The sequence below is a fragment of the Halorubrum depositum genome (assembly GCF_007671725.1).
GTDB lineage: Archaea > Halobacteriota > Halobacteria > Halobacteriales > Haloferacaceae > Halorubrum > Halorubrum depositum.
The window spans coordinates 1,046,283-1,100,132 of the sequence record NZ_VCNM01000001.1 but is presented as its reverse complement, the minus strand read 5'-3'; the positions used below and the strand labels follow the sequence as shown (position 1 = coordinate 1,100,132).

Here is a 53,850-nt window from a genome sequence, read left to right as displayed (position 1 = left end):
GGCTGGAAGACGAGGTGCTGGACATCAATATGGTCCAGCGCATGACCGACTCCGGCCGCCGCGTGAAGTTCCGCTGCGTGGTCGCCGTGGGCAACCGCGACGGCTACCTCGGCTACGCGCAGGCCCGGGACGACCAGGTCGGCGGCGCCATCCAGAAGGCGATCGACGTCGCGAAGCTGAACATCATCGAGGTGGACCGCGGCTCCGGCTCCTGGGAGGACCAGCCCGGCGGCACCAACTCCCTGACCCGCACGGCGAAGGGGAAGGCCGGCTCCGTCACCGTCGAGATCAAGCCCGCCCCGCAGGGGCTGGGCCTCGCGGCCGCGGAGACGGTCCGGAACATCCTGGAGCTCGCCGGCGTCGAGGACGCCTGGACGAACTCCGACGGCAACACCCGCACCACCGTCAACCTCGCGAAGGCGACGTTCAACGCCCTGGAGAACGCGGCGCAGTCCCGCACTCCGCAGCACGCGCGCGAGGTCCACTACGACGAGGTGAGCGAGTGATGCAGGCGATCGTGCAGCTCCGCGGCGACGTCAACCTCGAGTACGGCGTCGAGGACACGCTCGACATGCTGAACGTCGGGCGCGTCAACCACGCGACGTTCGTTCCCGAGACGGATTCGTACCGCGGCATGATCACCAAGGTGAACGACATCGTCGCGTTCGGGGAACCGAGCGTCGACGCCGTCGCGACCACCATCGCTCGTCGCGGCGAGCCCCTCGAGGGCTCCGCCGACGTCGACGACGAGTGGATCGACGACAACACCGACTACGCCGACCTGGAGGCGCTGGCCGAGGCGCTCGTCGCCGAGGAGACGACCCTGCGCGAGCAGGGGCTCTCCCCGACGCTGCGGCTCCACGCGCCCCGCGGCGGTCACGAGGGCATCAAACACCCCGTGATCGAGGGCGGCGAGCTCGGCAAACACACGACCGAGGAGATCGACAGTCTCCTGGAGGCGATGCGATGACGAGCAAGAAACGTCGACAGCGCGGGTCCCGGACCCACGGCGGCGGCACGCACAAGAACCGGCGCGGCGCCGGTCACCGCGGCGGCCGCGGCGCGGCCGGCCGCGCGAAACACGAGTTCCACAACTACGGACCGCTCGGCAAGTACGGCTTCAAGCGCCCCGAGGACGCGCAGACGGAGGTCCTCGAGGTCAAGGTCCAGAAGCTCGACGAGGACGCGGCGCTGTACGCCGCGGAGGGCCTCGCCGAGGAGGACGGCGACGCGTACGTGGTCGACGCGCGAGACGTCGTCGACGACGGCCACGACGCCGACGTCGTGAAGGTGCTCGGCGGCGGACAGGTCCGCCGCGAGCTCCGCGTCACCGCCGACGCGTTCACCGCCGGCGCGGTCGAGCTGATCGAGGAGGCCGGCGGCGAGGCGACGCTCTCCGAGCGCGCCGAGGAAGCCGCTGCCGAATCAGAAAACACTTCAGACGACGAGACTGACGAGGCGTAATCATGAGCTGGAAGGAGGCCGCCGAACCGGTGCTCTCGCGGATGCCCGTCGTGGAGCGACCGGCGGGTCACGTCCCGTTCAGACGGAAGCTCACGTGGACGGCCGGCATCCTGGTCGTCTACTTCTTCCTGACCAACATCAACCCGTTCGGGTTGGCCGTCGGTCAGGGGTCCGACTTCTTCGGGCAGTTCCGGTCGGTACTCGCCGGCTCGTCCGGCTCGCTGTTGCAGGTCGGTATCGGACCGATCGTCACGGCGTCCATCGTCCTCCAGCTGTTGGGCGGTGCGAACCTGCTGGGGCTCGACACGGACGACCCGCGGGACCAGGTCCTGTACCAAGGCCTCCAGAAGCTGCTGGTGATCATCGTGACGGCGCTGACGGCGGCGCCGATGGTGTTCACGGGGCAGTTCCTGCCCGCGGACCCGGCCGTCGGACAGGCCCTCGGTATCGGGACGTTCGGCGTTAAGTCGCTGATCTTCGCGCAGATCTTCGTCGGCGGCGTCCTCCTCCTGTTCATGGACGAGATCGTGAGCAAGTGGGGCGTCGGCTCCGGCGTCGGGCTGTTCATCATCGCGGCGGTGAGCCAGCAGATCGTCGGCGGCTTCTTCAGCTTCTCCGCGCTCGGCGCGCCCGGCTTCTTCGCGAACTGGTACTCGATCGCGACGGGCGGCACCCAGCTGGGATCGCCGTTCACCTCGGCCGGTCTCGAGTCGCTGCTGTTCGAGCCGGGGAACATCCTCGCGCTGTTCACGACCGTGTTCATCTTCGGAATCGTCGTCTACGCGGAGTCCGTCCGCGTCGAGATTCCGCTCTCGCACGCCCGCGTGAAGGGCGCTCGCGGCCGCTTCCCGGTGAAGCTCATCTACGCGTCCGTCCTGCCGATGATCCTCGTGCGCGCGCTGCAGGCGAACATCCAGTTCGTCGGCCAGCTCCTCTCCTCGCAGTGGGCGGGGATGCCGTCGTGGCTCGGGGTGTACGGCGAGCAGGGACAGCCCACGTCCGGGCTGTTCTACTACCTGAACCCCATCCAGCAGCCGGAGCAGTGGATGTGGTTCCGCGGCGCCGCGACCGGCGAACCGTGGATGATCGCGGTCCGGCTCGCGATCGACCTCACCTTCATGATCGTCGGCGGGGCGATCTTCGCCATCTTCTGGGTCGAGACGACCGGGATGGGTCCGGAGGCGACCGCGAAGCAGATCCAGAACTCCGGGATGCAGATCCCCGGCTTCCGACGGAACCCGCAGGTCGTCGAGAAGGTGATGGAGCGGTACATCCCGCAGGTGACCGTCATCGGGGGCGCCCTCGTCGGGTTCCTCGCCGTGATGGCGAACCTGCTCGGCACCATCGGCTCGGTCTCCGGCACCGGACTGCTGCTCGCGGTCTCGATCACGTACAAGCTGTACGAGGAGATCGCTGAGGAGCAGCTGATGGAGATGCATCCGATGATGCGCCAGATGTTCGGCAACAAGTAACAGTCGCTCCCGCTTCTCGCGGTTTCTTTCTCAGCGCGTTCGCAGCTACCGCTCCGTCGAGCGGACTCGCTCCGCGGCGGCTTCGAGCGTTCGGAACCCCTCGCTCGAGTAGGCGATGACCCGGACGTCGGTCAGCGTCGTCGGCTCGTGCGCGTCGATCTCCTCGCAGACGGTCTCGGCACCCGCCTCGAAGCCGAGGCCGGCGGCGCCGCTTCTCATCTGCAGGCCGGTTCCGACGGCGTTCACGAGCGCGTCCGCGCGCTGTTCGGCGATGTCGCCGCGGATGACGTCGAACTCCACACGCGACGCTTTCGTCGGCGATCCGGTAACGCTAACGGCCGGATCGGTCCGCGAGAACGGGAGGGGCCCCGTGAGTAAGCCATATTACGTTCTGGAGGTTACGTCGCGGCATGACGATCGTTCGACGATACGCTCCGGTGCCGATCGGAGCGGAGGGCGGCCCCCCGTGAGCCACCACCTTGACGAGATCGACCGGCAGATCATCCACGCGCTGATGTCGGACGCGCGGAACACCTCCGCGCCGATGATCGCGGAGGAGATGAACGTCTCCGCGGGAACGGTCCGGAACCGGATCGAGCGCTTGGAGGAGGCGGGCGTGATCCGCGGCTACACGGCGATCGTCGACTTCGAACAGGCCGGCGGACGACTCACCTCGGTGTTCATGTGTACCGTTCCCGCGGACGAGCGAGAGCGGCTGGCGCTGGCGGCCCGGTCGATCCCGGGCGTCATCAACGTCCGGGTACTGATGGCGGGACGCCGGGACCTGCAGGTGGTCGCGGTCGGCGAGGAGACGAGCGACCTCCGCGAGATCGCGCGGGCGCTCTCCGGGCTCGACATCCGCATCGAGGACGAGGAGCTGCTCCAGACGGAGCTGCACACGCCGTACGCCCGGTTCCTCGCGGACGACTCCCAGGAATCGGTGGTCACCGACACCGTCACGCTCGCCGACGGGACCGCCGTGATCGAGGTGTGCGTCACCGACGACGCGCCGATCGTCGGCCTGTCGCCGACGGAGGCCAGCGCCGACGGGCTCCTCTCCGACGACACCATCGTGACGTCGATCGAGCGCGACGGGTCGATCATCCACCCGGTCGACGACACGACCATTCGACCGAACGACGTGGTGACCGTGCTCCCGAAGGGTGCGTCCGCGGACGACGCCCTCCGGGCGTTCCTCGCCGACGGGGACGAGACCCCACCGGCGACGTCGTGAGCCGCCTCCGTTTATTGTTCCGGGCGACCAACCGTCGCCCATGGCAGACACGATTCTGGTTCCGCTCGAACTCCCGGACCCGGAGCCGCTGTCGCCGGTGTTGATCGAGGACCTCTCGTCGCTCGCGGTCGTGGTGCTCGGTCACTACGACCTCCCCGAGCAGACGCCGGCCAGCTCCGCCCGCGAGCAGTTCGGCGAGGCGGCGCAGGCCACGCTCGACGAGATCGCCGACTCGTTCGCCGACGCCGGCGCGTCCGTCCGGACGCGGCTGGTGTTCGGGAAGGACCGGGCGGCCGCGATCCGACAGGTCGCGACCGAGGAGGGGTGCGCCGCCGAGCTCGACCCCGCCCCGACGGAGGGGATCGGCCGGATCCTCGTGCCGATCCCGGACGTCGCCGAGTTCGATCGCCTCCCGGCGTTCATCCGGATACTGAGCGAGGACACCACTCAGCAGATCACGCTGTTCCACGTCGTCGAGGGCGAGGAACGCCGCGAGGCGGGGGAGGCGATCGTCGCGGAGACGCGGGACCGCCTGATCGAGGACGGGTTCGACGCCGAATCAGTCGACACGTTGGTCGTCGAGGGCGACGAACACGACGAGGAGATCCTCCGCGTCGCGGTCGACTACGACGCCGTGGTGATGTACGAGCCGGAGTCGAGGCTCGGCGACCGCGTCTTCGGCTCGCTGGCGGACCGGATCGCCGACGAGACCGGGGATCCGGTGATCCTCGTCAACCGCGACTACTGATCCTCTCGGGCGGCGGCCCCGGTCGGTCCGTCGCTCCCCGCCGTTCGTCACTCCGGTTTCGTCGAGGCGACCCCGTCGTCTTCCTCGTCGCGACGAGCCCGGAGGATCGTCCCGATCGCTCCGGTCCGGTCCGTCCTGGACCGCCCGTACGCGAGGTAGACGAGCGCGCTTCCCGCGATTATGGCGACGGCTCCGAGGATCGGAACCGTTCCCATCTGCGTGAGCAGCGCGATGCCGGCGAGAAAGCCGAACACTTGGACGAACGGGTAGCCGGGAGCGGTGAACTCCGGCTCGTAGGAGGGGAGGTCCGCCACGCGGAACGCGACCAGCGCCATGTTCTCGAAGGAGAAGACGAGGATCTGGAACGCGCTCGCCAGCTTCGCCAGTTCGATCACGGGCACGAACGCGATGAGCAGCATCAGCACGATTCCGGTGAGCAGCACGGCGTTCCGCGGGGTCTTGAACCGCTCGTCGATCGTTCGCAGCGCGGGCGGTAGGAGGTCGTCGCGGCTCATCGCGAGCGGGAACCGCGAGGAGGAGAGCACGCCGGCGTTCGCCATGCTCGTGAGCGCGACGACGGCGACCACGGAGATGAACAGCACTCCGGCGCCGCCGAGGAGCGCGCCAGCGCCGTCCGCCATCGGCGTGAGCGACGCCGTCCCGCCCGGACCGCCGGTCGTTAGCACGTCCGGGTCACTCAGCCCGATGATCGCGCCGACCACCCCGATGTACAGGAGCGTCATGATCGCCATGGAGCCGAGCATCGCGCGCGGGAGGTTCCGCCCGGGGTCTTTCACCTCCTCGGCGACGCTGGCGATCTTCGTGACGCCCGCGTACGAGACGAAGACGAAGGCGGCGGCCGTGACGACGCCGACGTTCCCGTGCGTCCTGAAGGGCGCGTACCGCGCCGTGTCGGCGACGAATCCCGCGTTGACGACGTACGCGAGTAGCCCCGCGACGACCAGCGTGACGATGACCGCCTGTATCTGCCCGCTCATCTTCGTCCCCGAGACGTTCAGGGCGACGACGAAGGCCGCGAGCGCCAGCGCGACGTACACCACCGCCCCCTGCGAGAGCGGCGCGAACAACAGCAGGTACGCGCCGAGTCCGACGAGCGCGAACGAGCTTTTGAACACCAGCGAGAACCACGCCCCGATCCCGGCGATCGTCCCGAACAACGGCCCGAGCGCCCTGTCGATGTAGAGGTACGTCCCCCCGGATTCCGGCATCGCCGTCGCCATCTCGGCCTTCGACAGCGCGGCCGGTAACACGACGAGCGCGGCCAGGACGTACGCGAGGATCACAGCCGGCCCGGCCTTCTTGTACCCCAGTGCCGGCAGCACGAAGATCCCGCTGCCGATCATCGCGCCCATGCTGATCATCATCGTCGGATACAACCCGAGACTCCGATCGAGATCGTCCTGGCCCATGCGTCCGTCATCTGGTAACGGCCGTTCCGGTTTAGGCCTTCGGGATGCTCAAAATCACCGGGTCGAAACTACGGATTCAACAACCGCCGGTCGTCGGAACCGGCCCGCCGCGCCACCGACCGTTACGAATCGCTCCGCTGGTCTTCGTCTTCGTCTTCGTCTTCGTCCGACTCCTCGACCTTCTCGCCCACCGTTTCCTCGACCTTCTCGCCGACGGTCTCTTCGACGGTTTTCTCGACGGTCTCCTCGACCTTCTCGCCCACCGTTTCCTCGACCTTCTCGCCGACGGTCTCTTCGACGGTCTCTTCGACGGTTTTCTCGACGGTCTCCTCGACGGTCTCCTCGACCTTCTCGCCGACCGTCTTCTCGACCGTCTCGCCTACTGTTTCCTCGACTTTCTCGCCGACGGTCTCTTCGACGGTTTTCTCGACGGTCTCCTCGACCTTCTCGCCGACCGTCTTCTCGACCGTCTCACCCACCGTCTCCTCGACGGTCTTCTCGACGGTCTCGCCGACGGTCTCCTCGACCTTCCCCGACACCTCCTCGCTGACGGTGTCGCTGACGTCGTCGGCGACCTCGCTGACCTCCTTGTTGACGGTGTCGCCGACGGTCTTCTCGACGGTCTCCTCGACTTTCTCGCCGACCGTCTTCTCGACTTCCTTGCTGACGGTCTCGCCGACGCTCTTCTCGACCTCCTTGCTGACGGTTTCGCCGACGGTCTTCTCAACTTCCTTGTTCACCGTGTCGCCGACGGTCTTCTCAACTTCCTTGTTGACGGTGTCGCCCACGCTCTTCTCGACCTCCTTGCCGACCTGGTCGGCGACCTCCCGCGTCATCCAGTCGGGGTCGAACCGGGCCATCTTCCAGACGACGTGGACCACGTAGGAGGCGAACACCCCGATCCCGAACGCGACGCCGACGTCGTTCACGTTCAGCGTCGCGATGAGGACGATCGATAAGACGATCAGCGCGCCGTACGCGAGGTCGGTGAGCGCGTCGACGCGGGCCGGACTCACCATCGCCGATCCGCCTCCGCGGTCGCGTCGCGGTCGCGCGTCGGACGGCCGTCCCGGTCTCGGTTGAACGTAGCGTACATCAGTGTGTGTCCACATATCCGCGGTGACGGGCTAAAAGCCCCGCTTCATGGTCGCCACGTTCCGACCGGACGCGAACGGCGCGTCGGGGGCGGTCACCGGCGGAGCGCGGTCCTTTTGTGCCGGATGGCCGAAACCGAGGCATGGACATCGAGGAGGGCGGTCTCACCGTCTCCGTCCCCGAGGCCCGCGACGGGGCCAGCGAGGGCACCGGCGGCGGGGTCTTCTTCAACCCGACCCAGGAGCTGAACCGCGACGTCACGGTCGCGGTGCTGCGCGCGTACCGCGAGCGCGAGCCGCGCGCGGCCTCGTACCTCGACGCGATGGCGGCCTCCGGGATCCGCGGGGTCCGCGCCGCCGCCGAGGGGTACGACGTCACCTGCGCCGACGTCGATCCCGACGCCGTCGACCTCGCGGCCGAGAACCTCGCCGCCAACGACCTCGACGGCGAGACGGTCCACCGCAACGTCAACGCGCTGTTGTACGAGGACGTCTTCGACGTCGTCGACCTCGACCCGTACGGGACGCCGATCCCCTTCGCGGACGCCGCGCTCGCGAACGCGCGCAATCTCGTCTGCGTCACGGCGACCGACACCGCCCCCCTCTGCGGCGCGCACCTCAACAGCGGGATCCGGAAGTACGGCGCCGTCCCGCGCAACACCGACTACCACCCGGAGATGGGGCTCCGGACGCTGATCTCCGCGCTGGTGCGCACCGCGGCGCGCTACGACAAGGCGGCCCGCCCGATCGTCTCGCACGTCTCTCGCCACTACGCGCGGACCTACCTCGAACTGGAGTCGGGTGCGCAGGCGGCCGACGCCTGTATCGACGAGCTGGGGTACGTCGACAACTGCGAGGACTGCCTCTGGCGCGAGCCGACCCGCGGGCTGATCGCCGACCCGGTCGAGGCCTGTCCGGTCTGCGGGAGCGACCGCGTGCTCACGGCCGGGCCGCTGTGGCTGGGGCCGGTCGCCGACGCTGACTTCGCCCGCGCCGTCCGCCGTCGCGTCACCGACGACATGGGCGAGGCGAAGCGCGCCCGCAAGCTGCTCGGGACCGTCGCCCGCGAGCTCGACACCCCCACGCATTACGACCAGCACCGGCTGTACAAAGAGTGGGGCGAGCCCGCCATCGGCATGGACGAGTTCGTCGACCGACTGCGGGGGGCCGGCCACGAGGCCAGCCGCGCCCACTACCGCGGCACCGCGGTCAAGAGCACGGCGTCGATCCCCGAGATGCGGTCGGCCGTTCTGGACGACGCGGCCTGACGGCTCTCGCGCTCGCTGTCGACGCGACCGACCGTCTCGTCACCGACGCCGACACCCGCCCCGCTTTTGTCGCCATCGCCCGAACTCCAGAGCGTGCCCCGACACTCGACCGCCGCGATCGGAACGGTCCGCCGCGTCGTCGACACCGCGATCGACCGGCAGGTGACGTTCCTCGCCGCCGCCATCGCCTACTACGCGTTCGTCTCGCTGATCCCCGCGCTCCTGCTGCTCGTGGTCGTCGCGACCGCCGTCTTCGGCGAGGCGCTCGCGGACGAGCTCCTGGCGATTGCCGGCGACTTCCTCACGCCGGCCGGTCAGGAGGCGGTGACCGCGGCGATCGCCTCCGGCGGCGGCCGGACGGGCGCGGGCCTGTTCGGCGTCGCCGTGCTGCTGTGGTCGACGCTGAAGGTGTTCCGCGCACTCGACACGGCGTTCGCCGAGCTGTACGGCGTCACGGAGCCGCCCGACTTCGTCAAACAGCTCACCGACGCCGGCTCGGTCGTCATCGCCGTCGGCGTCGGCGTCGGCGTGATGGTCACCGTCGGCGCGTTCGTCGCGGCCGCCGACGCGGTCCCGATCGTCGAGGCCGCGAGCATCCTCGCGTTACCGGGCTTCCTCGCGGTCGTCTTCCTCCCGATGTACTACCTCCTGCCCGAGCCCGCGATCGGGATCCGGGAGGCGCTCCCCGGGGCCGCCTTCGCCGCCGTCGGCTGGACGCTGCTGCAGGCCGGCTTTCAGGTGTACGCCGCGAGCGCGGGTCAGTACCAGGTGTACGGCGTGATCGGCGGTATCCTCCTCCTCGTCACGTGGCTGTACCTCGCGGCCACCGTGGTCGTGGTCGGCGGCGTCGTCAACGTCGTCTTGGCGGAACGGGGCGCCGGCGCCCCCGTCCCCGACGACGACGCGGACCGGCAGTTACAACACGACCGCGGCCGACCCACGGGTATGAACGGCGAGTCGGACGGCGCGGGCGACGCCGGCGACGAGGAACGGCCGACCGGGGCGCCGGACGTGGCGGCGCTCCAAGAGGAAGTCGGGCGGCTGCGGGCGGAGTTCGACGAGTTCGAGGACGACGTCGAGCGGCGCACCGTCGACAAGCCCGCGGTGGAGTCGGAGCTGAAACGCTACGTCCGGTCCCGGATGCGACGCGGCCACGCCCGCGGCTGGGGGCCGTACCTCGTGCTGCTGTACGGGACGGTGCTGATCTTGGGCGCGTTCTCCTTCCTCGACGGGCTCTACGCCATCGCGGCGATGCTCATCCTCGGGCTGTCGACGCTGGGACTGTACACCCTCTTCGTTATCGTCGGCATCGGCCTCAACCTGATCGAGACGCCCGGGAAGGCGCTCGACTACGCCCGCGACCGGGGCGACGACTGAGCCGTGACGGGACTCGTCTCCGCGGAGCGCGGGGTCGGCGGGACCGCCCTCGCCGACGCGCTCCCCGAGGCCGTCGTCGTCCTCTTCGCGGCCGTCACCCACCTCGCGGACCCGTGGTTCCTCTTCGGACTGCTGGCGGTCGCCTACTGGTTCGCCGGCGACCGGCTCGCGGCCTCGCCGCGCCGCGCCGGCGCGACGGCGATCGCTGCCGTCACCTGCGCGTACGCCGCCGTCGCGCTCGGCAAGGCGTGGTTCGCCGTCCCCCGACCGCCGGGCGCGATGGGACCGGCCGACGTGCCGACGTGGCTCCCCGGTCTGCTCGCGGGATGGTACGAGGCGCAGGTGCTCTCCGACGGTTTCGGCTTCCCGAGCGGCCACGCCACCGGCGGCGCGGCGGCGTACCTCTCGCTGGCGCTGCTGTACGACCGCGCGTGGACCGACCGGACGCGACTGTTCGCGGCCGGCGCCGTCGCCGTCGCCGTCGCCGCCTCGCGGGTGGTCATCGAGGTTCACTATCTCGTCGACGTCGTCGCCGGCCTCTGCCTCGGCGCCGGCGTCGCCGCCGCCGCGCTGTGGCTCGCCGGGGACCCGCGGCTCCGCCGGCGGACCGCCTCGTGGGTGGACCGGCGCGAGCCGACCGCCGGGCTCGACCCCACCCCGGCGTTCCTGCTGGCCGGGGTCGTCTCGACCGCCGCGGCCGGCGTCGCGTTCGCCGGCGGACACACCGGGGAGGTCGTCGAGGCGGGGATCGGGATCGCCACCGGTCTCGGCGGTGCGGCGGGCTGGCGGCTCGTCTCCGGCGACGAGCCCGCGGTCCCGGTCCGGATCGCGGTCCCGGCGCTCGCGGTCACCGGCGCGCTCTGGGTCGGCGCGTACGCGCTCGCCGACTCGCTCGTCGTCACGCTGGCCGCGACGACCGCCGCCGTGGTCGCGGTCGTCGCACTGCCCGCGCTGCCGGCGCGGATCGGTGCTGTCCGGCCGGACGGCACCGCGAGCGACTGATCGAACGGAAACGACTGAGAAAGAAAGCGAGAACGGCCGAAGCGGAGCCTTTCAGAACGTCTCGAGGTAGCGGTCCTCCTCCCACTGGGAGACCTGGGTGAGGTACTCGCTGAACTCCTGGGACTTCGCCTCAGCGAACTTCTCGGAGGTGTGCGGGCCGAGCGCGTCCTGGATGACCTCGTCGGCTCCGAGGGCGTCGACCGCCTTTCCGAGGTTCGCCGGAAGCGTCTCGATGCCGTACTCCTTGCGCTTCTCGTCGTCGAACTCGTAGATGTCCTCGCGGACCGGGTCGCCGGGGTCGGCCTCCGTCTCGATGCCGTGGAGGCCGGCCGCGATCATCGACGCCAGGCCGAGGTAGGGGTTACAGGACGGGTCGGGGCTGCGGACCTCGAAGCGCGCGGAGACGCCGGCCGCGTCCGGGACGCGGACGAGCGCCGAGCGGTTCGTGTCGGACCACGCGACGTAGATGGGCGCCTCGTAGCCGGGCACCAGGCGCTTGTAGGAGTTCACGGTCGGGTTGGTGACGGCCGTGAACGCCTGCGCGTGGTTCAGGATGCCGCCCATGAACTGGTAGGCCGTCTCGCTCAGGTTGAACTCGTCGCCGTCGTCGGCGAAGGCGTTGCCGTCCTCGTCGAACAGCGAGATGTGGCTGTGCATCCCCGAGCCGTTGATCTCGGCGATCGGCTTGGGCATGAACGTCGCGTGCAGGTCGTGTTGCGCCGCGACCGCGCGGACCACGGCGCGGAACGTCGCGATGTTGTCCGCGGCCGTGAGCGCGTCGGCGTACTTGAAGTTGATCTCGTGTTGCCCCTCCGCGACCTCGTGGTGGGACGCCTCGATCTCGAAGCCCATCTCCTCTAACGTGAAGATGATCTCCTTGCGCACGTCGCTCGCGAGGTCCTTGGGCGCGAGGTCGAAGTAGCCGCCGTTGTCGTGGGGGATCGTCGTCGCGTTGCCGTCGTCGTCCGTCTTGAAGAGGAAGAACTCCGGCTCCGGCCCGATAGAGACCGTGTACCCCATGTCGTCGGCCTTCGAGAGGACGCTCTTCAGCACCTGGCGCGGACCGCCCTCGAACGGTTCCCCCTCCGTGGTGACGATGTCACAGATGATCCGGGCGGCCGCGGAGCCGTCCTCGCCGTCGCTGCGCCACGGGAGCACCGCGAACGTCTCGGGGTCGGGGACGAGGCGCATGTCCGACTCCTGGATGCGCACGAACCCCTCGATGGAGGAGCCGTCGAAGTAGATCCCCTCGGTGAACGCTTTCTCCGCCTGGTGAGCCGGCACGGAGACGTTCTTCACCACGCCGAGGATGTCGGTGAACTGGAGCCGCAGGAAGTCGACGTTTTCTTCTTCGATCTCGTCGAGTACCGCCTGTTCTTCGGCCGTGAGGCCGCCGTCTGGTTTCGCGTGTTCGTCCGTCATGTTCTGGACGCTTCGTTAGTTATCTGCCAGTATAAAGGCCTTATCGCTTGGTGCATGAACCGCCAGTGCGGCAATAATGCTGGACGTTCGTAAAATTATAAACCCCCGAACGCGTGGATAGGTGTGATGACGTACGAAAACCTCGACGCCAAACTCGTCAATTCGCTTCTCAGCAACGGTCGCGCGAGCCTCCGGAGCCTCGGAGACGAGCTCGACGTCTCCGTGACCACCGTCTCGAATCACCTCCGCGACCTCGAGGACGAGGGCGTGATCCGCGGGTACACACCCATCGTCGACTACGACAAGCTCGGCTACGACGTGACCGCCGTGCTCCAGCTGAAGGTCGAAGGGAGCGCGCTCCCCGACGTGACGGAGAAGCTCCGCCAGGAGAAGCAGATGGTGAGCGTCTACGAGGTCACTGGCGACTACGACGTGATCGCGATCGGCAAGTTCACCGACACGGACGGGATGAACGACCAGATCAAGTCGATCCTCACCGACGCCGACATCCGCGAGTCGAACACGAGCGTCGTCTTGAACGCGGTCACCGAGAACGAGCAGTTCGACCTCGACCTCAACGAGGAGTAGTCCGGACGCGAGCGCGGCGCTCCGGTCCGACGCCCTACTGCCGCCCGGCCGCCGCCTCGAGGACCTCCACGGCCGGCAGCGGCTCGCCCGTCAGCGCGCGGATGTACGCGCCGCCCGCGATGGAGACGTGCGAGAAGTCGTCCTCGCTCAGGCCGTACATCTCGATGGCGCGCGAGGTGTCGCCCCCGCCGACGACCGAGAAGCAGTCGGTGTCGGCGATGGCCTTCAGCACCCCGACGGTGCCGTCGGCGAACCGCTCGTCCTCGAAGACGCCGAGCGCCCCCTTCACGAACACCGCGTCGGAGTCGCGGATCGCGGGCTCGTAGGCCGCGACCGTCTCCGAGCCCACGTCGAGGTACCCCGCGGTCTTCTCGTCGATCTCGCCGACGGCGACCTCCGCGCGCTCGCCGTCTTCACCCTCGTACGCGAGGTCCGTCGCGAGGCGGATCGCGTCGCCGCGCTCGTCGAGCACCGACTCGATCAGCTCGCGGTTCTGCTCCCACTGCTCGTCGAACAGGTCCGTTCCCCCCACGTCGTGCCCGACCGGGTGGCCCGCGGCGCGTAAGAAGAGCTCGCCGGCGACGCCGCCGAGGAGGAAGCGGTCGACCCGGTCGTCTAAGGCGTCCATCACGCCGATCACGTCTGTCGCCTTCGTCCCGCCGACGACCATCGTCACCGGCCCGTCGAACTCGCGGGTCGCGATGGCGGTGTTGGCCTCGTACTCCGTCTCCATCACGCGACCGGCGTACGCGGGGAGCGCGAGCGGGAAGCCGACCAGCGAGGCGTGCAACCGATGCGCTGCGGAGTACGCGTCGTTGACGTACGCGTCGAAATGCGGCGCGAGCGTCCGAACGAACTCGGTCTCGGCCTTCTCCTCGGGCGACGCCTCGGGGAGCTCGTCCTCGCACATCCGGGTGTTCTCTAACAGGAGGACCTCGCCCGCGTCGAGCGCGTCGATGGCCGAAAGCGCCTCGTCGCCGTACGTGTCCGGGACGAAGGCGACGTCGCGGCCGACGTGCGCCGAGAGGATCGCGGCGTGGCCCGACAGCGACGTGAAGTCGTCGCGGCCGGGGCGTCCCTGGTGGGCCATGCAGACGACGCGGTGGCCCGCCTCGGCGAGCTCGCGGACCGTCTCCGCGTGGCGCTCGAAGCGGCGGTTGTCCTGCGGTTCTCCGTCCTCGATCGGCGAGTTGAGGTCGAGCCGAACGAGGACGCGCGACTCTGCCGGCAGGTCGTCGATGGTGTCGAACGCGGGCATGGGTGAACGGTCGTCGATGAGATATTTAAGCGGTGGTTCTCCGGGGGAACGTTGCCGCCGGGGGCGTCGGGAGAGTCGCCGCCGGCCGCGATCGGTCGCTTACGCCTCGTCGCGGACGTACGCGGCCATGTCGAGCATCCGGTTCGAGAAGCCGTACTCGTTGTCGTACCAGGTGAGGATCTTCAGGAGCTTCCCGCCGGCGACGACGTTCGTCGACTGCAGGTCGACGTAGCTGGAGAAGGGGAGGCCGACGATGTCGCTGGAGACGACCTCGTCGTCGGTGTAGCCGAGCACGCCCGCGAGCGGGCCGGAGTCGGCGGCGTCGCGGAAGGCCGCGTTGACGTCCTGCTCGGTGACGGTCTCGTCGAGGCTGACGACGAACTCGGTGAGCGAGCCGTTCGGGACCGGGACGCGCATCGCCATCCCGTCGATCTTCCCCTCGAGCTGCGGGAGGACCTTCTGTGCCGCGCCGGCCGCGCCCGTCGAGGTCGGCACGATGTTCTCGGCGGCCGCGCGCCCGCGGCGCGTCTTCGCCTTCGGGCCGTCGATGAGCGCCTGCGAGCCGGTGTACGCGTGGACGGTGGTGAGGGTGCCGGCGTCGATGCCGAACTCGTCGTCGAGCACCTTCGCGACCGGCGTGATGGAGTTCGTCGTACAGGAGGCGTTCGAGACCACGTCGTCGCCGTCGTACTCGTCGTGGTTCACGCCGTAGACGAGCTGCTTGACGGGCTTCTCGCCCTTCGGCGGCGCCGAGATGATCACGGTGTCCGCGCCGCCCTCCAGGTGCGCGCTCGCGTCGTCGTACGTCCGGAAGACGCCCGTACACTCCAGGGCGACGTCGACGTCGAGCTCGGCCCACGGGAGATCGGCGGGGTCCTGCACGTTGTACAGCGGGACCGAGGTGCCGCCGACGGTCAGCGAGTCGCCCTCGCGCTCGACGCCGTCGAGCCGCCCCATGACGGTGTCGTACTTCGCGAGGTACGCCATGTCGTCGAACTCCATCACGTCGTTGATGCCGACGAGCTCGATCCGCGGCGCCTCCAGCACAGCCCGGAACACGTTCCGGCCGATGCGGCCGAACCCGTTGAGCCCGACACGCACGACCTCGTCGTCGCTCACGTCTTCGCCCGCGGCGAGATATGATTTACTCATATCCGAAAAAGCGAGCCGCAGATACTTAAATCCGGCCGAGTCGGCCTGAGATCGTCACTATCGTTGGATTTCGTTACGATCGCTGTCGGCGACCGTGCCCGGTTCGCGCTCGGGTCGCGGCGAGTCCGCAACCGATTCGCGGCGCGCCCGTCTTCCCGCGTGCCCCCGATCCGCCCCGGCCAAAACGGCGCCCGACAGAAGGCTTATCGGGGTCACCACCCTCACGTGAGGTATGGACAGAGACGACCGTGACGATCCGTTCGGCGATTTCTTCGAGGAGATCGAACGGATGATGAACGAGATGGCGGGCGGCGAACCGGGGACCGAGGACGCCGGCTTCGGGTCGGCGACGCACGTGGACGCGTACGCCACCGACGACGGCGTGCGGCTCGTCGCCGACCTCCCTGCCGTCTCGAAGGACGAGCTCTCCCTGCAGTGCGACGGCGAGGCGCTCACCATCTCCGCGGCCTCCGACCGGCGGGAGTACGACGAGACCGTCGACCTCCCGGTCCCCGTCGACGAGCACTCCGCGGACGCGACGTTCAACAACGGCGTCCTCGAGGTCACGTTCGACCGCGACGACGACTCCGCGTCGATCGACCTCGAGTAGCGGGTCGCCGCGATCCCCCGGTCAGTTCTCTCCCGCCGCCGTCCGCTCGACGAGCCCCGCGAGCCGGTCGTAGAAGTCGGGCTCGTACTTCGTCGCCGCGTCCACCGTCGGGCGCGCGTTGGTCTCGCTGACGACGAGCCGGTCGTCCGTCTCGAGCAGGTCGACGCCGAGGTAGTCGATCCCGAGGATCTCGGCCGTCCGCTCGGCCAGCTTCCGGGCTCGCTCCGGGAGGTCGACGCCGGTCGCCTCGGCGCCGCGGTGGACGTTGTGCTTCCACCGGCCGCGCTCGCGGGCGTCCGCGGGGAGCTCCCGGCGCACCGCGCCGGCGTACGCGCCGTCGACGACCATCGCGCGGTAGTCGCGCGCGTCGGGGAGGAACTCCTGGATCAGGTACGACTTGTCGCCGGTCGCGCGGTAGTCGTGGACGAGGTTCAGGTAGTCGACGACGCCCAGCAGGGAGTCGAGGTCGCCGGCGGTCGCGACGCCGACGCCCCGCGTCGCGGAGTTCGGCTTGACGACGACGGGGTACGAGAACGGCGAGACCGCCTCGGCGACGACCGCCTCGTCGACCGGATTCGACACCAGCGTCGTCCGCGGCGTCGGGAGACCGGCGTCGTCGAGCGCGGCGAGCGCGCCCGCCTTGTTCCGCGAGGCGAGGACGGCGTCGCGGCCGTTCACCCACGGCACCGACAGCCGCGCGTCGACGACGGCGCCCTCCATGAGCCGGGAGGGGTAGACGAAGCCGACGTCGAAGCCGTCGAACTCGCCGTCGCGACTCCCCTCGCCACCGTCTCCGCTCTCGTCGCCCTCCCCGCCCGAGACCCGGAGCGAGCGCTCCTTCGCCCGCACGTGCTCGACGGCGATCCCGCGGTCCGCGAGCGGCCCGCGCACCCGGTCGAACGTCTCCGCGTCGGTCGTCATCGCGAGCCGAAGCATACGCTCGCTCGGGGCCGTTCGGACTTAAAAACGGTGCGGCGGTCGGCGGTCGCTCGTCGACGCCGCGGGGCGCCGGGGTCGGCCGCGCGGAGATCAGGGGTCGGCCGCGCGGAGTCTCGGCGCCGCTCCCGTGGCGCAGCCGGCTCGCTTCGCGGTCGCCCCGCGCTCGCGCTACCCCAGGTGACCTTCCTCGCGGAGCTGCTCCGCCTCGCTCTTCTCGTAGCGCCACGCGATGTCGCCCTTCTCGTCTTGCCAGTCCCACGGCTCGACGAGGACGAGGTCGTCCTCGCGGATCCAGACGCGCTTCTGCATCCGCCCGGGGATGCGCGCGGTCCGCTCCTTCCCGTCGGCGCAGCGGACGCGTACCCGGTTCGCGCCGAGCATCTCGACGACCTCCGCGAACACCTCGTCGTCGTCGGGCATCCGGAGGTCGTTTCGACCGTCGCCGTCTCCGTTGCTCATGCGTACGCGGTGATACGCGCTCCCGAACATAAAACGGCCGCTCTCCGTGCCGAAGCGCCCTTTTTAACTCCCGGCGGCGGCGACCCGACGACATGCGTGACACGCTCGGACTCACCGGCCTCGTCGGCGTCGCCCTCGTCCTCCTCTCGGTCGGGCTGTTGACCGCGTACGACCCCGTCGTCGGCGGCGGGACCGCCCTCCTGCTGGCGGGGCTCGGACTGATCGCCAAGGGCGTCGCCGACTCCGCGATGCGGATGTTCGGCCTCAAGTAGCGGCGTTCGGGCGGCCGTCCCCCGCGGTTCCTCTCAATTTCGAATCACGTTGCTCCCGAAAGAGTAATATTCCGCGGTCGCCGCGAGCCTGTATGGTTGAGATACCCGCGGCTGCGGTCGAACTCGCGGAACTCCTCGCGGTCGTCGTCGGGGCCGGCGCGGCCTCGACGATCGGCGTCCTGCTCGAACAGTTCGGACTCTCCGCGGCCTCCGCGGGCGACCTCGTGCTCGCCGCGTGGGCGGTCGGGATGGGGCTGCTCGCGTTATACATCGGGGTCGTCGCGCTCGGCTACGAGCAGGCGATCCCGCGGATCCAGCGGCTCGCCGCCGGCGAGTAGGGCCGAGACGTCGAACCGCGGTCGACGTTTTATAACTCTCCGTCCGCCGCGAGCTCTCTGACCGTCGCCGCCCGCTCGCGGATCTCGGTCCACTCCTCGTCGTCCTTGTTGTCGACGTGTGAGTACATCAGCCCCATCCGCCCGGTGCCGCGGAGCGTCTCCTCGTTCTCCTTCAGGAAGTCCCAGTACAGCGCGTTGAACGGACACGCGCCCTCGCCGGTCGTCCGGGAGACGGCGTACGGACACGACGCGCAGTGGTCGCTCATCCGGTTCACGTAGCTCCCCGAGGCGGCGTACGGCTTCGAAGAGAGCACGTCGGTGCCGAACGACCCCATCCCGACGACGTTCGGCGTCGTCACCCAGTGATACGCGTCGACGAAGCCGAGGTGGAACCACTCGTTCAGCTCCGCGGGGTCGACGCCGTAGGTCAGCGCGAAGTTCGACAGCACCATCAGTCGCTCGATGTGGTGGGCGTAGCCGTACTCGCGGACGTGGTCGACCGCCTCGGAGAGGCAGGTCATGTCGGTGTCGCCGTCCCAGTACGCCGGCGGGAGCGCTCGGGTCTGACCCAGCCGATTCGCCGTCGCCAGCTCCGGCATCGCCTCGCGGTAGACGTGCCGCGTGAACTCCCGCCAGCCGATCACCTGCCTGACGAACCCCTCCGCGGCGTTGAGCGGGACCGGAGGACCGTCGGCGTCACTCTCGTCTCCGCTCCCGGAGTCGCTTCCGCTCCCTCCCTCCGCGAACGCGTCCAGCGTCGTCGCCGAGTCGCCGCCGGCCGCGTCGTCGGCCGGGTCGTACGCGCCCGGCTCGACGCCGCGCTCCTCGTACGCGGCCTCGACCGCCCGGACCGGCTCGCGCGGGTCGAGGAGGCCGAGGTTGATCGCGGGCGACAGCAGGGAGTGCGAGAGGAACGGCTCGCCGGTCGCCATGGCGTCCTGATACCGGCCGAACGAGGGGAGTCGCTCGCGGACGAACGCGTCGAGCGCCGTCCGAGCCTCCGCGCGGGTGACCGGCCACGCGAACCCGTCGAGGTCGTCGCTCCCCCAGGTGTCGAACCGCTCGCGGACCCACGCGTGCGTCTCGCGCGTGAGGTCGTCCGGCTCGAACCGCGGTCGCTCCGGTGGGGCCCAGCCGTCCGGCGGCGTCTCGCGGTTCTGGTCGTCGTAGTTCCACTCTCCGCCGACCGGCTCGCCGTCGTCCATCAACACGCCCGTCTCGCGGCGGACGTGGCGGTACCAGTCCTCCTGGCGGTAGGTGCGTTCGGCGGTCCCGTCTGCGGCGAGAATCGACTCCGTCCCGCTCCCGTCTCCTCCCTCCTTCTCCGGCTCGTCGGCCCACTCGCGCCAGTCGGCCGGCGTCGTCCAGAACAGCTCGTTGTCGATCAGCTCCAGCGATCCGCCCCGCTCGGCGACGAGCTCGCGGAGGCGCTCGCCCGCGCCGTGGCTCGCGGGACGCATCAGCCGCAGGTCGGGGTCGGACCGGTCGGCGAGGAACGCGTCGAGGCCCTCGCCGAACGACTCCGCCTTCAGATACGTCACGTCGTGACCGCGCTCGCGGAGCTCGTCCCGGAAGTGGCGCATCGCGGAGAAGACGAGCGTCAGCTTGTGGGCGTGGTACGGCTTCCGGTCGGCGAAGCCGTGCGCCTCGATCAGCAGGACCTCGTCGGCGTCGTCGAGCGCGCCGAGCTCGGGGTTGAGCTGGTCGCCGAGCAGCCAGAGGACGGCGTCGTCGCTCATGAACCGCTACACGGGCGCGGGAGACGTAGGTCTGGGGGGTCGATCGGTCGGGGTCCGAGCCACAACATCCCCCTTTTTACTCGGCGTCGACGAGGGGGGAGTCGTGGACGAAATACTCACGAACTGGCTCCTCGGTCTGATCGCCGCCCTCCTCGCCGTGCTCGTGCTCGACTCGACCGGGCAGTCGTTCCTCGACCCGCTCGCCCCGGTCGCGAACGTGCTCGCGCTCGTGACGTTCCTGGCGTTCGTGCTCCTGACGGGCGCGTTCCTCGTGTACACGGCGTCGTTCCGAAACGCGTAGATCGCACCCGCGGCGCTCCGGCCGGCGCGGATACCTTTTTACTCCGCGTCCGTCTGGTCGCCGTATGGAGTACACGACGCTCGGCGACACCGGCACGACGGTGTCGAAGATCTGTCTCGGCTGCATGAGCTTCGGCGACCCGGACTGGCGCGAGTGGGTCCTCGACGAGGAGGCGGGCAAAGAGATCGTCGAGCGAGCCTTAGAGCTCGGAGTGACGTTCTTCGACACCGCCAACATGTACTCGAACGGCGAGTCGGAGCGCGTCCTCGGCGAGGCGCTGGAAGGCCACCGCGAGGAGGCGGTCGTCGCCACGAAGGGGTACTTCCGGATGGACGAGTCGAACCCGAACTCGGGCGGGCTCTCGCGGAAGGCGATCGAACAGGAGCTACAGCACAGCCTCGACCGACTGGGGATGGACACGATCGACCTCTACCAGATCCACCGCTGGGATTACGACACGCCGATCGAGGAGACGCTCGCCGCGCTCGACGACGCCGTCCGCCGCGGCGACGTGCGGTACATCGGCGGCTCCTCGATGTGGGCCCACCAGTTCGCCGAGGCCCTCCACGCGAGCGACCGCGACGGGTACGAGCGGTTCGCCACGATGCAGAACCACTACAACCTGGCGTACCGCGAGGAGGAGCGCGAGATGCTCCCCCTCTGCCAGAAGGAGGACGTCGGCGTGATGCCGTGGAGCCCGCTCGCGCGCGGCTACCTCACCCGGCCGCACGAGGCGGTCGACAGCACGCTCCGCGGCGAGACCGAGGAGCACCTCTACGAGCACCCGTACCGCGAGGGCGGCGGCCCGGCGGTCAACGAGCGCGTCGCGGAGCTCGCCGACGAGAAGGGCGTGAAGATGGCCCAGATCGCGCTGGCGTGGCTGTTCCACAAAGAGTGGGTCGACACCCCCATCGTCGGGACGACCAGCGTCGAACACCTGGAGGACGCGGTCGAGGCGCTCGACATCGATCTGTCCGCCTCGGACCAGGAGTGGCTGGAGGAGCCGTACGAGCCGGTCCGCGTCTCCGGACACGAGTGACGGCACCCGCCGCGATATAAACGCACCGTCGGAGCCCGAGCAACAACCCTTTTCGGCCGGGCTACCGAACCGAGACCCATGGCAGACGACGAGACCAATGACGCCGACGCCGGCGAGGAACAGGGTGGCACCGCCACCGAAGATCAGGGCGGCGACGCCGCCGAAAATCAGGGCGAGGACGCCGAGGAGAAGTCCTTCCGCGAGCGCGTCGAGGAGATCCGCGAGCGACGCGAGCAGGAGCGCGAGGAGGGCGATCGGCCCGATCCGGAAGAGATGATGGGCGGCGGCGGCCCGCCGGGCATGGGCGGCGGCGGTGGCGGCGGCAACCCGTTCGCGCAGATGATGTCCGGCATGATGGGCGGCGGCGGTCCGGGCGGTGCGGGCGGCCCGCCCGGGATGGGCGGCGGTCCCGGCGGCCCCGGCGGCCGCGGTGAGGAGGGCGGCGACCAGGCCGGCAACGAGGAGCTCGTGCGCGAGGTCCGACAGCTCCGCGACGAGGTCCGCGACGCCACCCGGCAGCTCCAGCGCATCGCGCAGGCGCTCGAAGACGACTGACGCGCGGCCCGCGAATCCGCCCCGTCTCCCCGCTCCGTTTTCCGTGACTGTCGACGTCCCTCTACCTCTCGGTATCGCGTTCCCGACTCGTCGCCGCCGCTCTCGATGCGAGATCGGATAAAAACCGCCGTCTCCGGCGCCTATCGGCGCCGCGTCTGCCCGCCTAACACTCCGACCAGCCGCACGACTCGCACGTCTTGCAGCCCTCGGAGTAGTAGAGGTTCATGCCGCCGCAGTCGGGACACTCGGGCGACTCGCCCGCCGCGATGAGCTCCTGCATCGCGTCGTCGGCGCCGGCCGCGTCGTCCTCGGCCGCCGGCCCGGGGGCGTCCGCGCTCGGGGCGTCGACCGCGCCGCCGTCGGTCTGGCTCGTCGGCTCGCTCGCCAGGTCTCGCTCGACGTCGTCGAGGCTCTGCTGTTGGGGAATCCCCTTGTCGATCTCGTCGTCGAGGTAGCGGCGGAGCGCGGTGCCGATCGCGTCCGGGATCGACTGGATCTGCTCGCCCTTGTCCCAGGCGACCTTCGGGCTCCGGGTACCCTGCAGCTCGTCGACGATCTCGTCGGGGTCCACGCCCGAGCGGAGCGCCGTCGAGATGACCTTCGCGAGCGCCTCCGTGAAGGAGTTGGTGTAGCCGCCGGAGTGGCCGATGTTCGCGAACAGCTCGAACGGTCGGCCGTTCTCGTCCTCGTTGATGGTGACGTACAGCTTGCCGTACCCCGTCTCGACGCGCTGGGTGACGCCGTTCAGCGAGTCGGGGCGCGGGCTGCGCTCGCTGTAGTCGATCCGCGGCTGCTCGCTCGCCTCCAGCAGGTCCGCGATCTCCGTGTCGATCGCCGCCTGCACGTCCTCGTTCTCGAGGAACGCCTCGACGCCGCCGAACACCTCGCCGATCTGCTCGACGATCGCCTCGGCCGCCTCGCTCTCGTCGGCGAACTCCGCGTTCTTCGCGCGCGTCGTGAGCACCTGCTTCGAGCGGGTGCCGTCGCGGTAGACGGTGACGCCCTTCCCGCCGTGGTCGTAGATGTAGCGGTACACCTCCTCCATCTCCTCGGCGGTGGCGTCGTTCGGGAAGTTACACGTCTTCGAGATGGCGGAGTCGACGCCCTCCTGGCAGGCGCACTGGACCGCCGCGTGCTGCTTGCCGGAGAGGTCGCCGGTGACGACGAACAGCTCGCCGATCGCGTCCGGGACCGTCTCTAACCCGTCCACGCCGTCGAACTCGTTGGCCGCCATCTGATCTTGGGCTTCCTTCTTGACGGCGTCGACGTCGACGTCGTTCTCCTCTAGGGTGCGCAGGAAGTAGTCGTCGAACTCGACGAGCATCTCGTCGCCCTGCACGTCGTCGGAGACGTTCTTGTAGTAGGCGACGTTGTAGATGGGTTCGCAGCCGCCGGTGGTGTTCCCGATCATCGACGTCGTGCCCGTGGGCGCGATCGTCGTCGTGTTGTGGTTGCGGATCGGGAAGCCGTCCGCCCACTCGTCGGCGTCGAGGCCGGTGTAGTGCTCGAACCACTCGCGGTGCTCCGTGGGGTTCGCGTACTTCGACTCCTCCCAGTCGTTGAACGTCCCGCGCTCCGTCGCGAGCTCGTGGGAGGTCTGCTTCGACGCGTGGTTGATGTGGGTCATCAGCTGGCGGGCGACCTCGTTGCCCTCCTCGGTGCCGTACGGGATCCCGAGCTGGATGTACAGCTGGGCGAGCCCCATCACTCCGAGCCCGATCTTCCGCATGTCGCGGACCTTCTGCTCGATCTTCTCGACCGGGAAGTCCGACATCGTCACGACGTTCTCTAAGAATCGGGTGCCGTAGTCGATCCGCTCGTCGAACTCCTCGAAGTCGATCGCCTGCTCTAAGAACGCCGACATGGCTGCCTCCTTCGACTCGTACTCGTCCGCGTGCTCGGCGGACCAGACGCGCCAGTCCGGCGCATCCTGCGCCGCCAGCGTCGAGAGGTTGATGTGGCCGAGGTTACAGGCCTCGTACTCCTCTAACGGCTGCTCGCCGCAGGGGTTCGTCGCGAGGATGCGGTGGTCCGGGTGTTCCTCCACGTCGAACGAATGTTCCTTGTTCACGCGCTCGAGGTAGATGACGCCCGGCTCGCCGTTCTCGTGGGCGCCCTCGATCATGTCGTCCCACAGCTCTTGGGCCGGGATCGACAGCTCCTCGCCGACCTCGACGTGCTCGCCGAGGCCGAACATGTCGTATATCTCCTTCGTCTCGGGGGTCGCGATGTGGGGCTCCTCGGTGCGCGGGTTCGTGAAGGTGAACTCCTCGTCGTTGTACAGCGCCTCCATGAAGTCGTCGGTGACGCCGACGCTGATGTTGAAGTTCGAGAGGTGGCCCTCGACCGCGTTCCGGAGGTGTTCGGGCACCTTCCCGTCCTCGTCGATGAGGTCGCGCGCCTCCTCTAAGGCGTCCGCGAAGGAGTTGTGCGTGAAGTCGTCGGGGTCGTTCAGGCGGAGCGAGTGCGCCAGCGAGACGTCCTTGTTCTTCGAGTGGATGAACTGGATGACGTCGGGGTGCGAGACGCGCATGACGCCCATCTGGGCGCCGCGGCGCGCGCCGCCCTGCGCGATCGTCTCGCACATCTGGTCGAACGTCCGCATGAACGTGATCGGGCCGGAGGCGATGCCGCCCGTCGAGCCGACGGAGTCGCCGTAGGGCCGGAGCTTCCAGAACGCGTACCCCATCCCGCCGCCGGACTGGAACACCTCGGCCGCCTCCTTGGCGGTCTGGTGGATGTCGGTGATGTCGTCGTCGGGGGAGTCGACGAAGCAGGCGGAGAGCTGCTGGAGCTCGTCGCCCGCGTTCATCAGGGTCGGCGAGTTCGGCATGAAGGAGAGCTGCTCCATTCCGTCGCGGAACCGGTCCGCGGTCGCCTCGACGTGGTCGCGCACGCTCTCGGGGAGTTCGGGAACGACGGTGTCGAACGCGAACTTATTAACGTTGTGCGCGGTGAGCGTCGCCTCCGCGTTCTGCGGCTCCGCCGCAGAGCCAGAGGAACTCCGTTCCTCGCTGTCGTCCTCGGCGGTGGTGCCGGCGCCGAACACTTCCTCCGCCAGTTCGTCGCGCCGCGGGTGGTCGGGCTTCAGCTGGTCGGGCGTGACGGTGACCTCGACGTCCTGCTTCTCGGCCTCGAAGACGGCCTCCGCGAGCGCGACGTTGCGCGCGACGCGGTCGAACAGCTCCTCGGGGTTCTCGATCGTCTCGCCGTCCGCGTTCTTCCGGAGGTACCGCGCGGGCAGGATGTTGTGGTAGGCGTTGGCGGTGAGGCGCTCCTCCATCGTGTCGCCCGTGGTTCGTTTGATCGGCAGTTCGAGTTCGTCGGCGGCGACGCCGTCGCTGCTCATTCGACGGCCACCCCGCTCGGTTGACGTGCGTTCTGGCTCATTTAGTGTATACGTACTGTCGCAGCAGGCCCTTTTGTGTTCCGCTCCCGGCCCGGATAGGTGACTACCTGTTCGATTCGGTATGTAATTCCCGGTCCGCGTGTCTGACGCCGGATTCGATTACGTTACATCTGCACGTGTTCCGGACACATAAGCGTAGCCAGACCAGAGTGAAACTGATCTCTGAGGCGAAAAACCGCAAGACGTGATCGCCTCCGCATCGGAACAAAAGGGGGGTCGCTAACCCCTCATTTTCGACGTTATGCTCCGTGTTACCGCGGTCACGGCCCTCGTGAGCGCAACCTCGTCGTCTCTCTGTCGCAGTATTTGCCGGCATACCTATCAGATTTCAATAATCGACGGCGCGGCGCCTCCCCACAAGCTTATGCCCGACGTGCTCGTGGACCCGGACATGACCGCTTCGCTCGCCGCCGTGGCATCGTCGCTCCCGCTGCAGGCCGGCCTCCTCGCCAGCCAAGCCGGGCAGCTGCTCGTCGCCTTGGTCGCCGTCGCGATCGTCATCGTCGTCGGCAAGTTCGTGCTGAAGCTCGCGTGGCGCCTGGTCACGATCGGGATCGTCCTCGTCGCCGCGTTCTTCCTGCTGTCGACGGCGGGACTGATCTAAAAATACGCTTCGTTCGGGCCGGTCCGTCTCGGACCGCCCCGGTCATTCCGGCCGGCCGACGCTCCGCTTACTGGAACGCGGTGCCGGGCTCGGCGTCCGTGCGGTCGACGTCGGACCGCTGGAACTGCTTTTCGATCTCCTCGTAGCGCTCCCGCGTCTCGGGGGTAACGCTCGGGTTCACCTCGTCTAAGGCGTCCTCGAAGTGCGCCATCGTCACGCGGACGTTGCCGACGGACTCACCGACCTCCTCGCGGGTGACGCTGCCGATGAACTCCCGAGAGGCGTTCATCGACGCCTCGCGGGCCACGGCCTCGAGGTCGGCGCCGACGTACCCCTCCGTCTTCCGGGCGATCGCGTCGAGGTCGACGTCGTCGGCCAGCGGCTTCTCACGGGTGTGGACCTCCAGGATCTTCCGGCGGGCCTCCTCGTCCGGCACGGGCACGTGCACGTGGCGGTCGAGTCGGCCGGGCCGGAGCAGCGCCGAGTCGATGAGGTCCGGGCGGTTCGTCGTCGCGATGACGACGACGTCCTCCAGCGACTCGAGCCCGTCGAGCTCGGTCAGCAGCTGTGAGACGACGCGCTCGCCGACGCCGGAGTCGCCGGAGTTCTTCCCGCGCTCGGTGGCGATCGAGTCGATCTCGTCGAAGAACACGATAGTCGGCGCGTTCTCGCGGGCCTTGCTGAACACCTCGCGGACGCCCTTCTCGGACTCGCCCACGTACTTGTTCAGCAGCTCCGGCCCCTTGATCGAGATGAAGTTCGACTCGCTCTCGTTGGCGACGGCCTTTGCGAGCAGGGTCTTCCCCGTGCCCGGCGGGCCGTACATCAGGACGCCCTTGGCGGCCTGCATGTCGAGCTCCTCGAACACCTCGGGGTACTCCAGCGGCCACTGGATCGTCTCGCGGAGCCGCTCTTTGGTGTCTTCTAAGCCGCCGACCTGGTCCCAGCTGACGTCCGGGACCTCGACGAACACCTCGCGGAGCGCGGAGGGCTCGATGCCCTTCATCGCCTCCTTGAAGTCCTCCTCGGTGACCTGAATGGAGTTCAGCACGTCGGCGTCGATCTCGTCGCTCTCTAAGTCGAGCTCGGGGCGGATCCGGCGCAGCGCGTGCATCGCGGACTCCTTCGCGAGCGACTCGAGGTCGGCTCCGACGAAGCCGTGGGTGTTCTCCGCGTACTCGTCGAGATCGATCTCGTCGACCAGCGGCATGTTCCGCGTGTGGACCTGCAGGATCTCCTTGCGGCCGTCGCGGTCGGGGACGCCGACCTCGATCTCGCGGTCGAAGCGACCGCCGCGCCGGAGCGCGGGGTCGATGGCGTCGACGCGGTTGGTGGCGCCGATGACGACGACCTCGCCGCGCTCTTCGAGCCCGTCCATCAGCGAGAGCAGCTGGGCCACGACGCGCCGTTCGACGTCGCCGCCGGCCTCCTCGCGCTTGGGCGCGATCGAGTCGAGCTCGTCCATGAAGATGATCGAGGGCGCCTCCTCGGAGGCCTCCTCGAAGATCTCACGGAGCTGCTCCTCGCTCTCGCCGTAGTACTTCGACATGATCTCCGGACCGGAGATGTTGTGGAAGCTGGCGTCGATTTCGTTGGCGACGGCCTTCGCGATCAGCGTCTTCCCGGTGCCCGGCGGGCCATGGAGCAGGACGCCCTTCGGCGGGTCGATGCCGAGCCGCTTGAACAGCTCCGGGTGCCGCATCGGCAGCTCGATCATCTCGCGGACCTGTTCGAGCTCGCCGTCGAGCCCGCCGATGTCCTCGTAGGTGACGTCCGGGCCCTCGCTTGCGCCCTCGCCGCTCCCGCTCCGCTCGGCGAGCTCCTCGGCGGGGACTTCCGAGATCTCGATCTCGGTGTCGTCGGTGATGACGACCGTCCCAGACGGGGTGGTCGAGGCGACCTTCATCGGCACCGCCTGCGACTGGCCGCCCATCAGGCCGAAGCCCATCGACGTGCGGATCGTCTGGCCCTCGGTCACCGGCTGCCCGGAGAGCTTGTCGCGGATGAACGGGGCGATCTGCCCGCGCACGCGGAGCTGGCTCGGGAAGGCGATCGTGACCGACTCCGCCCGGGAGACGTCGACCGACTCGACCGTCACGCGGTCGTCGATGCCGACGTCGGCCTCCTGACGGAGCCGCCCGTCGATGCGCACGACGCCGGTGCCGTCGTCCTCGGGGTAGCCGGGCCAGACGCGGGCGATCGCGGCCCCGTCCGAGCCCTCGACGCGGACGATGTCGCCGCCGGAGAGCCCCAGCTCCTCGGCCGCGACGCGGTCGATCGCCGCGAGGCGGCGTCCGGCGTCCTTCTGCTTGAGGGGTCTGACGGTGAGCTTCATCGCTCGCCCTCCGCGGCGTCGTCCTCGGCCGCATCGTCCTCGGCAGTGTCGCCTTCCACGGTGACCACGCCGTTCGCGACCGCGGTCGACGCGGCCGGGCCCGGCAGTTCGAACTCGGTCTCGACCGGCTCGCCGTCGCCCTCGACGACGACGATCGCCGTCTCGCCGACCGCGTCGACGCTCACGTTCGCGGCGTCGGCACCCAGATCGGCGGCGACGATCCACCCGTCATCGTACTCGAACCGGCGGAGCAGCGCGCCGTCGCCGGTCGATCGGGTCTGTTGGTGATTCATGCTAACTACAAGTTAGGCGCGAGAGTATTTAAACTAATCGCTAAAAATCGCATGACGTGAGATTTCACGGGACGTATCGGTGGTGTTGCGGTTCGGGGTCGTTTCGGAAGGGTTCGCCCGCCGCTTCCGTCCCGTCTCCTCTCCCCCAGAAGGCGTCGTCCGCCGGACGTTTATGACCGGGCGCGCGGGAGACGGGGACATGCAGCGAGTCACCCACGACGGCCGCGACACCGCGTACCGCGTCTCGGACCGCGGCGGCGACGGACCCACGGTCTGTTTCGTCCACGGGAGCGGCGGGAGCAAAGACGTCTGGAAGGCGCAGGCGCGACTGAGCGACCGGTTCCCGGTCGTCGCGCTCGACCTCTCCGGGCACGGCGACAGCGACGACGTCGACGCGCCGGCCGGGCCCGAGACGCTCGGCGCCTACGCGGACGACGTCGTCGCCGTCGCGGAGGCGACGGGCGCGACCGTCCTCTGCGGGAACTCCCTCGGCGGCGCCGTGGCCCTGTGGATCGCCTTGGAACGCGACCTCCCGCTCGACGGGCTCGTCCTCGCGGGCACGGGCGCGAAGCTGGCGGTCGCGGAGCCGCTGCTAGACGCGCTCGCGGCCGACTTCGGCCGGGCGATCGACCTGCTCCACGAGCCCGACCGACTCTTCCACGACGCGCCCCCGGAGTACGTCGAACTCTCGCGTGCGGGCATGCGCGAGTGCGGTCGCGCCGTCACCGAGCGAGACTTCCGGACCTGCCACGCGTTCGACGTGCGCGACCGCCTCGACGAGATCGCGGCGCCGTCGCTCGCGGTCGTCGGTGAGCGCGACGCGCTCACGCCCCCGGAGTACCACGACTACTTGGCGGACCGGATCGACGACTGCGAGCGCGCGGTGATAGAGGACGCCGCGCACCTCGCGATGCTCGAATGCCCCGAGGCGTTCAACGCGGCGCTCTCGTCGTTCCTCGGGCGTCACTCGGAAACATAAAAAACGGCGGCGGGGCTCGCGGCGGAGCGGCTCCCGCGAGCGACCTCGTCGGAGCCGGAATCGGAGACGACGGGACGTGAGCGTCACGTCGAGGGGGTACGCCCCGATACGAAACGCGCGGATCGGACGGTCGTGAACGCGCGGTACCGCTCGACGGTCGATGACTGCGTGGTCGGGTCCTCGATGTCGTCGGTACTCACCTCGTGATACGTGTTAACACTCCACGACATATAAACGGTTCGCCGTTCCTCCCGTCGGGCCGGCCGCCGATACGCTTTTGCGACGCCCGCGTCGACCGTTCGACAATGGACGGCGACGACTCGGGACGACGGTCCGTCGGATCGAGTTCGTCTCCCGACGGGGACCGCTCGGCGGGACCGACCGACGAGACCGACGGGAGCGTTCCCGCGAACGGCGGCCTCGAGAACCCCGACATCAACGACCTGCTCGCGAAGCTCGACGCCCTGAGCGACACCGTCGACGGGGAGCACGAGCGCGAGAAGGTGCGTCAGACCATCTCGCTCGTCGAGCAGATGCCCGGCAGCGCGGCGTTCAGGACGCGGATCACGAAGTACACCTCGCGGGACATGGCCGAGGCGTTCGTGGGTTCGGTCCTCTTCGCGTTACCCCTGCTCGTCGAGGGGGGCGTCTTCGAGATCGCGGCGTGGTTCGCCGCGGCAACCCCCCGCGGCGTCCCCGTCCTCCTGCTCGCCCACGTGGGGTTCGTCTTGGTGTTGACCGCCGGGCTCCTCTACTTCGCCGACTTCCGGCAGATCGAGATCAGCCATCCGATACTCGGCGTCATCCCGCGCCGCTACGCCGGGATCCTGCTCGTCTCGCTGTTCACCTCCCTCTTCATGCTCTCCCTCTGGGGGCGGCTCCACGAGGGCGACCCGACCGCGCTCGAACGGGTCTCGCGCGTGGCGGTCGTCTGGGCCGCGGCCGCGTTCGGGGCGAGCCTCGGCGACATTCTCCCCGGCGAGTCGCAGGGAGAGGACATCAACGACCTCGACTTGGACGACATCGACCTGGATTTCAACCGCGACGACTGACCCGCCGACTCCCCGTTTCGGTCCCCCCTTTCCACACCTTTTTCGCCGCGGCGACCGTACCCGTGTACATGTCAGCGTTACGCGATGCGCTCCGGGACCTCCCGGACGCGGTGTTTGCGGATCTGCTCGAATCAGACGACGGGTACGTCCTCGTCGTCGACCTCCCCGGCGCGACCGCGGAGACGACCGAGGTCCTCGCCGAGGACGGCCGGATCGTCATCGAGGGTCGCCGCGAGAAGGGGGTTCCCGGGGGGTTCCGCTACGTCAACGAGGACCGCCCCCTGTTCCTCGACGCGGAGCTCCCGCTCCCGGGCGACGCCGACGGGAGCGGCGCGGACGCCGAGATGGACCGGGGGGTACTCGAGGTCACGATCCCGAAGCGGACCGGGGACGCCTCCCGCACTATCCCCGTCGACGAGGCCGACGAGGCCGATGAAGGGGGCGAGGCCGACGGTTCCGACGACGAGGCCGACGAAGGGGGCGAGGCCGACGGTTCCGACGACGAGGCCGACGCCTGACGGGTGGTCACGCTGGTCAACCTTCGCGCCTACTGGCGGTTCTTCGTGGTCCTCCGGCGGTTCTCGCCGCTGATCGTCGCCTACTGGCGGGACCGGAAGCGGTTCCTCCTGTTCGGCGGGGGCCGCGACGTCGACGCGGAGACCCAGCGCGAGCGCGCCGCGGTCCTCCTCGACATCCTGCTCACGCTCGGCCCAACGTTCATCAAGCTCGGCCAGATCCTCTCGACGCGACCCGACATCCTCCCGCCGGCGTACATCGACGTGTTGGAGGGACTCCAAGACGACGTGCCGCCGGCCCCGTGGGAGGAGTCGAGGGTCGTCTTAGAGGAGGAGTTCGGCCCCGTCGACGAGACGTTCGACGACTTCGACCGCGACCCGATAAGCGGCGCGAGCCTCGGACAGGTGTACACCGCCCGCTACGAGGGGAACGACGTCGCCGTGAAGGTCCGTCGCCCGGGGATCGAGTCGCTCGTCGAGGCCGACCTCCGGACGATCCGCTGGTCGATCCCGATCGTCAAGCGGTTCACCGGGAGCGGACGGGCGTTCTCGCTGGAGAATCTCGCCGACGAGTTCGCGAAGACGATCCGCGAGGAGATGGACTACGAGCGCGAGCGCGAGATGCTCGAGGAGATCAGGAAGAACTTCGCCGGCAACGACCGGATCCGGATCCCCACCGCCTACGAGGCGGTCTCCGGGCCGCGGGTGCTCACGATGGAGTACGTCCCGGGGGTGAAGATCAACCGGCTCGACGAGCTCGACGCCGCGGGGTTCGACCGCAACGCCATCGCCGAGACGCTCCAGGAGGTGTACCTCCAGATGATCATCGACGACGGCGTGTTCCACGCGGACCCCCACCCCGGGAACCTCGCCGTCGACGACGACGGCACCGTGATATTCTACGACTTCGGCATGGCCGGGCGCGTTGACCCGTTCATCCAGGAGAAGATCGTCGACTTCTACGTCGCCGTCGCCCGACAGGATATCGACGCCATCCTCGACACGCTGATCGCCATGGGGACGCTCTCGCCCGAGGCGGACCGCGAGGTGATGGGCAACGTGATGGAGCTGGCCATCGCCGACGCCAGCGGCGAGGACATCGAGCAGTACCAGGTGAACCAGATCATCGAGCAGGTGGAGTCGACGATATACGAGTTCCCCCTCCGGCTCCCGCCGGACCTCGCGCTCGTGTTGCGCGTCGCGACCGTCGTCGAGGGGGTCTGCGTCACCCTCGACCCCGAGTTCGACTTCATCTCGACCGCGACGGAGTACCTCAGGGACGAGGGGTACTACGAGCAGACCGCCCGCGACCTCGCCGAGGACGCCGGGCGACAGGTCCAGCGCACCACCGAGGCGCTGTTCACCGTCCCGCCGAAGGCCGACGACTTCCTCGAGCGGGCGAACCGCGGCGACCTCCACGTCGACGTCACGATCGAGGACGACTCGAACGTCCTCGACAAGCTCGCGATGCGGATCGCCTACTCGGTGCTGCTCGCGGTCGGCGTCCTCTCCGCGACGATCCTCTACTCGTTCGCCGACGCGTGGCGGCTCGCCGGCGTCGTCCTCCTGCTCGCGGTCCCGCTCGCGGTCGCGCTCTACCGTTCGTTCCGGAAGAAGCGCGGCATCCGCGCCACGCCTCAGTTCACCAGACAGGGGATGAAGCAGCGCCGCGACGACTGATTCGAAGGCCGTCGCTCGCGTCGTCCTCGCCGCCGTCGACGCGCCGAGACCGCCCGCCGGTCAGGCGGAGACGACCTGGATCGGCACGAGGAGGAAACAGAGGGCCCCGAGCGCGAACGTCGCGAGGCCGACGGCGAACCGGGGCCAGCCGATCCGCTCCTCGTCGGCCGGGGTCGCCGGGCCGTTGAAGGCGATCACGAGCGCGAACAGGCCCCAGAATCCCCACAGGCCGACCGACTCGTCGATCCCGAGGCCGCGCCAGAAGTAGAGGTACGCGGCGATCGAGAAGAGGGCGCCGGGGACGAGCGCCGCGATCGTCTCCTGTCGCGGGCCGGCCATCGCGCGGACGATGTGACCCCCGTCGAGCTGGCCGACGGGCAGGAGGTTCAGGAGCGTGAAGAACATCCCGACCCAACCGCCGATCACCACCGGATGCGCCGTGAGCGTCGGGTCCTCGTACCCGGTCGGCTGGCCGACGAGGGCGGCGATGATATCCAGCAGCGGCGGGTTGTTGAAGCGGATCATCGTCCCGGAGGCGTTCGCGAGCTCCGCCGGGACGCGGATCGGATCGAGCGAGAGCCCGATGGCGGTGACGACGACGGTGGCGACGAGCCCCGCGATCGGTCCGGCCGCGCCGATGTCGAACAGCACCTTCCGGGAAGGCATCCGTCCGCGCATCCGGATCACCGCCCCGAGCGTGCCGAACGGGAAGGCGAACGGGATGACGTACGGGAGCGAGACGCTGACCCCGTGGTACCGACCGGCGGCGTAGTGCCCGAGCTCGTGGGTCATCAGCACGCCGAGCACGGCCGCGGTAAAGGGCCACGCTTGCAGTATCGTCAGCGGGTTCGCGGCGATCTCCTCCCAGCCGACGTAGTACCAGCCGTAGGCGCCGACGAACAGGGTGGTACATACCGTCGCCGCGAACAGGGCGAGGTTGAGCCACGGGACCCCCTCGCGTCCCCGAGTAAAGGGCGTCGCGACGACGACGTGCCCGTCGCCGTTCGCCTCGAGGTCGACGTCGTAGCCGGCGTCTCGGAACGGGGGAACAAGCTTCCGCTGCAGGGCGCGTTCGGGGACGTACGACTCGCCGACGTACCGAACGCGTCCGTTCTCCCGACGGATCTCGTCCACCCTGAAGAACGTCCGCAGCGGCTCCGGACGCGGGACGTCGGGCCCCGTCGACGCCTCCCCGTCCTCGTGTTCTGGCATCGTCGGTCGTAACTGGTCGGCGAGTATAAACCCCGCGTCGACCGCGGCGCAGATCGAAGGGCGAGCGCCGCCGACCGACGCGACGCGTCGCCGGAGCTGTTCGGGGAACGGTCGACCCCGGGGGAAGGGGGCCGCGTGTGAGAGAAAGCGGGGACGCGCGAGAGCGCGTGGTGTGCCAGCCGTCAGGCGGGCTCGTCGGTCCTCGTCAGGCGGGCTCGATGCGCCAGGTCGTCGCGCCCGTGTACGACCACTTCTCGACGGTGAGCTCCGTGGCCGAGTCGCGGAGCTTCACCATCAGGGCGCCGATCTCCTTCGGCGAGAGGTCGACGTCGTCGGCGATGAACTTCCCTTTGAAGTACATCTCGCCGTCCTCGGCGCGGTCGAGCAGGTACCGCTTCAGCCGCTCTTCCTTGCTGAGGTCGTCGGTGGGGTTCGCGTTCGCGGAGGGATTTGCAGTCGCGCTCATGGTACACTCACCGCTTGTCTCCGGAAGGTGTTATAAAGATGAGACCGTTGGACGGTGTTCAGTGGCTTTTACGGCGTTTCAGGTCGGGGGCATCGGCTAAAACGTGTCTGACAAACCGTTCACAACGCCCTCAAAACGGATTAGAAATTTTATACCGTGTTCTGAATCTTTTTTCTGTTGCTCGCCGATCGGGAGCTTAATCGTCCCGATAGATCGGTAATTCACGGCTTAACCGGGTTATATTGCCGGTAAATGGCGGGCCGCGACTCCCCTATCGCCGGTCGCGCGGTCGGTTCGCCGGCAGTCGCGGCGTCGAGATCCGGTCAGCTCCGCGGCCGAGTGCCGGTCAGTCGTGCCGGTGAACCCAGAACTCCTCGGCCTCGGTCGTCTCCTTCTTGAAGATAGGGACCTCGTCTTTCAGCCGATCTATCCCGTCCTCCACGGTCCGGAACGCCTCTCGCCGGTGCCCCGCCAGGACGACGACGAAGACGATGTCCTCGCCCGCCTCGATAACGCCGGTCCGGTGGTGCATCCGGACGTCGAACACGCCGTCGCGCTCGGTCAGCTCCGCCGCGATCGCGTCCATGCGCTCCGCGGCGACCCCCTCGTACTTCTCGAAGGCCAGGTGGGTGGTGCGGTCGTCGTCGGGCGCGTCCCGCGCCCGGACCCGGCCGGTGAACGTCGCGATCGCACCCGCGCGGTCCGCGTCCGCGGACGCCTCGACCCGTCGCACGAGCGTCTCGCGCGTGATCCACGGCTCCGCGGCGTCGAGGTCGGCGACGAGGCGGTCGAGGTCGACGCCCGCGGGCGCGTCGGCGGCGGCGATCACCGTCCCGGGCACGTCCTCCGAGTCCGCGTCCGCTCCGAGCAGGACCGTCGGCACGCGAAGTCGGGAATCGCCGACGGCGACGAGGTAGTCGTGGTCGGGCGCGAGCCCGTCGAGGAACGCGTCGAGGCCGTCGACGCGCCCGCGGCCGGTCCACTCGCCGTCGCCCCCGAGCGTCACCTCGGTGTCGGCGTCGGTCCGGTCCGCCGACGCCTCGACCGCGACGCCGCCGTCGGTGGCCTCGTCGTTCGCGTTCCCGCCGTCGTCACCGTTCGCGCGGTTCACGACCGCGGTTCGGCCGTCGAGCCGGTCGGTCAGTGCCCCCGCAAGGTCCTCCGCGCCCGGACCCGCGATCGCTATCGGTTGCATACCGGAGGGCGGAGTGCGAGCGGCTTAGGCGTTTCCCGCCGGCGCGCCGAGCGCCCGCGTTCGCTTCCGCGGTGACCGCTTCGGGAACCCGGGGGCGTCCGGCCTTGATAATCCTTAAGAGCGAGACAGGGGTATGCGACGGTAATGAGAGTCGTCGTTTCTATCGGCGGGAGCGTGCTCGCGCCCGATCTCGACCCCGACCGGGTGGCCGCGTACGCCGAGGCGGTCGAGCACATCGTCGCCGACGGCTGCGAGGTCGGCGTCGTCGTCGGCGGCGGCGGCGTCGCGCGCGACTACATCGAGACGGCGCGCGACCTCGGCGCCAACGAGGTCGAGCTCGACCAGCTCGGCATCGGCACCACCCGGCTCAACGCCCGCCTGCTGATCGCCGCGCTCGACGGGCGCGCGAACCTCTCGCCGGCGACGGGGTACGACGAGGCCGCCGCGGCGCTCCGCCGCGGGGAGGTGTCGGTGATGGGCGGCGTCACCCCCGGACAGACGACCGACGCGGTCGCCGCCGCCTTCGCCGAGTCCGTCGACGCCGACCTCCTCGTGTACGCGACGAGCGCGAACGGCGTGTACGACGCCGACCCCAACGTCGACCCGGACGCCACGCAGTTCGGGTCGATGTCGCCGGCGGAGCTCGTCGACGTCGTGCTCCCGATGAGCCGGGACGCCGGCGCCTCCGCCCCCGTGGACCTGCTCGCGGCCAAGCTGATCGACCGGGCGGGGATCCGCGCCGTCGTCCTCGACGGGACGGACCCGGGCGTCGTCGTCGACGCCGTGCTCCGGGGCGACCACACCGGAACCGACGTGGTCCCGACCGACAGCGACGAGCCGACCCACTGGACGGAGGGGAGCGACGCGTGAGCGACGACGACTCCCCCCATATCCTCTCCGAGCAGGCGCGGGACGCCGACGGCGCGGCGGGGGCGGGCGAGGCGGCGGACGAGGCCGACGGTGACGGAGACTTCCGCGCCTTCTGGGCCGACGTGGTCGCCGACGAGATCGAGGCCCGCGACCCCGACGAACCGATCGTGATCAAGGGCGGCGTCTCCCCCTCCGGGGTCGCGCACCTCGGCAACTTCAACGAGATCATGCGGGGGTACTTCGTCGCCGCGGTGCTCCGCGAGCGCGGGCACGAGGTCCGCCAGGTGTTCACCTCCGACGACAAGGACCCCCTCCGCAAGCTCCCCCGGAAACTGGCGAACGCCGACGGCAAGATCGTCGGCCTCGGCGAGGTGGACGCGGGCGCGCTCGGCCGCAACCTCGGGAAGCCGTACACCGCGATCCCCGACCCGTTCGGCGAGCGCGAGTCGTACGCGGCCCACTTCGCCGCCCTCCTGAAGGCCGACGCCGACCGGCTCGGGGTCCCCGTCGAGATGGTCTCGAACACCGAGCTGTACGCCGACGGCGACTTCGACGACGTGACCCGGACGGTGCTCTCCGACCTCGATGGCGTCCGCGAGGTGCTCTCGCAGTACCAGGACAAGGTCGACGACGAGTACGTCCCGTTCAACCCGATCTGCGAGGCGTGCGGCAAGGTGACCGAGACGGTGACGGCGGTCGACCTCGACGCCGAGACCGTCGACTACGTCTGCACCGACATGGAGGTCGGCGACGAGGTCATCGACGGCTGCGGCCACGAGGGGACCGCCACGTTCCGCGAGGGGAAGCTCCCGTGGCGCCTCGAGTGGCCCGGCCAGTGGGAGGTGCTCGGCGTCGACTTTGAGCCGTTCGGCAAGGACCACGCGGAGGGGTCGTGGCCCTCCGGCGTCGACGTCGCGCGGAACGTGCTCGGTATCGAGCCGCCCGTCCCGATGGTGTACGAGTGGTTCACGCTCAACGGGGAGCCGCTCTCCTCGTCGGCCGGCAACGTCGTCACCGTTCCGGAGCTGCTCGACCTGCTCGAACCCGCGGTGCTCCGCTACTTCTTCGCGCTCCACCCGAAGAAGGCCCGCGACCTCGACGTCGAGCGGCTCGACCAGCTCGTCGACCGGTTCGACCGCTTCGAGCGCGCCTACTTCGGCGAGGTCGACGACGACGACCTGACCGCCTTCGCCGAGCGCGCCTACCCCTTCGTCGTCGATCGCGCCGACGACCCGCCGACGGAGCGTCCCGTCCGACTCCCGTACACGTTCGCGGCCGTCCTCGGGATGGTCGACGACCCCGGCTTCCGCGAGCGGCTCGCCCGCGACGAGGGCCACATCCCGGAGGACGCCTCCGAGGAGGTCGTCGCGGCCGCGCTCGCCCGCGTCGAGAAGGCGCGAAACTGGGCCGAGCGCACCGAAAACGAGTACGACTACCGGCTCCAGACCGACCTGCCGGACGCCGACTTCGACGAGGACGTGGCCGCCGCGCTCGACGACCTCGCCGACTTCGTCGCCGCGGGCCACGACGGCGACGCCATCCAGGCGGAGATGTACGAGACGGCACGCGCGCACGACGTCGAGGTCGGCGACTTCTTCGCGGCCGGCTACCGCCTCTTCTTCGACGACACGCAGGGGCCGCGGCTCGGCGAGTTCCTCGGCGAACTGGAGCGCGACTACGTCGTGGCGCGGCTCCGCCGGGAGGCGTGAATGCCGGAGGACCGCTCGCTCGACGAGTTCGCCGGGGGCGCCGACGAGGGCGCGGTCGACGCGGTCGACACTGATGAGGGGGCGGGCGCGGTCGACGCGGTCGACACCGACGAGGAGCGAGGCGCGGCTGACGCGGACGAGAAGGAGACGACCGACGGCCTCACCGCCCACGCCGAACCGGCGACGCCGACCGCGACGTGGACGACCGGCGGCGCCGCCTGTGACCGATGCGGGGACTCGGTCGCGCGGAGATGGGTCGACGACGGCGCCCTCGTCTGTGCCGCCTGCAAGGAGTGGTGACCCGATCAGATTTAAGACGGACCGCTCTGTCGTTACTTACGACTGAGACCGTCTGAGGTTTATATACACTACCATGGAATTTTTCTCGGACCGGATCTACGACCGCTCGCCGCGGGCGCTGGCGGTGAGCTTCCTCTGTGCGGGGGCGCTGCTCGTCCTCGTGGTCGACGTGGCGATCGCCGCCGCCGTCGACGCGACCGCGTGGACCCCCGCTCGCCTCGTGAGCGGCTGGACGGTCGTCGGCGTCTCCTCGCTGTTCTTCCACGGCGCGTTGACCTACCACCGCCGCCGCGCCGAGGCGGCCCGGCGGGAACTGGAGACGTCGAATCAGCAGCTTCAGGTGTTGAGCCGAGTGTTCAGGCACAACGTCCGCAACGACCTCAACGTCATCCGCGGGTACGCGGACCTGCTCGCCGACCGGGTCGACGACGAGCGGAGCCGCGAGTGCCTGGAGACGATCCGAGAGACGACGGACGACGTGGTCGCGATAAGCGAGAAGCTGCGCGTCATCGAGGAGGCCTCGCCCGACCGCCCCGGAGAGCGGATCGACCTGGTCGAGACGGCGCGGGAGGCCGCTGCGGAGGCCGACGGGTCGGACGTGACGATCACGATGGAGACGCCCGCGGAGGCGTGGATCCGCGCCGACCGGTCGGTCGAGTACCCGATCCGCGAGGTGTTCGAGAACGCGGTCACGCACAACGACGGCTCGACGCGGCGGGTCGACGCGCGGATCGAGGAGAACGGGACCACCACCAGTCTGGAAGTCAGGGACAACGGCCCGGGGATCCCCGACGACGAGCGGGCGGTGCTGCGCGCGGAACAGGAGACGCCGCTCTCGCACGCGAGCAGCATCGGCCTCTGGCTCGTCAAGTGGATGTGCGAGACGCAGGGAGGGACCGTCGGGTTCGAGACGACCGACGACGGGACGACGGTCCGGCTCCGCTTCGAGTCCGCGACGGCTGGGGCCAAGGCGAAGACGGAGCGGGCGGAGGAGCAGGTCGACGCCGAGGACCGGAAGGACGGCGGCGAGTCGCGCCGAGACGGTCCGGTCAGTCGAGCTCGGTGATCGTCACGGCGTACACCGCCCCGCAGTTCCCGCATTCGACGTGGACGCCGCGGCTCGTCTGTCCACGGGTGAACTCGGAGATTTCCTCCGAGCACGAGCACTCGAACTGAACTCTCATTGTTCCAAATACGTCGTTCCGGTATTTAAAACACAGCGTCTCGGAATCGGTTCTGAGAACCGAGCGCCCCCGTTCGCCCCGGGCGCGACGGCGACCAGGTCAGTCGTCGTCGACGATCACTTCGACGGGGCCGTCGTCGGCTTCGGCGGCGTCGCCGTCGCCGTCGCCGCCGGCCGCGGCGGACTGCGTCTGTTGGTAGTAGAGCCCGCCGGCGACCGCGAGGACGACCCACGACCGCCAGTTCGCGAGGTTCAGCGTGTATCCGATGCCGAACGGCTTCTCCACCAACATCCCCTCGCCGGGCTGCCAGTACGACGACAGCAGCCGACCGAGGCTGGGCCGCTCGAAGTTGTACGGGATCCCGAGTATCTCTCCCGAGGACGGTTTGTCTGCCATACCGGCACATCGCCCGCCGGGGATATAAATCGTGGCGGGACCGGACCCTCGGGCGCGGCCTCGCCGCCGCGCCGAGCCAACCGGGTCGAGCCGACCGAGTCGACTACCGGTACCGCCCGCGACCCTCGACCGCCCGCAGCCGGTCGAGGACGTCGCCGTCGCCGACCGCCGCGTACCCCGTCTCGAACGCTTCGATCAGCGGGTCCGGGTCGGTCGCCGTCGCGCGGACGGACCCCTCGAACACGTGGAGGTCCATCGCGTGGTCCTCGACGTGACCGGTGTGGTAGGCGAGCCCGAAATCGATGAGGGTCGCCCGCGCGTCGCCCTCCTCTCGGCGTTCGACCCGGACGTTTCGCGTCGTCGGGTCGCCGTGGACGATCCCCGCCTTGTGGAGCCGCGCGAGGTGCCGGCCGACGGCGGTCGTCCACCGCTCGTTGAGTTCGGCCGCGAGGTCGCAGTCCCCGACGTGCTGGAGCGTCAGCGTCGCCGCCGGCACGTCGACGTCGTACACCAGGGGAGTCGGGACGCCGGCCCGCCGCGCCTCGCTCGTCAGCCGCGCCTCGGCGACGGTCCGGTCACGCCTGAGCGCGCTGTCCAACCCGGGGTGGCGGTACCGCTTCGGCACCCGGCGCTTGATCACGCGGCGCGTCTCACCCGTCGCGGCGTCCTCGCCCTCCCCGACCGCCGCGATCTCCACGGTCGCCTCCGCGCCGCGTCGGCCGGCGTCGCCGTCGCTATCCCACCCTCCGTCCTCCCGCTCCCGGTCTCCCCGCCCGCGGGCGACCGACTCGTCGCCGTCGCGCCACGTCACGGGAACCTGGTCCGGCCGGAAGTTCGGGTCGATCGCGGAGTCGGCGATCGACACGGTGTCGCCGGCCGCGGCCATCTTCGCGCCCAGCACGGCGATCATCCCCGCGTTGTCGCGGAGGAACCGCGGCTCGGGCGCGTGGAAGTCGGCCCCGCGGGCCGCGCACATCGTCCCCAGCATCTCGCGGAGCCGGTCGTTCTGCGCGACGCCGCCGCCGAGGACGAGCTCGTCGGCGCCGGTCAGCGAGAGCGCCCGCTCCGACACCTCCGTCAGCATCGCGAACACGTGCTCCTGCAGCGAGAAGCAGATCTCCTCGACGGGGACCCCGTCGTCGGACGCGTCGTTGGCGGCGGAGCTGATGCCGGAGAAGGAGAAGTCCATCCCCTTGACGACGTACGGCAGGTCCACCAGCTCGGCGTCCGGGTCGCGCTCGGCGGCCGCCTCCGCGGCCGCGGCCTCCACCTTCGGCCCCCCGGGGTGATCCCAGCCGACGTGGCGCGTGAACTTGTCGATGGCGTTGCCGACGCCGGCGTCCATCGTCTCGCCGAGCACGCGGTAGCGGCCGTCGTGGTAGCCGAGCAGGTGCGCGTTCGCCCCGGAGGCGTTCAGACACACCGGGTTCTCGAAGCCGGACCGGTGGCGACCGATCTCCAGGTGCGCCACCATGTGGTTGACGCCGACGAGGGGGACGTCGAGCGTCCCCGCGAGCGCCCGCGCGGCCGTGCCGACGGTGCGGAGACAGGGGCCGAGCCCCGGTCCCTTCGAGAAGGCGACCGCGTCGATCGCGTCCGGGCCGTACTCGTCCTCGGCCGCCGTCAGGACCGCGTCGACGACCTCGGGGATCGCCTCGGACATGTGTTCGGCGGCCTCGCGCGGGTGAATGCCGCCGCTGTCCGGCTCGTACGGGTTCGATTCGATGAGAACGGAGTCCGTCTCGGCGTCGTACAGCGCGGCGCTCGCGCACCACGCGGTCCCCTCGATGCCGAGAACGCGCATCCGGCGCGGCGTCAGGCCTCTTCGGCGTCCGCCTCGGCCTCGTCGCCGATCTTGTTGCGTTCGAGCATGTGCTCCTGTTCGACGTCGAGCGCGTCCTCGGCGGTGTCGTACACCTTCGCGTAGCCGACCGTCTTGCGCATGCCGAACTTCGTGTCCAACTCGTGGACGACGACCTCCTCGGAGGCCTTGTCCAGCTTGGCCGCGAGCGAGTCGCGGACCGACAGGCGGGAGGGCGTCGCCTCCTCGTGAGTCGTCTCGAATCGGATGTCCGTGCGGTGCAACATCGGGTTCTCCTCCTCGGAGATGATATCGACGTCCATGGTTCAGTTACGGGTATATCCCCTCGAAAGCTGTAAAAGGATTTCGAAGCGGGGGTGCCGTCGGCGCCGACCGTTCGGCCGTCTCCGCCCGGATCTCACCGATCGTCGTCGGGGAGGCGCCCGAGCGCCTCGTAGGCCGCCTCGACGTCGCCGTCGAGCGCCTCGAACAGCGCCCTCGCCTCCGCGCGGGACTCCGGCGTGACCGCGACCCGGACCATCCCCTCTCCGGGCTGGCCGTAGACGACGCTCGCGCCGTCGGGCGCCGCGAGGATCGCCGGCAGGGCGGCCAGGTCCTCCTCGCCCGTCACCTCGATGATGACCGGTTCGGCCGCGGAGAGCGCCTCGCCGAGCGCCGCGAGCAGCTCCGCCGACAGCGACGCGGCGGGGTTCTCGACGCGCACGCGGCGGTCGTCCGCGGCCGCGAGCGCCGACTCGATCTCCGCGTCGACCGCCTCGCGCTCGGTCTTGCCGTCGATCAGCGCGACGTCGGGGACGCGGCCCGCCTCCCGCAGGTGGTACGTGACCACGTCGCCCACCGCGATCACGGGGGCGTCGGCTGCGACCCGCTCGCCGCGGGTCTCCGCCGCGGCCGCGAGCAGCTCGTCGGCGTCCGTCGTCACCGGGCCGAGCGGCTCCTTGAACGCGTCGCGCATGGAGTCTGGAAGGGTGAGCATTGTAGTCTTTATCGGCCGCGTCGCGTCGTTACCGGACCTTCAGCGCGTACGAGCCGGCCTTCGTGACGTTCATCTCCTCGGCGATCTGGCTCTCCTCCGGCTTCGTGATGATGACGTAGCCCGCCCAGTCCTCCGTCAGCGACGACGACCCGCAGTGCTCGCAGGTCTGCGAGTCGGGGTCGTTGACGTGGTGGCACTCACGGCAGGCGAGGCGGTCCTCGGCCATCAGTCGGCCTCCTCACCGGTCTGCTCGCGGTGAAGCCGCTTCCCCTCCAGCCACTCGTGTTTCCCGAGCCCCGGCTGCTTCGCCGTGAGCCCGATCTTCGAGTCGCGGGGGTTGCGCTCGTCGATGCTCTTCGTCACGACGCGGACCCGGACGGCATCGTCCACGCCGAGGGTCTTGTCGGAGTCCGAGGAGGCGAGCTGCTGGTTCGCCCCGTCGAACGTGAGGTACTCGTCGGTGATCTGCGAGACGTGGAGCAGGCCGTCCACCGGCCCGATCCCGACGAAGGCGCCGAACTCGACGGTCTCGACGACCGTCCCGTCGGCGACCTCCTGCATGTCGGGGTCGTACGTCAGCGCGTCGAACTCGGCCTCGTAGTAGACGCCGGGGCGGTTGTGTAACACCGCTCCCTCGCCGATGTCGTGGACCTCGATGACGCTCACGACGCTGCCGACGTCCTCGTCCATTCGTCCTTCCAGTTTGTCCTGCAGCAGGGCTTTCACCCGCTCGTCGGTGACGTCCGCCAGGTGTTTCGGCGGCACCTCGACCGTATCCTTGAGTCGAACTCGTTTGTACATGATTGGTTGTCCGCGTCCGCTAGGGTTCCGTTATCGCCAGTGCGTTCCGACCCCTTAAACCGATTACTGGTGCGCCCGCCTCCAGCACCCGGTTCGCCAGCGGTCGATCGTTGGTGACGACGCCGTCGACCCGGCCCTCGGTGACCAGCTCGACCAGCGCGTCGTCGGCGTACGATTCGTCCGTTTCCACCGTCTCCGCCCGCGTCGCGAGGTCCGCGCCCACGCTCGCAGCGGTCGCCGCCTCGCCGTTGCCGCCCTGCAGCCGGTCTAACTCCGAGACGACCGCCGTCGGGACGACCGCCTCGTACGCGCCGAGGAGCCGGTCGAGCTCCTCGAACAGCCGCAGGTTCGCCTCGACCGGCGCCATCAGCGCGCTCGCGTCGAGCGCGACGACCGGGGCGCCGTCGGAGCCGTCGCCAGCGAGGGCCGCGGCGGGGGCGTCGCCCGCGGGAGTCGCCTCCGATCCGTCCGCGCGGGCGCCGTCGGTCACGTTACGAGAGGGTCCCGACGCCGATGAGCCGCCAGCGCGCGCCGACGCGCCGGTTGATCGCGATCTGTGCGCCCTCCTCGGCGCAGACGGGCCGCTTGAGGCTCACCTCGCACTCGCCGTCGCGCGCGCTCGTCACCGCGCCGACCGTCGTCGCGGTGCCGACCGTGAGCATCAGGGGTTCGCCGGTGCTGATCTCCTCGATGTCGCTCTCGCCGCTCTCGTCGTCCTCCTCGCCGACGACGCGGTCGAGGAGGTCGACCTGCATCTCGAACTCGTTGCGCGTCGGCGGGAGCGTGCCGGGCTCGCCGGCGACCTGTCCGGCGAGCGCGTCGCCCTTCGTCAGGCTCGGGTCGAGCCCCGTGCCGACGCCGAGGAGCCCGCCCGGCCGGGCCGACTGCACGTCGTTGCTCCCGGCCTGGAGCGACCGGACCATGGTCTCGAGCGGCCGCCACTCCGTCTGGCCCTCCTCCTCGACCTCGCGGCCGGGGCGGATCTCCAATCCGTCGCCGACCGAGAGCTCGCCGCTGACGAGCGAGCCGCCGACGAGCGAGCCGCCGACGACGCCCCCCTTCAGGTCCGCCGCGGTCGCGCCCGGGCGGTTGATGTCGAACGAACGCGCCGCGTACATCCGGGCGTTCTCGCCGGGGTCGCGGTCGGGGGTCGGGATCTCCGTCTCGATCGCGTCGATGAGCAGGTCCATGTTGACCTCCTGCTGGGCCGAGACGGGGACTATCGGCGCGTCCTCCGCGACGGTGCCCTCGACGAACTCCTGGATCTGCCGGTAGTTGTCGACCGCGCGGTCGCGGTCGACGAGGTCGACCTTGTTCTGCGCGATGACGACGTTCTCGATCCCGATGAGATCGAGCGCCATCAGGTGCTCTTCCGTCTGCGCCTGCGGGACGTCCTCGGTCGCGCTCACGACCAGCACGGCGCCGTCCATGATCGAGGCGCCCGAGAGCATCGTCGCCATCAGCGTCTCGTGGCCGGGCGCGTCGACGAACGAGACCGTCCGGATCGGCTCGCTCTCGGAGCCGTCCTCGCACTCCTCGTCGACGGTGTAACACTCGGGCGCGTCGACGCCGGGACAGCGCCGGAACGTCGCGTCCGCGTACCCCAGCCGGATCGAGATACCGCGTTTCATTTCCTCGCTGTGCTGGTCGGTCCACGAGCCGGACAACGCCTGCACGAGCGTCGTCTTCCCGTGGTCGACGTGACCGACGAGACCGATGTTCACCTCCGGTTGTGTGTTGGCTTCAGTCACTGTTGGACCTCCTAACGGAGTAGTCTTACCGGAAATTCGCCCCGTGCGAGTGATAAAGTTGCTGTTATAGTGGCGCCAGCGGCGTCGACGACGGCGGACGACCGGCCGGGGAGAGCGACGAATCGATGGGGAAACCGTCGAGCGCGGCTGCGAGGACTGGTTATGAATGCACGCGCCGAGCGGCTGCGGTGGTGTTTGCGAGTCGTTACTGCGCCGTCGGTGACATTGACGGGTCGGTCGAAATTCTCAGCGATAGACAGACGTTCGGCTATACAGGAGATTCTGGATCTGATATTATAATTATTATTAAATATCTTTATCTCCTGAGGCGTCGTAGTAGACAACGACTATGCCCCTATTCATGGACGTTCACAGAAACGTCGGCGGGAGTGCCAAGGACGTTGCAGAGGCCCATCAGAAGGACCTCGAAACCCAAGAGAAGCACGGAGTGAAATATCTGAACTACTGGGTCGACGAGGACCAGGACGCCGTCTTCTGCCTGTTCGAAGGCCCCAGCAAGGAAGCGGGTGAGACGGTACACCGCGAAGCCCACGGTCTCACCGCAGAGGAGATCTTCGAGGTCCAGCAGGGGGAGTGACCCGACTGCTGAGATTCCGTCTGATTTTCCGTCTGAAAAATTGGTTTTCGACAGCGCGAAATCGACCAGATACGACCGGACGGCCTCGTCGCCGGACGCGTTCGACGCGACTTTACGCCTCACCCGCGTACGTACGCCCGACATGGGATACGCGTGCCCCGTCTGCGAGACCCCCCAGCGTGACGGCGAGCACCTCGCGCACCACCTCGCGTTCACGGCGATGCTCCACGGCGACGACCACGAGGCGTGGCTCGACGACCGCGTCCCCGACTGGAACGACCGCGATCCGGACGGGCTCGCGGCCGAGGTGACGCCCCACGCCGAGACGGCCGAGTACCACGAGGTGTTCGAGGACACCGTCGACCGCGGGCGGCCGGACGTCGACCTCGGGGACCACGACCACGCCGGGCACGGTCACGGCACTCCCGAAGTCCCCGGCGCGAGGGGCGCCGTCGACGAGTCGGGCGCGACGGACCCGGAGACCGAGGCCGCACTGCGCGAGGCCCGCGAACTGACGCGGAAGATGTTCGAGGAGGACGACGGCGGCGACGCCGAAGGCGACGACGCCACCGAAGCCGATGGTAACGACCCCGACCCGTCTGCGTAACGGCCTCGACCCGTCCGCGTAACGGAACGCCCTTTTCAGTCGACACCGAAGCCGGCGTATGCACACCAGAGGGACGTTCGCGCCGGAGACCCGCGCCGACGCGCTCGAACGCTACGAGGAGATCGGTCCCGTCGCGCAGGTCGTTGTCCGCGAGGCGACGAAGGCGATGTCGTTCGACGCCGACGAGTACGACGAGCGCGTCACGCCCGAGGTGGTCCGAACCGCCCGCGACGCCACCTTCGCCGAACTGCTCGCGGTCCACGTCGGCGACGAGTCGGAGTTCGACGCGTGGCTCGCCGACAGCGAGTTCGACGCCGACGACGTGGTCCGGATCGGCTCCGACAACGTCGACAACCTCGTCTGGCACCCGATCCCCTTCGCGGACACCGTGATCGCGGCGACGTTCCAAGAGGAGCCCGACGCGGCCGCCAGCACCCTCCGCCGGAACGCCTTCGGGCGCGTCTACCGCGAGGAGTTCTACGAGTCCGGTCGGTAGCGTTTCGCGCGGCGACGAGTCGCCGCGGCTCGGTGGTCTAGTAGAATAAAAAGCGAGACGACGGAGTCCGCTTACGCGAGCCGTTCGATGTTCTCGACGACGGCGTCGGCGAACTCGCTGGTGGCGAGCTTCTCGCCGCCTTCGATCTGGCGGTGGAGGTCGTAGGTGACCTTGCCGGAGGAGATGGTCTCCTCGACGGCCTCGCGCACGAGGTCGGCGGCGTCGGACCAGCCGAGGTAGTCGAGCATCTCGCGGCCGGAGAGGATCATCGCGGTGGGGTTCACCTTGTCCTCGCCGGCGTACTTGGGCGCGGAGCCGTGGACGGGCTCGGCGAGACAGCGACCGTGCCCGCGGTTGATGCCGGGCGCGATGCCGAGGCCGCCGATCTGCGCGCCGGCGGCGTCGGACATGTAGTCGCCGTTGAGGTTCATCGTCGCGATGACGGAGTACTCGTCCGTGCGGGTCAACAGCTGCTGGAGCATGTTGTCCGCGATGCGGTCCTTGACGACGAGGGTGCCCTCGGGCCGTTCGCCGTCGTGCTCCTCCCAGAGCTGGTCCTCGGTGATGACGTCGTCGCCGTACTCCTCCTCGGCGACCTCGTAGCCCCAGTCGCGGAACGCGCCCTCGGTGAACTTCATGATGTTCCCCTTGTGGACGAGCGTGACTGAGTCGCGGTCGTTCGCGAGCGCGTAGTCGACCGCCTCGCGGATGAGGCGCTTCGAGCCGAACTCGGAGATGGGCTTGACGCCGATGCCGACGGGGCCGTCGTGGATGACGTCGGCCACGTCCATGTCCTGTTCGAGGAAGTCGCGTACCTGCTCGGACTCGTCGGTGCCGGCCTCCCACTCGATGCCGGCGTAGACGTCCTCGGTGTTCTCCCGGAAGGTGACCATGTCCATCTCCTCCGGGCTCTTGACGGGCGAGGGGACGCCGTCGATGTAGTAGGTGGGGCGGACGTTGGCGTAGAGGTCGAGCGTCTTGCGGAGCGCGACGTTGAGCGAGCGGAAGCCGGCGCCGACGGGGGTCGTCAGCGGGCCCTTGATCGCGACGCGGTGGGTGCGGATGGCCGAGACGGTGTCCTCGGGGAGGTTCTCGTCGTACATCTCCCGGGCGCTGGCGCCGGCGTAGACGCGCATCCACGCGATGGACCGCCCGGTCGCCTCCGCGGCCGCGTCGAGGACCTGCTGTGCCGCCGGTCCGACGTCGGTGCCGATCCCGTCGCCGTGGATGATCGGGATGATGGGATTCGACGGGACGTTCAGCTCGCCGGTCTCCTCGTCGGCGAGCGTGATCGCCTCGCCGTCGTCGGGGACGTCGACCTTATCGTAGCTCATGAACGTTCGTGGATTCTGGTGGTGGCTTAAAGTGCCTGCCGCTTTCGGCGTGAGCGCCGCGCTCGCAGGCTTTGCCGCTTCCACGTCTCAGACCGGCTTGACCTCGACCTCGTACAGCGACCGCCACCGGTAGCGCCGACCGCCCCAGACGAACGTCCGACGAGCGAGCGCGTACGCGAGAAACCCCGGCGAGGCGATCACCGACGGGGCGGCGAGCAGGAACGTCGCCCGCCGGATACCGAACCGCGCGTACGCCGCGCCCGCCAGCGCCGTGACGAGCGCCACGCCCGCGACCGGCGCGAGCAGGCACAGCGCGGAGAAACCGACCGAGAGGGCGACGTTGAACGCGGTCGCCGCCGGCGCGTGGTGTCGCGTGATCCGGAAGAAGCGGACGAACCGCTCCAGCGACTCGCGCGTCGACCCGCCCGCCGCGACCGTTCGGGTGCGGTCGGCGGCGCTCACGTCGAGGTGCTCCGCGAGGGTCCCGTCGTCGCTGACGGTCCGGCGGAGGTCGGCGAGGAGGTCGTCCTCGTCGAGGTCGTCCCGTTCGAACGCGACCGCGCCGCCCCACGCGATCCCGCCGCGGGAGACCGGTAGCGTCCCGCCGATGACGTACGCCGGCTCGAAGAACCGCCCGAGCGGGTCGGCCCCGACGAACACGGGGATCTCCGTCGTCGGCCCCTGTCGGTCGTAGTCGGCGTTGAGCTCCGCGAGCCATCCCGGCGGGTGTCGGAAGTCGTCGTCGGTCCAGACGATCCGATCGTGCGCGGCCGCCTCCATTCCGGCCGCGATCGCGTTCGCCTTCCCGGAACAGCCCTCGGGTTCCCCCGCGAGGACGACGCGGACTCCCGCGGGGAGCTCGTCGGCCTCCCCGTCGGCCCGATCCCCGTTGGCCCGATCCTCACTCTCTCCCCCGTCGCTCCCCTCCCGACGCTCCGCCACCGGATCGGCGTCGGTGTCGCAGATCACCAGCAGCTCGTCTCCCTCGCCGAGCTGGGCGGCCACCTCCGAACACGCTTCGGTCCAGCGCACCGTCGGGAGGAGTACCGACGTCGGCGGGCGGGTCCCTTCTCTCTCCGTCACGTCGACCGGTTCGGGCGGCGGACGCATAAGTGACCAGTCGCTCGCCGGTCGCCCCGGTCGCCGCCCCAGTTCCGCACGTTACCTCGGCCGACACTCCCGCGTTCCGAGCTCCCGGACCCGCGTCTCGCCGCCCTCCGTCACGTCGACCTCGACCGCCGAGGCGCTCACCGACGCGACCTCTTCGCCCGCGAACCTCGCCGAGCGGTCGCAGAGGTGCGCGAGCAGCGCGTCGACGCGAGCGGGCGCCTCGTCGTCCGCCAGCAGGGTGAGGTACTTCCGCCAGCGGGCGGTGGGGTAGGCCCGCGCGTCGGACGGGGGCCGGTCGGTCGCGACGGGGTCGCCGTACAGCGTGTCGATCCGGTCGCCGTCGGCGGTCGTCGCCGTCGCGAGGAAGCGCGCGTCGATCGAGCTCGGGTCCGGCGCGAACATGTCCCAGCCGTATTCCGCCGGGTCCGCGGTCGCCGCCACGGGTTCGGGCGCGTCGACGAGCCCGGCCGCCATACCGTTCCACGCGAGCAGCGACGCGAGGAGGACGGCGGCGACGGCGGCGAGGGCGCGCTCGCGGGTCCTTCGGTCCGGTAAGCCGCCGACGTCACGCCCGCCGTTTCCGTACCTGACGCCGTTCGAGCCACCGAGAGCCGACTCCGCGGACCCACGGAGCCGTTCGCTCGGCGGGCCGATGGCCCCCTCGACGCGGTCCCAGACGAACGGCGGGAAGAAGGGGAGCAGGGCGGCCGCGGATATCAGCGGGAAGACGCCGAGCTGGAGCGTGAACGCCATCGAGAGGTGCGCGGCGAGCAGGGTCCCCGCGAGCGCGACCCGGACCCGCCCGGCGGACGCGACGAGCAGCGGCGACGCGACGAGCAGCGCGAGCCAGCCGTAGGTGGCGGCCGCGAGCAGCGCCGGCGACTCGGGCAGCAGGCCCCCGAGCGGGCCGTGGAGGTAGGTGAGCCGGAACACCTGCTCGACCGCCTCGCCTCCGGTCCACGCCGTTCCGCGGAGCTTCTCGATCGCGTTCACGACGTAGACCACGACCACGAGCGTCAACAGGAGCGCCGAGGCGGGGCCGGCGAAGCGGTCTCCGCGGGCCGTTTGGAGGGGACGGCCGAGCGACGCGCTGCCGCGCGCGGCGTCCACCGACCAGCGCACGCCGAGCGGGCAGAAGATCCCGGCCGCGAGCAGGTGGACGAGCAGCTTGTCGCCCGCGTTGAGCACGAACGGATTCCGGGCCTGTAGCGACGCGAGCAGGAGCAGCGAGATCACGGCCGCGACCCGCGTCCGGTGGCCGACCGCGAGGGCGACGGCGGCGGCTCCGGCGACGAGGAACAGGGCCGAGACGGCCCACGTCGCGCCGGAGAGCGCGTGCAGCGAGAGCCGGGCGGCGAGGGGGGACGCCTCCGCGAGCGCCGACCGCGGGAGCACGCCCGCGTCGGTGTAAAAGGTCGTCAGGTTCCGGGCGCGCAGCGCGAGGTCGACGAGGAGGACGACGCCGACCGCGACCCGGAACGCCGCCAGGGCGCGCGGGTCGATCCCGACGCGCGCTCGGATCGCGGCTCGGAGGCGGCGCCGGAGCGCAGTCCGGTCGATCGACTCTCCCACGGGGCCGGACTCTGGATCCTCGGAGGGATCGTCGGCGGCGCGTTCTCGGCGATCGTCCACGATGGTGGCGACTCTCCGAGGAGCGGGAATAGGTCTTGCGGCGGCGGGCGGGTCGGAGGGCCCCGCCCCTCGCTCGGCGTCGCCGCCCGCCGGTTCCCGGACGCTTATCCGGCCGCCGCGGAACCACCGGATATGCCACAGCGACCCTCGATGCGCGTCGTCGTCCACGGCGGCGCGGGCGGCGTCCCCGACGAGCCGGCGCCGAGACAGGCGGTCCTCGACGAGGCGGCCGCGCGCGGCACCGACGCCCGCACGCCGATCGACGCGGTCGAGGCGGCGCTCGCGCCCCTCGAGTCGAGCCCGCGGTTCAACGCCGGCGTCGGCGGCGCGGCCCAGTCCGACGGCGTCGTCCGCACCGACGCGGGCGTGATGACCTCGGACCGGGAGATCGGCGCGGCCTGCTCGATGCCGGGCGTGGAGCACGCGGCGAGCGTCGCGCGCGTCGTTCACTCGGAGACGCCTCATATCTTCGTCTCGGGCGAGCACGCCGTCGAACTCGCCGAGGAGTTCGACGTCGAGACGGGCGTCGACCTGCTCACCGAGGCGACGCGCGAGCGCTACGAGGCGGAAGACCCCCCGCGAGGCGGCCCCCGCGAACACCTCGACTGGCTCGCGACGCGGTTCGGGTCCGGCGACGATCGGGCTGGAAACGGCTCCGGGAGCGGCGGGACGCGCGACGGCGGGGGCGACGACGGAAAACGCGGCGCCCCCGACCACGACACGGTCGGCGCCGTGGCATCGGACGGCGAGACGTTCGCGGCGGCGACCTCCACGGGCGGCCGGTCGTTCGCCCTCGCGGGTCGGGTCGGCGACGTGCCGCAGGTCGGTTCCGGCTTCTTCTGTACCGAGGCCGGGGGCGCGAGCGCGACGGGGGCCGGCGAGGACATCGCGCGCGTCACGCTCTCGCGGCGCGCCGTCGACTTCCTCGACGAGGGGGTCGGCGCGCAGGCGGCGGCCGACAGGGCGATCGACGAGTTCGATGAGATTACCGGATCGGGCGCCGGCGTGATCGTCCTCGACGACGACGGAGCCGGGAGCGCGTTCAACACGGACGGGATGCAGACGAGCGTCGCTCGCGAGTAGTCGTTGATCGGGATCGCGATGAAATACGGGAGTATAGGTCAACGCGACGGCTCAGGGAGGATAGCGCGACGGCTTCGGGAGGAACGTCACGTGGATTCCCCGAGTACGGGTCGATGCTGGCTGACGGCGCTCCCTATCGAGGTGAGTACGACGAAGACCCCGATCACGACGAGTACGACTCCGAGAATCGGTTCGGACAGCCGGTAGAGCAGCCATCCCATCGCGACGTTTGCACCCGCCAGAGAGAACGGGTAGACGGTCCGTAGCAGGTGCATCGTTCTCGGATAGGTGTACGCAGATACATATTAAATAGGCTACTAAAACACAAACAACCGGTTACGCTTGAACGCCGATCGCGCGGGAATCGCCGACACGCGTCTGGGGAGTCGTATCGAGCCTCCGTCGTCCTCATCGCTGGGTTATCCATGATCTAAACGACGGGGACGGCGAGTTCAGCGAGGCCTCCGTGGCCCGCCCCCGCTCGAGGATCACACGGTGCCCCCGACGCCGATCCGCGTCGTCGCCCGCGGAGGCGAGGATACAAATCCGCCCGCCGCCTTGCGCCGGTATGGTCACGTTCCTCGCCGGCGGCACGGGGACGCCGAAGCTCCTCGACGGGGCGACCCGCGTGTGGGACCCCGCGGAGGTCGCGGTCGTCGCCAACACGGGCGACGACGTCGAGCTCGGCGGCCACCTCGTCTGCCCCGACGTCGACACGGTGCTGTTCGCCGGCGGCGACGTCCTCGACCGCGAGACGTGGTGGGGGATCGCGGACGACACCACGGAGACGCACGCGGAGCTGCGCCGGCTCGCAGAGGAAATCGGGCTCGGCACGGCCCCGCGCTACCTCGACGCAGAGGCGCAGACGGCGGGCCGCGAGATCGCCCGCTGGCGGCGCTTCTCCGGCGTCGGCGAGTTCATGGAGATCGGCGACCGCGACCGCGCGGTCCACGTCACGCGCACGAGCCTGCTCGACGAGGGGCGCACGCTCACCGAGGCGGTCCGAGCGCTCGCCGACGCCTTCGACCTCGACGTCGACCTCCTCCCGATGTCCGACGATCCGGTCGCGACGCTGATACACACCGCGGCCGGCGAGACGATCCACTTCCAGGAATACTGGGTCGCGCGCCGCGGCGAACCCGCGGTCGCCGACGTGGAGTTCAGAGGGGCGGACGACGCCGAGCCGACCGACGCCGTGCTGGACGCCCTCGCCGAGCCCGTCGTGATCGGTCCCTCGAACCCCGTGACGAGCGTCGGCCCGATGCTCGCGCTCCCCGGCTTCGAGGCGGCGCTGCGCGAGACGCCGGTCGTCGCGGTCTCGCCGTTCGTCGGCGACGAGGTGTTCTCCGGGCCGGCGGCCGATCTGATGGCCGGCGTCGGCCGCGACCCGTCGACCGCGGGCGTCGCCGCGGCGTACCCGTTCGCGGACGCGTTCGTCCTCGACGACGACGATCCGACGGAGCTCGCGGAGCGCCGCGTCGAGCGCACCGACACCCGGATCGACGACGCCGACGACGCCGAGCGGGTCGCCCGGGCCTGCGAGCGCGCGCTGGCGGCGGTGACGGACGCGTCGGCGACCGACGCGGAGGTGGCGGAGTGACCGAGAGCGAGGCCCGCGGATTGGCCCCCTTCCTCGTCGCCGCCAGCCTCAGCGGCGCGGCCGACGCCGACTGGGCGCGC

General features: G+C 69.7%; 58 protein-coding genes (2 of these 58 running past the window's edge). 31 read left to right on the top strand and 27 right to left on the bottom strand.

From position 1 onward, the window contains the following. The 4 genes in view from FGM06_RS05680 to secY are tightly spaced (at most 2 nt apart) and all read left to right on the top strand, a layout consistent with a single transcriptional unit that may run on beyond the window. Window positions 1-506, top strand: the 3' portion of a protein-coding gene (locus FGM06_RS05680; protein ID WP_144798160.1) for a 30S ribosomal protein S5. 142 nt of this gene lie to the left of the window's left edge; the window shows 506 of its 648 coding nt (coding positions 143-648); its start codon lies beyond the left edge, outside the window; its stop codon occupies window positions 504-506. Then, window positions 506-970, top strand: a complete 465-nt coding sequence (locus FGM06_RS05675) for a 50S ribosomal protein L30 (RefSeq protein ID WP_144798159.1) — start codon at window positions 506-508, stop codon at window positions 968-970. The genes FGM06_RS05680 and FGM06_RS05675 overlap by 1 nt, the downstream gene beginning before the upstream one ends. Beyond that, window positions 967-1,464, top strand: a complete 498-nt coding sequence (locus tag FGM06_RS05670) for an uL15m family ribosomal protein (protein WP_144798158.1) — start codon at window positions 967-969, stop codon at window positions 1,462-1,464. Before FGM06_RS05675 ends, FGM06_RS05670 begins: the two co-directional genes overlap by 4 nt. A 2-nt stretch (window positions 1,465-1,466) precedes the next feature. Next, on the top strand, window positions 1,467-2,936 hold the full coding sequence (gene secY / locus FGM06_RS05665; RefSeq protein WP_144798157.1) for a preprotein translocase subunit SecY: 1,470 nt from the start codon (window positions 1,467-1,469) through the stop codon (window positions 2,934-2,936). Between the two features lie 45 nt (window positions 2,937-2,981). On the opposite strand, the gene FGM06_RS05660 is transcribed toward secY, so the two are convergent. Then, on the bottom strand, window positions 2,982-3,236 hold the full coding sequence (locus FGM06_RS05660; RefSeq protein WP_144798156.1) for a macro domain-containing protein: 255 nt from the start codon (window positions 3,234-3,236) through the stop codon (window positions 2,982-2,984). A gap of 166 nt (window positions 3,237-3,402) precedes the next feature. Here FGM06_RS05660 and FGM06_RS05655 point away from each other — a divergent pair, with 166 nt between their 5' ends. Both FGM06_RS05655 and FGM06_RS05650 read left to right on the top strand, forming a co-directional pair. Continuing rightward, window positions 3,403-4,170 carry an Lrp/AsnC family transcriptional regulator gene (locus FGM06_RS05655; RefSeq protein ID WP_144798155.1) on the top strand — a complete coding sequence of 256 codons (768 nt, stop codon included), beginning with the start codon at window positions 3,403-3,405 and terminating at the stop codon, window positions 4,168-4,170. A 40-nt stretch (window positions 4,171-4,210) separates the two neighbouring features. Beyond that, entirely contained in the window at window positions 4,211-4,918 is a 708-nt protein-coding gene (locus FGM06_RS05650) for a universal stress protein (protein ID WP_144798154.1), read from the top strand. A 47-nt stretch (window positions 4,919-4,965) separates the two neighbouring features. Here the strand turns inward: FGM06_RS05650 and FGM06_RS05645 are convergent, their stop codons facing one another. Further along, window positions 4,966-6,348 (bottom strand): APC family permease, encoded by a 1,383-nt coding sequence (locus FGM06_RS05645; protein ID WP_144798153.1) that lies wholly within the window; start codon window positions 6,346-6,348, stop codon window positions 4,966-4,968. A gap of 122 nt (window positions 6,349-6,470) precedes the next feature. Then, on the bottom strand, window positions 6,471-7,367 hold the full coding sequence (locus FGM06_RS05640; RefSeq protein WP_144798152.1) for a hypothetical protein: 897 nt from the start codon (window positions 7,365-7,367) through the stop codon (window positions 6,471-6,473). A 218-nt stretch (window positions 7,368-7,585) separates the two neighbouring features. On the opposite strand from FGM06_RS05640, the gene FGM06_RS05635 reads away from it, so the two are divergent. The 3 genes from FGM06_RS05635 to FGM06_RS05625 all read left to right on the top strand — a co-directional run bounded on the left by FGM06_RS05635 (window position 7,586) and on the right by FGM06_RS05625 (window position 11,089). Continuing rightward, entirely contained in the window at window positions 7,586-8,710 is a 1,125-nt protein-coding gene (locus FGM06_RS05635) for a tRNA (guanine(26)-N(2))-dimethyltransferase (RefSeq protein ID WP_144798151.1), read from the top strand. Window positions 8,711-8,803: 93 nt separating this feature from the next. After that, on the top strand, window positions 8,804-10,087 hold the full coding sequence (locus tag FGM06_RS05630) for a YihY/virulence factor BrkB family protein (protein ID WP_144798150.1): 1,284 nt from the start codon (window positions 8,804-8,806) through the stop codon (window positions 10,085-10,087). Between the two features lie 3 nt (window positions 10,088-10,090). Next, the gene (locus FGM06_RS05625; RefSeq protein ID WP_144798149.1) at window positions 10,091-11,089 is read left to right on the top strand and encodes a phosphatase PAP2 family protein; all 999 of its coding nucleotides are present in this window, start codon (window positions 10,091-10,093) and stop codon (window positions 11,087-11,089) included. 51 nt (window positions 11,090-11,140) lie between these two features. Here the strand turns inward: FGM06_RS05625 and glnA are convergent, their stop codons facing one another. Then, on the bottom strand, window positions 11,141-12,511 hold the full coding sequence (gene glnA / locus FGM06_RS05620; protein WP_144798148.1) for a type I glutamate--ammonia ligase: 1,371 nt from the start codon (window positions 12,509-12,511) through the stop codon (window positions 11,141-11,143). 126 nt (window positions 12,512-12,637) lie between these two features. On the opposite strand from glnA, the gene lrp reads away from it, so the two are divergent. Further along, on the top strand, window positions 12,638-13,099 hold the full coding sequence (gene lrp, locus FGM06_RS05615; RefSeq protein ID WP_094521975.1) for an HTH-type transcriptional regulator Lrp: 462 nt from the start codon (window positions 12,638-12,640) through the stop codon (window positions 13,097-13,099). A 34-nt stretch (window positions 13,100-13,133) separates the two neighbouring features. Here lrp and FGM06_RS05610 read toward each other — a convergent pair whose 3' ends face one another. Then, window positions 13,134-14,357, bottom strand: coding sequence for a phosphoglycerate kinase (locus FGM06_RS05610; protein WP_144798147.1), 1,224 nt, complete (start codon window positions 14,355-14,357; stop codon window positions 13,134-13,136). Between the two features lie 99 nt (window positions 14,358-14,456). After that, window positions 14,457-15,509: a type I glyceraldehyde-3-phosphate dehydrogenase gene (gene gap, locus FGM06_RS05605; protein WP_144798146.1), complete on the bottom strand. Its 1,053-nt coding sequence runs from the start codon at window positions 15,507-15,509 to the stop codon at window positions 14,457-14,459. Window positions 15,510-15,741: 232 nt separating this feature from the next. Between gap and FGM06_RS05600 the strand changes: the two genes are divergently transcribed. After that, window positions 15,742-16,119, top strand: a complete 378-nt coding sequence (locus FGM06_RS05600) for an Hsp20/alpha crystallin family protein (protein WP_144798145.1) — start codon at window positions 15,742-15,744, stop codon at window positions 16,117-16,119. 21 nt (window positions 16,120-16,140) lie between these two features. Here FGM06_RS05600 and FGM06_RS05595 read toward each other — a convergent pair whose 3' ends face one another. Both FGM06_RS05595 and eif1A read right to left on the bottom strand, forming a co-directional pair. Next, a complete protein-coding gene (locus tag FGM06_RS05595) occupies window positions 16,141-17,055 on the bottom strand; it encodes an ATP-grasp domain-containing protein (protein ID WP_144798144.1) in 915 nt (304 codons plus the stop codon). Window positions 17,056-17,226: 171 nt separating this feature from the next. Continuing rightward, window positions 17,227-17,517, bottom strand: a complete 291-nt coding sequence (gene eif1A, locus FGM06_RS05590) for a translation initiation factor eIF-1A (protein WP_144798143.1) — start codon at window positions 17,515-17,517, stop codon at window positions 17,227-17,229. Window positions 17,518-17,609: 92 nt separating this feature from the next. Between eif1A and FGM06_RS05585 the strand changes: the two genes are divergently transcribed. Next, window positions 17,610-17,789 carry a DUF7470 family protein gene (locus FGM06_RS05585; protein WP_144798142.1) on the top strand — a complete coding sequence of 60 codons (180 nt, stop codon included), beginning with the start codon at window positions 17,610-17,612 and terminating at the stop codon, window positions 17,787-17,789. Between the two features lie 92 nt (window positions 17,790-17,881). Then, window positions 17,882-18,127, top strand: a complete 246-nt coding sequence (locus FGM06_RS05580) for a hypothetical protein (protein ID WP_144798141.1) — start codon at window positions 17,882-17,884, stop codon at window positions 18,125-18,127. A 29-nt stretch (window positions 18,128-18,156) separates the two neighbouring features. Here FGM06_RS05580 and FGM06_RS05575 read toward each other — a convergent pair whose 3' ends face one another. Next, complete coding sequence (locus FGM06_RS05575; protein ID WP_144798140.1) at window positions 18,157-19,866, bottom strand: cryptochrome/photolyase family protein; 1,710 nt, start codon at window positions 19,864-19,866, stop codon at window positions 18,157-18,159. Between the two features lie 103 nt (window positions 19,867-19,969). Between FGM06_RS05575 and FGM06_RS05570 the strand changes: the two genes are divergently transcribed. From FGM06_RS05570 to FGM06_RS05560, 3 genes are all read left to right on the top strand, one after another. Beyond that, entirely contained in the window at window positions 19,970-20,167 is a 198-nt protein-coding gene (locus tag FGM06_RS05570; RefSeq protein ID WP_144798139.1) for a hypothetical protein, read from the top strand. A 64-nt stretch (window positions 20,168-20,231) separates the two neighbouring features. Continuing rightward, the gene (locus tag FGM06_RS05565) at window positions 20,232-21,206 is read left to right on the top strand and encodes an aldo/keto reductase (RefSeq protein WP_144798138.1); all 975 of its coding nucleotides are present in this window, start codon (window positions 20,232-20,234) and stop codon (window positions 21,204-21,206) included. A 78-nt stretch (window positions 21,207-21,284) separates the two neighbouring features. After that, window positions 21,285-21,761 (top strand): hypothetical protein, encoded by a 477-nt coding sequence (locus tag FGM06_RS05560; RefSeq protein WP_144798137.1) that lies wholly within the window; start codon window positions 21,285-21,287, stop codon window positions 21,759-21,761. 163 nt (window positions 21,762-21,924) lie between these two features. Here FGM06_RS05560 and FGM06_RS05555 read toward each other — a convergent pair whose 3' ends face one another. After that, window positions 21,925-25,110 (bottom strand): adenosylcobalamin-dependent ribonucleoside-diphosphate reductase, encoded by a 3,186-nt coding sequence (locus FGM06_RS05555; protein ID WP_144798136.1) that lies wholly within the window; start codon window positions 25,108-25,110, stop codon window positions 21,925-21,927. A 424-nt stretch (window positions 25,111-25,534) separates the two neighbouring features. On the opposite strand from FGM06_RS05555, the gene FGM06_RS05550 reads away from it, so the two are divergent. Further along, a complete protein-coding gene (locus FGM06_RS05550; RefSeq protein ID WP_144798135.1) occupies window positions 25,535-25,774 on the top strand; it encodes a hypothetical protein in 240 nt (79 codons plus the stop codon). Window positions 25,775-25,841: 67 nt separating this feature from the next. Here the strand turns inward: FGM06_RS05550 and FGM06_RS05545 are convergent, their stop codons facing one another. Next, the gene (locus FGM06_RS05545) at window positions 25,842-28,109 is read right to left on the bottom strand and encodes a CDC48 family AAA ATPase (RefSeq protein WP_144798134.1); all 2,268 of its coding nucleotides are present in this window, start codon (window positions 28,107-28,109) and stop codon (window positions 25,842-25,844) included. Beyond that, complete coding sequence (locus FGM06_RS05540; RefSeq protein WP_144798133.1) at window positions 28,106-28,402, bottom strand: DUF7127 family protein; 297 nt, start codon at window positions 28,400-28,402, stop codon at window positions 28,106-28,108. The genes FGM06_RS05545 and FGM06_RS05540 overlap by 4 nt, the downstream gene beginning before the upstream one ends. 199 nt (window positions 28,403-28,601) lie before the next feature. Between FGM06_RS05540 and FGM06_RS05535 the strand changes: the two genes are divergently transcribed. From FGM06_RS05535 to FGM06_RS05520, 4 genes are all read left to right on the top strand, one after another. After that, the gene (locus tag FGM06_RS05535) at window positions 28,602-29,381 is read left to right on the top strand and encodes an alpha/beta fold hydrolase (RefSeq protein ID WP_144798132.1); all 780 of its coding nucleotides are present in this window, start codon (window positions 28,602-28,604) and stop codon (window positions 29,379-29,381) included. Between the two features lie 305 nt (window positions 29,382-29,686). Further along, entirely contained in the window at window positions 29,687-30,433 is a 747-nt protein-coding gene (locus FGM06_RS05530; protein ID WP_144798131.1) for a DUF2391 family protein, read from the top strand. 68 nt (window positions 30,434-30,501) lie between these two features. Continuing rightward, a complete protein-coding gene (locus FGM06_RS05525) occupies window positions 30,502-30,951 on the top strand; it encodes an Hsp20/alpha crystallin family protein (protein WP_144798130.1) in 450 nt (149 codons plus the stop codon). Between the two features lie 3 nt (window positions 30,952-30,954). Beyond that, window positions 30,955-32,628: an ABC1 kinase family protein gene (locus tag FGM06_RS05520; protein WP_144798129.1), complete on the top strand. Its 1,674-nt coding sequence runs from the start codon at window positions 30,955-30,957 to the stop codon at window positions 32,626-32,628. Between the two features lie 60 nt (window positions 32,629-32,688). Here the strand turns inward: FGM06_RS05520 and FGM06_RS05515 are convergent, their stop codons facing one another. The 3 genes from FGM06_RS05515 to FGM06_RS05505 form a co-directional block, all read right to left on the bottom strand. Further along, the gene (locus tag FGM06_RS05515) at window positions 32,689-33,840 is read right to left on the bottom strand and encodes a site-2 protease family protein (protein WP_144798128.1); all 1,152 of its coding nucleotides are present in this window, start codon (window positions 33,838-33,840) and stop codon (window positions 32,689-32,691) included. A gap of 205 nt (window positions 33,841-34,045) precedes the next feature. After that, entirely contained in the window at window positions 34,046-34,306 is a 261-nt protein-coding gene (locus FGM06_RS05510) for a DUF7123 family protein (RefSeq protein WP_123113226.1), read from the bottom strand. Window positions 34,307-34,652: 346 nt separating this feature from the next. Further along, window positions 34,653-35,501 (bottom strand): molybdopterin synthase, encoded by an 849-nt coding sequence (locus FGM06_RS05505; protein WP_144798127.1) that lies wholly within the window; start codon window positions 35,499-35,501, stop codon window positions 34,653-34,655. A gap of 144 nt (window positions 35,502-35,645) precedes the next feature. On the opposite strand from FGM06_RS05505, the gene pyrH reads away from it, so the two are divergent. From pyrH to FGM06_RS05485, 4 genes are all read left to right on the top strand, one after another. Continuing rightward, window positions 35,646-36,371 (top strand): UMP kinase, encoded by a 726-nt coding sequence (pyrH, locus tag FGM06_RS05500; protein WP_144798126.1) that lies wholly within the window; start codon window positions 35,646-35,648, stop codon window positions 36,369-36,371. After that, window positions 36,368-38,080, top strand: coding sequence for a lysine--tRNA ligase (gene lysS, locus FGM06_RS05495; protein WP_144798125.1), 1,713 nt, complete (start codon window positions 36,368-36,370; stop codon window positions 38,078-38,080). The genes pyrH and lysS overlap by 4 nt, the downstream gene beginning before the upstream one ends. Next, entirely contained in the window at window positions 38,081-38,380 is a 300-nt protein-coding gene (locus FGM06_RS05490; RefSeq protein WP_144798124.1) for a DUF7573 domain-containing protein, read from the top strand. Window positions 38,381-38,453: 73 nt separating this feature from the next. Then, complete coding sequence (locus FGM06_RS05485; protein ID WP_144798123.1) at window positions 38,454-39,446, top strand: sensor histidine kinase; 993 nt, start codon at window positions 38,454-38,456, stop codon at window positions 39,444-39,446. Here FGM06_RS05485 and FGM06_RS16350 read toward each other — a convergent pair. The 9 genes from FGM06_RS16350 to FGM06_RS05445 form a co-directional block, all read right to left on the bottom strand. Then, window positions 39,430-39,564: a hypothetical protein gene (locus FGM06_RS16350; RefSeq protein ID WP_277752399.1), complete on the bottom strand. Its 135-nt coding sequence runs from the start codon at window positions 39,562-39,564 to the stop codon at window positions 39,430-39,432. The two genes, FGM06_RS05485 and FGM06_RS16350, sit on opposite strands and share 17 nt — an antisense overlap. A gap of 99 nt (window positions 39,565-39,663) precedes the next feature. Further along, on the bottom strand, window positions 39,664-39,960 hold the full coding sequence (locus FGM06_RS05480; protein ID WP_144798122.1) for a DUF5808 domain-containing protein: 297 nt from the start codon (window positions 39,958-39,960) through the stop codon (window positions 39,664-39,666). 103 nt (window positions 39,961-40,063) lie between these two features. Next, window positions 40,064-41,764, bottom strand: a complete 1,701-nt coding sequence (locus FGM06_RS05475; protein ID WP_144798121.1) for a bifunctional N(6)-L-threonylcarbamoyladenine synthase/serine/threonine protein kinase — start codon at window positions 41,762-41,764, stop codon at window positions 40,064-40,066. Between the two features lie 11 nt (window positions 41,765-41,775). Beyond that, entirely contained in the window at window positions 41,776-42,084 is a 309-nt protein-coding gene (locus tag FGM06_RS05470) for a 30S ribosomal protein S24e (RefSeq protein ID WP_144798120.1), read from the bottom strand. Between the two features lie 95 nt (window positions 42,085-42,179). Further along, a complete protein-coding gene (locus FGM06_RS05465; protein ID WP_144798119.1) occupies window positions 42,180-42,758 on the bottom strand; it encodes a GTP-dependent dephospho-CoA kinase family protein in 579 nt (192 codons plus the stop codon). Window positions 42,759-42,786: 28 nt separating this feature from the next. After that, on the bottom strand, window positions 42,787-42,984 hold the full coding sequence (spt4, locus tag FGM06_RS05460; protein ID WP_008001262.1) for a transcription elongation factor subunit Spt4: 198 nt from the start codon (window positions 42,982-42,984) through the stop codon (window positions 42,787-42,789). Next, window positions 42,984-43,559, bottom strand: coding sequence for a DNA-directed RNA polymerase (locus FGM06_RS05455; RefSeq protein ID WP_144798118.1), 576 nt, complete (start codon window positions 43,557-43,559; stop codon window positions 42,984-42,986). Before FGM06_RS05455 ends, spt4 begins: the two co-directional genes overlap by 1 nt. Window positions 43,560-43,578: 19 nt before the next feature. Next, window positions 43,579-44,049, bottom strand: coding sequence for a PIN domain-containing protein (locus tag FGM06_RS05450; protein WP_144798117.1), 471 nt, complete (start codon window positions 44,047-44,049; stop codon window positions 43,579-43,581). A 1-nt stretch (window position 44,050) separates the two neighbouring features. Beyond that, entirely contained in the window at window positions 44,051-45,310 is a 1,260-nt protein-coding gene (locus FGM06_RS05445; protein ID WP_144798116.1) for a translation initiation factor IF-2 subunit gamma, read from the bottom strand. Window positions 45,311-45,659: 349 nt separating this feature from the next. Here FGM06_RS05445 and FGM06_RS05440 point away from each other — a divergent pair, with 349 nt between their 5' ends. The 3 genes from FGM06_RS05440 (at window position 45,660) to FGM06_RS05430 (ending at window position 47,011) form a co-directional block, all read left to right on the top strand. Next, window positions 45,660-45,908 carry a DUF4242 domain-containing protein gene (locus FGM06_RS05440; protein WP_144798115.1) on the top strand — a complete coding sequence of 83 codons (249 nt, stop codon included), beginning with the start codon at window positions 45,660-45,662 and terminating at the stop codon, window positions 45,906-45,908. 142 nt (window positions 45,909-46,050) lie between these two features. Continuing rightward, window positions 46,051-46,515: a DUF5810 domain-containing protein gene (locus FGM06_RS05435; protein ID WP_144798114.1), complete on the top strand. Its 465-nt coding sequence runs from the start codon at window positions 46,051-46,053 to the stop codon at window positions 46,513-46,515. A 58-nt stretch (window positions 46,516-46,573) separates the two neighbouring features. Then, window positions 46,574-47,011 (top strand): DUF5809 family protein, encoded by a 438-nt coding sequence (locus FGM06_RS05430; protein ID WP_144798113.1) that lies wholly within the window; start codon window positions 46,574-46,576, stop codon window positions 47,009-47,011. 71 nt (window positions 47,012-47,082) lie between these two features. Here FGM06_RS05430 and icd read toward each other — a convergent pair whose 3' ends face one another. The 3 genes from icd to FGM06_RS05415 all read right to left on the bottom strand — a co-directional run bounded on the left by icd (window position 47,083) and on the right by FGM06_RS05415 (window position 51,027). After that, window positions 47,083-48,345 carry an isocitrate dehydrogenase (NADP(+)) gene (icd, locus tag FGM06_RS05425; protein ID WP_144798112.1) on the bottom strand — a complete coding sequence of 421 codons (1,263 nt, stop codon included), beginning with the start codon at window positions 48,343-48,345 and terminating at the stop codon, window positions 47,083-47,085. A gap of 87 nt (window positions 48,346-48,432) precedes the next feature. Continuing rightward, the gene (locus FGM06_RS05420; protein WP_394348610.1) at window positions 48,433-49,428 is read right to left on the bottom strand and encodes a glycosyltransferase; all 996 of its coding nucleotides are present in this window, start codon (window positions 49,426-49,428) and stop codon (window positions 48,433-48,435) included. A 78-nt stretch (window positions 49,429-49,506) separates the two neighbouring features. Then, window positions 49,507-51,027, bottom strand: coding sequence for an HTTM domain-containing protein (locus FGM06_RS05415; protein WP_394348616.1), 1,521 nt, complete (start codon window positions 51,025-51,027; stop codon window positions 49,507-49,509). A 210-nt stretch (window positions 51,028-51,237) separates the two neighbouring features. Between FGM06_RS05415 and FGM06_RS05410 the strand changes: the two genes are divergently transcribed. The 3 genes from FGM06_RS05410 to FGM06_RS05400 all read left to right on the top strand — a co-directional run. Further along, the gene (locus FGM06_RS05410) at window positions 51,238-52,170 is read left to right on the top strand and encodes an isoaspartyl peptidase/L-asparaginase (RefSeq protein WP_144798530.1); all 933 of its coding nucleotides are present in this window, start codon (window positions 51,238-51,240) and stop codon (window positions 52,168-52,170) included. Between the two features lie 568 nt (window positions 52,171-52,738). Then, a complete protein-coding gene (gene cofD, locus FGM06_RS05405) occupies window positions 52,739-53,770 on the top strand; it encodes a 2-phospho-L-lactate transferase (RefSeq protein WP_144798109.1) in 1,032 nt (343 codons plus the stop codon). After that, on the top strand, window positions 53,767-53,850 hold the beginning of the coding sequence (locus tag FGM06_RS05400; protein WP_144798108.1) for a tRNA-dihydrouridine synthase. Its footprint extends 735 nt past the window's final position; 84 of the gene's 819 nt are visible here — the first part of the coding sequence; the start codon lies at window positions 53,767-53,769; the stop codon falls past the right edge of the window. The genes cofD and FGM06_RS05400 overlap by 4 nt, the downstream gene beginning before the upstream one ends.

Bases quoted from the DNA above. Each gene is read 5' to 3' on its own strand.
- FGM06_RS05530 (WP_144798131.1), top strand. From the start codon at position 29,687: ATGGACGGCGACGACTCGGGACGACGGTCCGTCGGATCGAGTTCGTCT.
- lrp (WP_094521975.1), top strand. From the start codon at position 12,638: ATGACGTACGAAAACCTCGACGCCAAACTCGTCAATTCGCTTCTCAGC.
- FGM06_RS05465 (WP_144798119.1), bottom strand. From the start codon at position 42,758: ATGCTCACCCTTCCAGACTCCATGCGCGACGCGTTCAAGGAGCCGCTC.
- FGM06_RS05610 (WP_144798147.1), bottom strand. From the start codon at position 14,357: ATGCCCGCGTTCGACACCATCGACGACCTGCCGGCAGAGTCGCGCGTC.
- FGM06_RS05435 (WP_144798114.1), top strand. From the start codon at position 46,051: ATGGGATACGCGTGCCCCGTCTGCGAGACCCCCCAGCGTGACGGCGAG.
- FGM06_RS05675 (WP_144798159.1), top strand. From the start codon at position 506: ATGCAGGCGATCGTGCAGCTCCGCGGCGACGTCAACCTCGAGTACGGC.
- FGM06_RS05565 (WP_144798138.1), top strand. From the start codon at position 20,232: ATGGAGTACACGACGCTCGGCGACACCGGCACGACGGTGTCGAAGATC.
- FGM06_RS05525 (WP_144798130.1), top strand. From the start codon at position 30,502: ATGTCAGCGTTACGCGATGCGCTCCGGGACCTCCCGGACGCGGTGTTT.
- FGM06_RS05475 (WP_144798121.1), bottom strand. From the start codon at position 41,764: ATGCGCGTTCTCGGCATCGAGGGGACCGCGTGGTGCGCGAGCGCCGCG.
- FGM06_RS05670 (WP_144798158.1), top strand. From the start codon at position 967: ATGACGAGCAAGAAACGTCGACAGCGCGGGTCCCGGACCCACGGCGGC.
- FGM06_RS05470 (WP_144798120.1), bottom strand. From the start codon at position 42,084: ATGGACGTCGATATCATCTCCGAGGAGGAGAACCCGATGTTGCACCGC.
- FGM06_RS05485 (WP_144798123.1), top strand. From the start codon at position 38,454: ATGGAATTTTTCTCGGACCGGATCTACGACCGCTCGCCGCGGGCGCTG.
- spt4 (WP_008001262.1), bottom strand. From the start codon at position 42,984: ATGGCCGAGGACCGCCTCGCCTGCCGTGAGTGCCACCACGTCAACGAC.
- secY (WP_144798157.1), top strand. From the start codon at position 1,467: ATGAGCTGGAAGGAGGCCGCCGAACCGGTGCTCTCGCGGATGCCCGTC.
- FGM06_RS05430 (WP_144798113.1), top strand. From the start codon at position 46,574: ATGCACACCAGAGGGACGTTCGCGCCGGAGACCCGCGCCGACGCGCTC.
- glnA (WP_144798148.1), bottom strand. From the start codon at position 12,511: ATGACGGACGAACACGCGAAACCAGACGGCGGCCTCACGGCCGAAGAA.
- FGM06_RS16350 (WP_277752399.1), bottom strand. From the start codon at position 39,564: ATGAGAGTTCAGTTCGAGTGCTCGTGCTCGGAGGAAATCTCCGAGTTC.
- eif1A (WP_144798143.1), bottom strand. From the start codon at position 17,517: ATGAGCAACGGAGACGGCGACGGTCGAAACGACCTCCGGATGCCCGAC.
- FGM06_RS05515 (WP_144798128.1), bottom strand. From the start codon at position 33,840: ATGCCAGAACACGAGGACGGGGAGGCGTCGACGGGGCCCGACGTCCCG.
- FGM06_RS05580 (WP_144798141.1), top strand. From the start codon at position 17,882: ATGGTTGAGATACCCGCGGCTGCGGTCGAACTCGCGGAACTCCTCGCG.
- FGM06_RS05600 (WP_144798145.1), top strand. From the start codon at position 15,742: ATGGACAGAGACGACCGTGACGATCCGTTCGGCGATTTCTTCGAGGAG.
- FGM06_RS05510 (WP_123113226.1), bottom strand. From the start codon at position 34,306: ATGAGCGCGACTGCAAATCCCTCCGCGAACGCGAACCCCACCGACGAC.
- FGM06_RS05545 (WP_144798134.1), bottom strand. From the start codon at position 28,109: ATGAAGCTCACCGTCAGACCCCTCAAGCAGAAGGACGCCGGACGCCGC.
- FGM06_RS05585 (WP_144798142.1), top strand. From the start codon at position 17,610: ATGCGTGACACGCTCGGACTCACCGGCCTCGTCGGCGTCGCCCTCGTC.
- FGM06_RS05595 (WP_144798144.1), bottom strand. From the start codon at position 17,055: ATGCTTCGGCTCGCGATGACGACCGACGCGGAGACGTTCGACCGGGTG.
- FGM06_RS05535 (WP_144798132.1), top strand. From the start codon at position 28,602: ATGCAGCGAGTCACCCACGACGGCCGCGACACCGCGTACCGCGTCTCG.
- FGM06_RS05440 (WP_144798115.1), top strand. From the start codon at position 45,660: ATGCCCCTATTCATGGACGTTCACAGAAACGTCGGCGGGAGTGCCAAG.
- FGM06_RS05455 (WP_144798118.1), bottom strand. From the start codon at position 43,559: ATGTACAAACGAGTTCGACTCAAGGATACGGTCGAGGTGCCGCCGAAA.
- FGM06_RS05645 (WP_144798153.1), bottom strand. From the start codon at position 6,348: ATGGGCCAGGACGATCTCGATCGGAGTCTCGGGTTGTATCCGACGATG.
- FGM06_RS05560 (WP_144798137.1), top strand. From the start codon at position 21,285: ATGGCAGACGACGAGACCAATGACGCCGACGCCGGCGAGGAACAGGGT.
- gap (WP_144798146.1), bottom strand. From the start codon at position 15,509: ATGAGTAAATCATATCTCGCCGCGGGCGAAGACGTGAGCGACGACGAG.
- FGM06_RS05650 (WP_144798154.1), top strand. From the start codon at position 4,211: ATGGCAGACACGATTCTGGTTCCGCTCGAACTCCCGGACCCGGAGCCG.
- FGM06_RS05410 (WP_144798530.1), top strand. From the start codon at position 51,238: ATGCGCGTCGTCGTCCACGGCGGCGCGGGCGGCGTCCCCGACGAGCCG.
- cofD (WP_144798109.1), top strand. From the start codon at position 52,739: ATGGTCACGTTCCTCGCCGGCGGCACGGGGACGCCGAAGCTCCTCGAC.
- pyrH (WP_144798126.1), top strand. From the start codon at position 35,646: ATGAGAGTCGTCGTTTCTATCGGCGGGAGCGTGCTCGCGCCCGATCTC.
- FGM06_RS05480 (WP_144798122.1), bottom strand. From the start codon at position 39,960: ATGGCAGACAAACCGTCCTCGGGAGAGATACTCGGGATCCCGTACAAC.
- FGM06_RS05505 (WP_144798127.1), bottom strand. From the start codon at position 35,501: ATGCAACCGATAGCGATCGCGGGTCCGGGCGCGGAGGACCTTGCGGGG.
- FGM06_RS05555 (WP_144798136.1), bottom strand. From the start codon at position 25,110: ATGAGCAGCGACGGCGTCGCCGCCGACGAACTCGAACTGCCGATCAAA.
- icd (WP_144798112.1), bottom strand. From the start codon at position 48,345: ATGAGCTACGATAAGGTCGACGTCCCCGACGACGGCGAGGCGATCACG.
- FGM06_RS05540 (WP_144798133.1), bottom strand. From the start codon at position 28,402: ATGAATCACCAACAGACCCGATCGACCGGCGACGGCGCGCTGCTCCGC.
- FGM06_RS05635 (WP_144798151.1), top strand. From the start codon at position 7,586: ATGGACATCGAGGAGGGCGGTCTCACCGTCTCCGTCCCCGAGGCCCGC.
- FGM06_RS05550 (WP_144798135.1), top strand. From the start codon at position 25,535: ATGCCCGACGTGCTCGTGGACCCGGACATGACCGCTTCGCTCGCCGCC.
- FGM06_RS05575 (WP_144798140.1), bottom strand. From the start codon at position 19,866: ATGAGCGACGACGCCGTCCTCTGGCTGCTCGGCGACCAGCTCAACCCC.
- FGM06_RS05640 (WP_144798152.1), bottom strand. From the start codon at position 7,367: ATGGTGAGTCCGGCCCGCGTCGACGCGCTCACCGACCTCGCGTACGGC.
- FGM06_RS05490 (WP_144798124.1), top strand. From the start codon at position 38,081: ATGCCGGAGGACCGCTCGCTCGACGAGTTCGCCGGGGGCGCCGACGAG.